At 73.6% G+C, this 57,671-nt stretch carries 48 protein-coding genes (2 of these 48 only partly in view); 20 read left to right on the top strand and 28 right to left on the bottom strand.

Annotation, left to right across the window (positions count from 1 at the left end; translation table 11 throughout):
• The 3 genes from dxs to pflA all read left to right on the top strand — a co-directional run.
• Positions 1-1,478 carry the 3' portion of a 1-deoxy-D-xylulose-5-phosphate synthase gene (gene dxs, locus CCO02nite_RS02090; RefSeq protein ID WP_443092607.1) on the top strand. It extends 418 nt beyond the left edge of the window, so 1,478 of the gene's 1,896 nt are visible here — the last part of the coding sequence; its start codon lies beyond the left edge, outside the window; it ends in the stop codon at positions 1,476-1,478.
• Positions 1,479-1,632: 154 nt separating this feature from the next.
• Positions 1,633-3,906, top strand: coding sequence for a formate C-acetyltransferase (pflB, locus tag CCO02nite_RS02085; protein ID WP_146841344.1), 2,274 nt, complete (start codon positions 1,633-1,635; stop codon positions 3,904-3,906).
• 99 nt (positions 3,907-4,005) lie between these two features.
• Positions 4,006-4,896: a pyruvate formate-lyase-activating protein gene (pflA, locus tag CCO02nite_RS02080; RefSeq protein ID WP_146841343.1), complete on the top strand. Its 891-nt coding sequence runs from the start codon at positions 4,006-4,008 to the stop codon at positions 4,894-4,896.
• A 71-nt stretch (positions 4,897-4,967) separates the two neighbouring features.
• Here the strand turns inward: pflA and CCO02nite_RS02075 are convergent, their stop codons facing one another.
• The 5 genes from CCO02nite_RS02075 to CCO02nite_RS02055 form a co-directional block, all read right to left on the bottom strand.
• Complete coding sequence (locus tag CCO02nite_RS02075) at positions 4,968-7,100, bottom strand: 3-hydroxyacyl-CoA dehydrogenase NAD-binding domain-containing protein (protein ID WP_146841342.1); 2,133 nt, start codon at positions 7,098-7,100, stop codon at positions 4,968-4,970.
• On the bottom strand, positions 7,097-8,380 hold the full coding sequence (locus CCO02nite_RS02070; protein ID WP_146841341.1) for a thiolase family protein: 1,284 nt from the start codon (positions 8,378-8,380) through the stop codon (positions 7,097-7,099). Before CCO02nite_RS02070 ends, CCO02nite_RS02075 begins: the two co-directional genes overlap by 4 nt.
• A 152-nt stretch (positions 8,381-8,532) precedes the next feature.
• The gene (locus CCO02nite_RS02065) at positions 8,533-9,774 is read right to left on the bottom strand and encodes an HRDC domain-containing protein (RefSeq protein WP_246117276.1); all 1,242 of its coding nucleotides are present in this window, start codon (positions 9,772-9,774) and stop codon (positions 8,533-8,535) included.
• A gap of 137 nt (positions 9,775-9,911) precedes the next feature.
• Entirely contained in the window at positions 9,912-10,361 is a 450-nt protein-coding gene (locus CCO02nite_RS16310; protein WP_246117275.1) for a helix-turn-helix transcriptional regulator, read from the bottom strand.
• Between the two features lie 164 nt (positions 10,362-10,525).
• Positions 10,526-11,107 (bottom strand): DUF3000 domain-containing protein, encoded by a 582-nt coding sequence (locus CCO02nite_RS02055; protein WP_146841339.1) that lies wholly within the window; start codon positions 11,105-11,107, stop codon positions 10,526-10,528.
• Between the two features lie 242 nt (positions 11,108-11,349).
• On the opposite strand from CCO02nite_RS02055, the gene CCO02nite_RS02050 reads away from it, so the two are divergent.
• The 4 genes from CCO02nite_RS02050 to cuyB all read left to right on the top strand — a co-directional run bounded on the left by CCO02nite_RS02050 (position 11,350) and on the right by cuyB (position 15,312).
• On the top strand, positions 11,350-11,727 hold the full coding sequence (locus CCO02nite_RS02050; protein WP_146841338.1) for a YbaB/EbfC family nucleoid-associated protein: 378 nt from the start codon (positions 11,350-11,352) through the stop codon (positions 11,725-11,727).
• A 125-nt stretch (positions 11,728-11,852) separates the two neighbouring features.
• Positions 11,853-13,313 carry an NADP-dependent phosphogluconate dehydrogenase gene (gene gnd, locus CCO02nite_RS02045; protein ID WP_146841337.1) on the top strand — a complete coding sequence of 487 codons (1,461 nt, stop codon included), beginning with the start codon at positions 11,853-11,855 and terminating at the stop codon, positions 13,311-13,313.
• Complete coding sequence (locus CCO02nite_RS02040; protein WP_146841336.1) at positions 13,310-14,599, top strand: carboxylate--amine ligase; 1,290 nt, start codon at positions 13,310-13,312, stop codon at positions 14,597-14,599. Before gnd ends, CCO02nite_RS02040 begins: the two co-directional genes overlap by 4 nt.
• Positions 14,599-15,312, top strand: a complete 714-nt coding sequence (gene cuyB / locus CCO02nite_RS02035) for a cysteate racemase (protein WP_146841335.1) — start codon at positions 14,599-14,601, stop codon at positions 15,310-15,312. Before CCO02nite_RS02040 ends, cuyB begins: the two co-directional genes overlap by 1 nt.
• A 30-nt stretch (positions 15,313-15,342) precedes the next feature.
• On the opposite strand, the gene CCO02nite_RS02030 is transcribed toward cuyB, so the two are convergent.
• The 7 genes from CCO02nite_RS02030 to CCO02nite_RS02000 form a co-directional block, all read right to left on the bottom strand.
• Positions 15,343-15,828, bottom strand: coding sequence for a hypothetical protein (locus tag CCO02nite_RS02030; protein WP_146841334.1), 486 nt, complete (start codon positions 15,826-15,828; stop codon positions 15,343-15,345).
• Positions 15,829-15,842: 14 nt separating this feature from the next.
• Complete coding sequence (locus tag CCO02nite_RS02025; protein WP_246117274.1) at positions 15,843-16,895, bottom strand: zinc-binding metallopeptidase family protein; 1,053 nt, start codon at positions 16,893-16,895, stop codon at positions 15,843-15,845.
• A 33-nt stretch (positions 16,896-16,928) separates the two neighbouring features.
• Entirely contained in the window at positions 16,929-17,747 is an 819-nt protein-coding gene (locus CCO02nite_RS02020) for a dihydrofolate reductase family protein (RefSeq protein WP_146841333.1), read from the bottom strand.
• 116 nt (positions 17,748-17,863) lie between these two features.
• Complete coding sequence (cobA, locus tag CCO02nite_RS02015; protein WP_146841332.1) at positions 17,864-19,066, bottom strand: uroporphyrinogen-III C-methyltransferase; 1,203 nt, start codon at positions 19,064-19,066, stop codon at positions 17,864-17,866.
• Positions 19,063-19,782: a phosphoadenylyl-sulfate reductase gene (locus CCO02nite_RS02010; protein ID WP_146841331.1), complete on the bottom strand. Its 720-nt coding sequence runs from the start codon at positions 19,780-19,782 to the stop codon at positions 19,063-19,065. Before CCO02nite_RS02010 ends, cobA begins: the two co-directional genes overlap by 4 nt.
• A complete protein-coding gene (locus tag CCO02nite_RS02005; protein WP_146841330.1) occupies positions 19,779-19,988 on the bottom strand; it encodes a hypothetical protein in 210 nt (69 codons plus the stop codon). Before CCO02nite_RS02005 ends, CCO02nite_RS02010 begins: the two co-directional genes overlap by 4 nt.
• Positions 19,985-21,643 (bottom strand): nitrite/sulfite reductase, encoded by a 1,659-nt coding sequence (locus tag CCO02nite_RS02000; RefSeq protein ID WP_146841329.1) that lies wholly within the window; start codon positions 21,641-21,643, stop codon positions 19,985-19,987. Before CCO02nite_RS02000 ends, CCO02nite_RS02005 begins: the two co-directional genes overlap by 4 nt.
• Before the next feature lie 289 nt (positions 21,644-21,932).
• On the opposite strand from CCO02nite_RS02000, the gene zapE reads away from it, so the two are divergent.
• Entirely contained in the window at positions 21,933-22,961 is a 1,029-nt protein-coding gene (gene zapE, locus CCO02nite_RS01995) for a cell division protein ZapE (protein ID WP_246117273.1), read from the top strand.
• Positions 22,962-23,756: 795 nt separating this feature from the next.
• Here the strand turns inward: zapE and CCO02nite_RS01990 are convergent.
• Positions 23,757-27,251, bottom strand: coding sequence for a bifunctional proline dehydrogenase/L-glutamate gamma-semialdehyde dehydrogenase (locus CCO02nite_RS01990; RefSeq protein ID WP_146841328.1), 3,495 nt, complete (start codon positions 27,249-27,251; stop codon positions 23,757-23,759).
• 139 nt (positions 27,252-27,390) lie between these two features.
• Between CCO02nite_RS01990 and CCO02nite_RS01985 the strand changes: the two genes are divergently transcribed.
• Positions 27,391-28,287: a LysR family transcriptional regulator gene (locus CCO02nite_RS01985; protein WP_146841482.1), complete on the top strand. Its 897-nt coding sequence runs from the start codon at positions 27,391-27,393 to the stop codon at positions 28,285-28,287.
• Positions 28,288-28,346: 59 nt separating this feature from the next.
• Here CCO02nite_RS01985 and treZ read toward each other — a convergent pair whose 3' ends face one another.
• The 3 genes from treZ to glgX are packed head-to-tail and all read right to left on the bottom strand — an operon-like array spanning position 28,347 to position 35,023.
• Positions 28,347-30,128 carry a malto-oligosyltrehalose trehalohydrolase gene (gene treZ, locus CCO02nite_RS01980; RefSeq protein ID WP_146841327.1) on the bottom strand — a complete coding sequence of 594 codons (1,782 nt, stop codon included), beginning with the start codon at positions 30,126-30,128 and terminating at the stop codon, positions 28,347-28,349.
• Positions 30,129-32,636, bottom strand: a complete 2,508-nt coding sequence (gene treY, locus CCO02nite_RS01975; protein ID WP_146841326.1) for a malto-oligosyltrehalose synthase — start codon at positions 32,634-32,636, stop codon at positions 30,129-30,131.
• The gene (glgX, locus tag CCO02nite_RS01970) at positions 32,633-35,023 is read right to left on the bottom strand and encodes a glycogen debranching protein GlgX (RefSeq protein ID WP_246117272.1); all 2,391 of its coding nucleotides are present in this window, start codon (positions 35,021-35,023) and stop codon (positions 32,633-32,635) included. Before glgX ends, treY begins: the two co-directional genes overlap by 4 nt.
• A 147-nt stretch (positions 35,024-35,170) precedes the next feature.
• Between glgX and CCO02nite_RS01965 the strand changes: the two genes are divergently transcribed.
• Positions 35,171-36,397, top strand: coding sequence for an NAD(P)/FAD-dependent oxidoreductase (locus tag CCO02nite_RS01965; protein WP_146841325.1), 1,227 nt, complete (start codon positions 35,171-35,173; stop codon positions 36,395-36,397).
• A gap of 582 nt (positions 36,398-36,979) precedes the next feature.
• The gene (locus CCO02nite_RS01960) at positions 36,980-37,576 is read left to right on the top strand and encodes an HdeD family acid-resistance protein (RefSeq protein ID WP_246117271.1); all 597 of its coding nucleotides are present in this window, start codon (positions 36,980-36,982) and stop codon (positions 37,574-37,576) included.
• Here CCO02nite_RS01960 and CCO02nite_RS01955 read toward each other — a convergent pair whose 3' ends face one another.
• Genes CCO02nite_RS01955 through CCO02nite_RS01945 form a run of 3 tightly spaced genes read right to left on the bottom strand, consistent with a single transcriptional unit; the run spans position 37,577 to position 40,309 of the window.
• Positions 37,577-38,455 (bottom strand): ABC transporter ATP-binding protein, encoded by an 879-nt coding sequence (locus CCO02nite_RS01955; protein WP_146841324.1) that lies wholly within the window; start codon positions 38,453-38,455, stop codon positions 37,577-37,579.
• Entirely contained in the window at positions 38,445-39,266 is an 822-nt protein-coding gene (locus tag CCO02nite_RS01950) for an ABC transporter ATP-binding protein (protein WP_246117270.1), read from the bottom strand. The genes CCO02nite_RS01955 and CCO02nite_RS01950 overlap by 11 nt, the downstream gene beginning before the upstream one ends.
• The gene (locus CCO02nite_RS01945) at positions 39,263-40,309 is read right to left on the bottom strand and encodes an ABC transporter permease (protein WP_246117269.1); all 1,047 of its coding nucleotides are present in this window, start codon (positions 40,307-40,309) and stop codon (positions 39,263-39,265) included. Before CCO02nite_RS01945 ends, CCO02nite_RS01950 begins: the two co-directional genes overlap by 4 nt.
• 70 nt (positions 40,310-40,379) lie before the next feature.
• On the opposite strand from CCO02nite_RS01945, the gene CCO02nite_RS01940 reads away from it, so the two are divergent.
• The 4 genes from CCO02nite_RS01940 (at position 40,380) to CCO02nite_RS01925 (ending at position 45,844) form a co-directional block, all read left to right on the top strand.
• Entirely contained in the window at positions 40,380-41,036 is a 657-nt protein-coding gene (locus CCO02nite_RS01940; RefSeq protein WP_146841322.1) for a TetR/AcrR family transcriptional regulator, read from the top strand.
• A 292-nt stretch (positions 41,037-41,328) separates the two neighbouring features.
• Entirely contained in the window at positions 41,329-43,047 is a 1,719-nt protein-coding gene (locus CCO02nite_RS01935; RefSeq protein ID WP_146841321.1) for a glycosyltransferase family 2 protein, read from the top strand.
• Complete coding sequence (locus CCO02nite_RS01930; RefSeq protein ID WP_146841320.1) at positions 43,044-43,775, top strand: efflux RND transporter periplasmic adaptor subunit; 732 nt, start codon at positions 43,044-43,046, stop codon at positions 43,773-43,775. Before CCO02nite_RS01935 ends, CCO02nite_RS01930 begins: the two co-directional genes overlap by 4 nt.
• A gap of 26 nt (positions 43,776-43,801) precedes the next feature.
• A complete protein-coding gene (locus tag CCO02nite_RS01925) occupies positions 43,802-45,844 on the top strand; it encodes a glycosyl hydrolase (protein WP_246117268.1) in 2,043 nt (680 codons plus the stop codon).
• On the opposite strand, the gene CCO02nite_RS01920 is transcribed toward CCO02nite_RS01925, so the two are convergent.
• From CCO02nite_RS01920 to idi, 9 genes are all read right to left on the bottom strand, one after another.
• Entirely contained in the window at positions 45,845-46,645 is an 801-nt protein-coding gene (locus tag CCO02nite_RS01920; protein WP_146841319.1) for a potassium channel family protein, read from the bottom strand. It abuts the gene before it with no gap.
• A 39-nt stretch (positions 46,646-46,684) separates the two neighbouring features.
• Complete coding sequence (locus tag CCO02nite_RS01915) at positions 46,685-47,122, bottom strand: pyrimidine dimer DNA glycosylase/endonuclease V (RefSeq protein WP_146841318.1); 438 nt, start codon at positions 47,120-47,122, stop codon at positions 46,685-46,687.
• A gap of 1 nt (position 47,123) precedes the next feature.
• Positions 47,124-48,044, bottom strand: a complete 921-nt coding sequence (locus CCO02nite_RS01910) for a prenyltransferase (protein ID WP_146841317.1) — start codon at positions 48,042-48,044, stop codon at positions 47,124-47,126.
• Entirely contained in the window at positions 48,041-48,400 is a 360-nt protein-coding gene (locus CCO02nite_RS01905; protein ID WP_146841316.1) for a lycopene cyclase, read from the bottom strand. Before CCO02nite_RS01905 ends, CCO02nite_RS01910 begins: the two co-directional genes overlap by 4 nt.
• On the bottom strand, positions 48,397-48,792 hold the full coding sequence (locus tag CCO02nite_RS01900; RefSeq protein ID WP_246117267.1) for a lycopene cyclase domain-containing protein: 396 nt from the start codon (positions 48,790-48,792) through the stop codon (positions 48,397-48,399). Before CCO02nite_RS01900 ends, CCO02nite_RS01905 begins: the two co-directional genes overlap by 4 nt.
• Entirely contained in the window at positions 48,789-50,426 is a 1,638-nt protein-coding gene (gene crtI, locus CCO02nite_RS01895) for a phytoene desaturase family protein (protein ID WP_146841315.1), read from the bottom strand. Before crtI ends, CCO02nite_RS01900 begins: the two co-directional genes overlap by 4 nt.
• Positions 50,423-51,319 (bottom strand): phytoene/squalene synthase family protein, encoded by an 897-nt coding sequence (locus CCO02nite_RS01890; protein WP_146841314.1) that lies wholly within the window; start codon positions 51,317-51,319, stop codon positions 50,423-50,425. Before CCO02nite_RS01890 ends, crtI begins: the two co-directional genes overlap by 4 nt.
• The gene (locus CCO02nite_RS01885; protein ID WP_246117266.1) at positions 51,316-52,302 is read right to left on the bottom strand and encodes a polyprenyl synthetase family protein; all 987 of its coding nucleotides are present in this window, start codon (positions 52,300-52,302) and stop codon (positions 51,316-51,318) included. The genes CCO02nite_RS01890 and CCO02nite_RS01885 overlap by 4 nt, the downstream gene beginning before the upstream one ends.
• A gap of 92 nt (positions 52,303-52,394) precedes the next feature.
• Complete coding sequence (gene idi, locus CCO02nite_RS01880) at positions 52,395-52,943, bottom strand: isopentenyl-diphosphate Delta-isomerase (RefSeq protein ID WP_371862464.1); 549 nt, start codon at positions 52,941-52,943, stop codon at positions 52,395-52,397.
• A 52-nt stretch (positions 52,944-52,995) separates the two neighbouring features.
• Here idi and CCO02nite_RS01875 point away from each other — a divergent pair, with 52 nt between their 5' ends.
• The 5 genes from CCO02nite_RS01875 to CCO02nite_RS01855 all read left to right on the top strand — a co-directional run.
• Complete coding sequence (locus CCO02nite_RS01875; protein WP_246117265.1) at positions 52,996-53,535, top strand: MarR family winged helix-turn-helix transcriptional regulator; 540 nt, start codon at positions 52,996-52,998, stop codon at positions 53,533-53,535.
• A 208-nt stretch (positions 53,536-53,743) separates the two neighbouring features.
• On the top strand, positions 53,744-54,607 hold the full coding sequence (locus CCO02nite_RS01870) for a phosphatase PAP2 family protein (RefSeq protein ID WP_186812544.1): 864 nt from the start codon (positions 53,744-53,746) through the stop codon (positions 54,605-54,607).
• A gap of 123 nt (positions 54,608-54,730) precedes the next feature.
• Complete coding sequence (locus CCO02nite_RS01865; protein ID WP_146841309.1) at positions 54,731-55,945, top strand: toxic anion resistance protein; 1,215 nt, start codon at positions 54,731-54,733, stop codon at positions 55,943-55,945.
• Positions 55,946-56,005: 60 nt separating this feature from the next.
• Positions 56,006-56,518 (top strand): hypothetical protein, encoded by a 513-nt coding sequence (locus CCO02nite_RS01860; RefSeq protein ID WP_146841308.1) that lies wholly within the window; start codon positions 56,006-56,008, stop codon positions 56,516-56,518.
• A protein-coding gene (locus CCO02nite_RS01855; RefSeq protein WP_146841307.1) for an AAA family ATPase crosses the window boundary here: on the top strand, positions 56,515-57,671 show its 5' portion. Its footprint extends 526 nt past the window's final position; only the first 1,157 of its 1,683 coding nucleotides appear in the window; its start codon is at positions 56,515-56,517; its stop codon lies off the right edge, out of view. The genes CCO02nite_RS01860 and CCO02nite_RS01855 overlap by 4 nt, the downstream gene beginning before the upstream one ends.

The raw sequence follows: 57,671 nt of genomic DNA, 5'->3' as shown, positions 1-57,671 counted from the left end.
ACCGGCACGTGGTCGCGGTGATCGGCGACGGCGCGCTCACGGGCGGCATGGCCTGGGAGGCGCTGAACAACATCGCCGCGACCGAGGACCGCCGGCTCGTCGTCGTCGTGAACGACAACGGTCGCTCCTACGCGCCGACCATCGGCGGGCTCGCGTACCACCTCGACACGCTGCGCACGACCCAGGGCTACGAGAGCGTCCTGTCGTGGGGCAAGCGCACGCTCAACCGCTCGGGTCCGCCCGGGCGGATCGCCTACGACGCGCTGCACGGGCTCAAGAAGGGCATCAAGGACGTCGTCGCGCCGCAGGGCATGTTCGAGGACCTCGGGCTGAAGTACATCGGTCCGGTCGACGGGCACGACGAGCCCGCGGTCGAACGCGCGCTGCGCCGCGCGCAGTCGTTCGGCGCACCCGTGATCGTGCACGTCATCACGGAGAAGGGGCGCGGGTACACGCCCGCCGAGCAGGACGTGGCGGACCGGTTCCACGCCGTGGGCCGGATCCACCCCGAGACCGGCCTGCCGGTCGCTCCGTCGAGGTTCGGCTGGACCGGCGTGTTCGCCGACGAGATCGTGCGGATCGGTCGCCGTCGTCCCGACGTGGTCGCGATCACGGCCGCGATGCTCCAGCCCGTCGGGCTCGCGCCGTTCGCGGCCGAGTTCCCGACGCGCGTGTTCGACGTCGGCATCGCGGAGCAGCACGCCGCGACCTCGGCCGCGGGCATGGCCTTCGGGGGCCTGCACCCCGTCGTCGCGGTGTACGCGACCTTCCTGAACCGTGCGTTCGACCAGGTGCTGATGGACGTCGCGCTGCACCGCGCGGGTGTCACCTTCGTGCTCGACCGCGCCGGCCTGACCGGCGACGACGGAGCGAGCCACAACGGCATGTGGGACATGGCGATGCTCTCGATCGTGCCGCGGCTGCGCCTGGCGGCTCCGCGCGACGAGGCGACGCTGCGCAGCGCGTTGCGCGAGGCCGTCGACGTCGACGACGCGCCGACGGTCGTGCGCTACCCGAAAGGTGCGCTCGGCGACGAGATCCCCGCGCTCGAGGACGTGGACGGCGTCGACGTCCTCGCCCGTCACGACGGAGCCGGCGACGCGGCGACCTCGGTGCTCGTCGTCGGCGTCGGTGCGATGGCGGCGTGCGCGCTCGAGACGGGCACGCTCCTCGCCGCGCACGGGCTGCGCGTGAGCGTCGTCGACCCGCGCTGGGTGCTCCCGGTGCCGGAGGCCCTGGTCAAGCTCGTCGGTGAGCACGACCACGTGCTGACGATCGAGGACGGACTCGTCGACGGCGGCATCGGTGCGCACATCGCGCAGCGCGCGGGGGAGCAGGGCATCACGACGCCCGTGCAGTGCGTCGGCATCCCGCGCACGTTCCTGGCGCACGCCACGCGCGAACAGCTCACGGGCTCGCTGCGCCTCACGCCGCAGGACGTCGCGCGCGACGTCCTGGCCGCGCTCGACGGGCGCTGAACGGGCGCTGAACGCGCGCCGCACGGGGCCGTACGGAGGCTCTCGCGGTGCGCTGTGACAGGGCGCACACTGGTGCTGGGACGCAGGTCCTGAGACATCCCATCATTTGCTTCGTAGGTTCGAGTTGTCGGACCGATTCCAACAAGGAGCGCAGATGTCCACCACGGCCGTACCCGGCACTGATCACCTCGAGGCAACGACGCCCGCCGCATGGGAAGGGTTCGTGACCGGGCCCTGGGTGGACCACGTCGACGTCCGCGACTTCATCCAGCGCAACTACACGCCGTACACCGGTGACTCCGCGTTCCTGGCCGGGCCGACCGCCCGCACGACCGGGATCTGGGACACGCTCGCGGCGATGTTCCCCGAGGAGCGCGAGAAGGGCGTGTACGACATCGACGCGAAGACGCCGTCGACCATCACGTCGCACGCGCCCGGGTACATCAGCAAGGACGACGAGCTCATCGTCGGCCTGCAGACCGACGCGCCGCTCAAGCGCGCGATCATGCCCAACGGTGGCTACCGCATGGTGCAGACCTCGCTCAAGACCTACGGGTACGAAGAGGACCCGGTCGTCACCGAGATCTTCACCAAGTACCGCAAGACCCACAACGACGGCGTGTTCGACGCCTACCCGCCGGACGTGCGCGCCGCGCGCTCGTCGCACATCATCACGGGTCTGCCGGACGCCTACGGCCGTGGCCGGATCATCGGCGACTACCGTCGCGTCGCGCTGTACGGCGTGGACGCGCTGATCGCCGCGAAGAAGCTCGAGAAGGCCGACCTCGACATGGAGCGTTCGGTCGAGGACGTCATCCGCGCCCGTGAGGAGCTCTCCGAGCAGATGCGTGCGCTCGGCGAGCTCAAGCAGATGGCCGCGTCGTACGGCTTCGACATCTCGGGTCCGGCGACGAGCGGCGTCGAGGCGGTGCAGTGGCTGTACTTCGCCTACCTGGCCGCCGTGAAGGAGCAGAACGGCGCCGCGATGTCGCTGGGCCGCACCTCGACGTTCCTCGACGTGTTCATCCAGCGTGACCTCGACGCCGGCGTCCTCACCGAGGAGCAGGCGCAGGAGATCATCGACGACTTCGTGATCAAGCTGCGGATCGTGCGCTTCTTGCGCACCCCGGAGTACGACACGCTGTTCTCGGGCGACCCGACGTGGGTGACCGAGTCGATCGGCGGCATGGGCGAGGACGGGCGCACGCTCGTCACCAAGACGTCGTTCCGGTACCTCCAGACGCTCTACAACCTGGGCCCGGCCCCCGAGCCGAACATGACGGTCCTGTGGAGCGACGAGCTGCCCACCGGCTTCAAGGAGTACTGCGCGCAGGTCTCGATCGACACGTCCGCGGTGCAGTACGAGTCCGACGAGCTCATCCGCTGCGACTGGGGCGACGACGCGGCCATCGCGTGCTGCGTGTCCCCGATGCGTGTCGGCAAGCAGATGCAGTTCTTCGGTGCCCGCGTCAACCTCGCCAAGGCACTGCTGTACGCCATCAACGGCGGCCGTGACGAGGTCTCCGGCAAGCAGGTCGCGCCGGTCAGCGCACCCGTCGAGGGCGAGTTCCTGGACTACGACGACGTCATGTCGAAGTTCGACAAGGAGATGGACTGGCTCGCCCAGACCTACGTCGACGCGCTCAACTGCGTGCACTACATGCACGACAAGTACGCGTACGAGCGCATCGAGATGGCGCTGCACGACCGCGAGATCCTGCGCACGATGGCCTGCGGCATCGCCGGCCTGTCGGTCGTGACCGACTCGCTGTCGGCGATCAAGTACGCCAAGGTCCGCGCGCTGCGCACGGCCGACGGCCTGGTCACCGAGTACCAGATCGAGGGCGACTTCCCGGCGTTCGGCAACGACGACGACCGTGCCGACGAGATCGCGGTGGATCTCGTCGAGACGTTCATGCGCAAGATCCGCGAGTACCCGACCTACCGCAACGCGCGGCACACGCAGTCGGTGCTGACGATCACGTCGAACGTCGTCTACGGCAAGGCCACGGGCTCGACGCCCGACGGCCGTCGCGCGGGTGAGCCGTTCGCGCCGGGTGCCAACCCGATGAACGGCCGCGACACGCACGGCATGCTCGCCTCGGCGCTCTCGGTCGGCAAGCTGCAGTACTCCGACGCGCAGGACGGCATCTCGCTGACCTCGTCCGTGGTGCCCAGCGGCCTGGGTCGCACGAAGGACGAGCAGGTGAAGAACCTCGTCGGTCTGCTCGACGCGTACACGATGTCCAACGGCTACCACATGAACATCAACGTGCTGAACCGCGAGACGCTCCTGGACGCCATGGACCACCCGGAGAACTACCCGCAGCTGACCATCCGCGTCAGCGGCTACGCGGTGAACTTCGTCCGGCTGACCCGCGAGCAGCAGCTCGACGTCCTGTCCCGCACCTTCCACGGCGCGGTCTGACGCAGCACGTCCCGTGGGAGGGCTGCCCGCTCGAAGGCGGCCCTCCCACGGGACGACGAGTACGGTCGGAGCAGGCACTCACCACGACGGGAGGCGACGATGAGCACGGTGATCGAGCCGGTCGGCGCCCCCGTCGTCGAGCTGGGCATGCCGCTGATCGGGGGCGCGCTCGGCCGCGTGCAGGGTGCGGGCACCGACGGCCTGGAAGAGGCGGAGAGCGAGACCCGCTCCGACAAGCTCTCGGCGGTGCGCAAGGGCAAGATCGGCTCGGTGCACTCGTGGGAGCTCGTCACCGCGGTCGACGGCCCCGGCACGCGCCTGACGGTGTTCCTGGCGGGATGCCCGCTGCGCTGCCTCTACTGCCACAACCCCGACACGATGGAGATGCGTCGGGGCACGGACGTCACCGCCAAGGAGCTCCTCGGGCGGGTCAAGCGCTACCGCGGCGTGATGAAGGCGACCGGCGGGGGCCTGACGGTCTCGGGCGGCGAGCCGCTCATGCAGCCCGCGTTCGTCAAGCGCCTGATGCGCGGTGCGAAGGAGATCGGGGTGCACACGGCGATCGACACGTCCGGCAACCTGGGCGCGCTGTGCACGGACGAGATGCTCGACGACATCGACCTGGTGCTCCTCGACGTGAAGTCCGGCGACCCGGACACCTACCGCAAGGTCACCGGACGCGAGCTCGAGCCGACGCTCCAGTTCGGCCGCCGGCTCGCCGCACGCGGCGACACCGAGGTGTGGATCCGCTTCGTCCTGGTCCCCGGCCTCACCGACGACGTGGAGAACGTCGAGATCGTCGCGCAGTACGTGGCCTCGCTCGGTGAGTGCGTCACGCGGGTCGAGGTGCTGCCGTTCCACCAGATGGGTCGGGACAAGTGGGTCGAGCTGGGCATGACCTACGAGCTCGAGGACACGCAGCCGCCGAGCCCCGAGCTCGTCGAACGCGTCCGCGACCAGTTCCGGTCCCGCGGCCTGCAGGTCTTCTAGGAGGACCTGCCGCACTTCGTCGGCCGGCGCCCGAACGGCGCCCGCGTCCCGGCGATCGTCGCCGTGCCTGGTCAGGCGGTGGACGCGTTCGCGACCCCGTCCGGCAGGAGACGGCGACCGAGGATCCGCTCGCTGCAGCCCGTGCGGTCGAGGTACGGCGTCAGCCCGCCGAGATGGAAGCCCCATCCGGCGCCCAGGATCATGCACAGGTCGATCTGCTGCGGCGTGGCGACGACGCCCTCGTCGAGCATGTGACCGACTTCGACCGTGAGGGCCGTGAGCACCGCGTCGAGCACGCCGGCCTCGTCGAGCGGCTCGTCCGCCGACGCGACCTCGCGGACCGCGTCGAACGTCGCCTGGATCGCCGGATCGACCGGCTTGGGCAGCCCCTTGGGTGCCGACTGCACGACCTTCGTGCCGTCGGCGACGAGCTTCTCGAGGCCCGGCGAGCGCGGGAACCGTTCGCCCAGGTCGGCCCGCAGCGACGTGAGGACGTGCAGCCCCACCGCGGGTCCGACGAGGTCGAACAGCTCGAACGGCGGCATCGGCAGCCCCAGCGGGCGCAGCGCACGGTCGGCGACCTCGACGGGGGTCCCGTGCTCGACGGCGTCGACGATCACGCCCAGCAGGAGCACGAGCAGACGGTTGACGACGAAGCCGGGCCGGTCGGCCACGAGCACCGCGGTCTTGCGCAGCTTGTCCGCGACCGCGAACCCCGTCGCGAGCGCCTCGGGCGAGGTGTGCTCGGCGTGGATGACCTCGACCAGCGGCATCGCGGCGACCGGGTTGAAGAAGTGCAGGCCGACGACGCGCTCGGGGTGCGCCAGGTCGGCGGCCATCTGCGTGATCGACAGCGCCGAGGTGTTGGTCGCCAGGATCGTCTCGGGCGAGACGATCTGCTCGACCTCCGCGAACACCCGCTTCTTGAGCGCGAGCACCTCCGTGACGGCCTCGATGACGAAGTCGCAGCTCGCGAGGTCGGCGAGCTCGGTCGTGCCCGTGATCGACCCGAGCAGGCGGGCCGCGGCGGGCTCGGAGACCCGGCCCGAGGCGACCAGCCGCTCGACGGACTGCCGCACGGCGCCCAGACCGTGGCCGACACGCTCGTCGTCGAGGTCGCGCATCACGACCGGGACGCCGAGCCGCTGCGCGAACAGCACCGCGATCTGTGCCGCCATCAGGCCGGCGCCGACGATGCCGACGCGCGTCACCTTGCGGGCCAGTGCCTTGTCGGGTGCGCCGACCGGGCGCTTGCCGCCCGAGACGAGCCCGAACGCGTACACCGACGCGCGCATCTCGTCGGACATGATCAGGTCGGCGAGCGCCTCGTCCTCGGCTGCGAACGCCTCGTCGCGGGACGCGCTCCGCGCGGCGGCGACGAGGTCGAGCGCCCGGTACGGCGCCGGCCGCGAGCGGTGGATCGTCGCGTCGAGCCGCGCGCGTGCCGCGGCCGTGACGGCCCGCCACGTCTCCTCGTCGTCGAGCGCACGGCGAGGGACCTCGACCTGCCCGGCGAGCACGCGGGCCGCCCAGCGCACGGACTCGACGAGGAAGTCGGCCGCGTCGAGCACGACGTCGACGAGCCCGATCTCGGCTGCCTGCTGCGCCGTGAACGGCTTGTTGGCGGCCGGGCGGGCGAGGATGACGTCGAGCGCGCGCTCGACGCCCACGAGCCGCGGGACGAGGTAGGCGCCGCCCCAGCCCGGAACGAGGCCGAGGCTGGTCTCCGGCAGCGCGAGCGCACGCACGTCGGCGGCCGCGGTGCGGTAGTCGCAGTTGAGCGCGAGCTCCAGGCCGCCGCCCAGCGCGACGCCGTTCACGAACGCGAACGTGGGGACGCCCATGTCCTGCAGGAGCGCGTACGCGCGATGACCGTCGCGGCCCAGCGCGAGCGCGTCGTCGCGCGAGGTCACGGTCGCGACCTGCGTGAGGTCGGCGCCGGCCGCGAGGAAGTACGGCTTGCCCGTGACGGCGACGGCCCGTACCTCACCGGCCCGGACGCGTGCCTGCACGGTGGTGAGCGTCGCGGTGAGCTCGGCGATGCCCGACGGGCCGAGCGTCGTCGGCCTGGTGTGGTCCAGGCCGTTGTCGATCGTCACCAGGACGAGCGTGCCGGCGCCGTCGGGCAGTGCGACGTCGCGCGCCAGGGCGTGCGAGACGCGCTCGACGCGGGGTGCCGGCGGGGTGGTGGCGGCGTCGTTCACAGCTCGACCTCCGGGTCGTTCGTCGGGACGTAGTCCGCGTGGTGGGGGTTCTCCCAGACGACCGTGCCGCCCTGGCCGAGCCCGACGCACATGCTCGTCAGTCCGTACCGGACCTCGGGGTGCTCGGCGAACTGGCGCGCGAGCTGGGTCATGAGGCGCACGCCCGACGAGGCGAGCGGGTGGCCCACGGCGATCGCGCCGCCGTAGGGGTTCACGCGCGGGTCGTCGTCGGCGATCCCGTACGCGTCGAGGAACGCGAGCACCTGCACCGCGAACGCCTCGTTGAGCTCGAACAGTCCGATGTCGTCGATCGTCAGGCCTGCGCGAGCCAGCGCACGTCGTGTCGCGGGCACCGGCCCGATGCCCATGATCTCGGGCTCGACGCCCGCGTAGGCGAACGTGACCATGCGCATGCGCACCGGCAGCCCCAGCTCGGCGGCGGAGTCCTCCGCGGCGAGCAGGCAGCTCGCCGCACCGTCGGTCAGGGGTGCCGAGGTCGCAGCGGTGACGCGGCCGCCGGGACGGAACGGCGTGGCCAGGCCCGCGACACCCGCCATGGTCGTGCCCGGACGCGGGGGTTCGTCGGCCGTCGCGATGCCCCAGCCCCGTTCGGGGTCGCGCGTCGCGACCGGGACGAGGTCCGGCTCGATCCGGCCGGCCGCGAGAGCCGCGGCGTACTTGGCCTGGCTGGCGACACCGAACGCGTCGGCCCGCTCGCGGGTGAGCGCGGGAAACCGGTCGTGCAGGTTCTCGGCCGTCACGCCCATGTTCAGCGCGTCGTTCGCGACGAGACGTTCGGACACGAAGCGGGGGTTCGGGTCGGCGTCGAACCCCATCGGGTGGCGGCCCATGTGCTCGACGCCGCCCGCGAGCACGACGTCGGCGGCGCCGACGCCGATCGCGCCGGCCACGGTGGTGACGGCCGTCATGCCGCCCGCGCACATGCGGTCGATCGCGTAGCCGGGGACGGTGCGCGGCAGGCCGGCCAGCACGCCGACGGTCCGGCCGAGCGTCAGGCCCTGGTCGCCGGTCTGCGTCGTCGCGGCGATGGCGACCTCGTCGATCCGTTCCGGCGGGAGCTGGGGGTGGCGGCGGAGCAGCTCGCGGACGGTCGCCACGGCGAGGTCGTCGGCACGCGTGTGCGCGTACAGCCCGTCCGGACGGGCGCGGCCGAACGGCGTGCGGACGCCGTCGACGAAGACGGTGCGTCGGACGCGGGCCGGCGCAGCCGAGCGGGTCGTCGGGGGCGTGTCGGACGTGGAACCAGCGGGCGCGGGCATCGGGGCCTCCGGTGGGACGGCGGTGTCCAGGGAGTGCGCGGGACCTAGGTCCTACGCAAGTTACCCGAGAGTAACATCACGGACCCGACGAGGGGCCCTCCGTTGCGACGAAGTCCTGCGGACGTGTCGCGCGTCGCCCGGACGGGTGCGGTTCAGGAGTCCGGAAGTGCGGCGAACGCGGCTGCGAACGGCGGTGCGACGAGGTCGACCTGCCACGGCCGGGCACTGCCGGCCGTGAGGACCGTGCGGATGCCGGCTTCGTCCAGCGGGTCCGGAGGGGTCCAGCACAGCCGCCGCAGCAGGTCGGGCTGCAGCAGGTTCTCGGCCGGGACGGAACGCTCCTGCGAGATCGCTGCGACGACGTCGCGGGCTGCCGCGAGGCGAGCGGCCGCCGCCGGGTCCTTCTCCGCCCACGCCCGCGGCGGGGGCGGCGCGTCCGAGCGTGGACCGCGGACCGACGGCAGCTCGGAGTCGGGCAGGGCCAGGCCGCGGTCGATCGCGCTCTGCCACAGCGTCGCGCGCCGGCGCGTGCCCTTGCCCGAGAACGCCGGCAGGGCGATCAGAGCCGGGACCGAGCGCGGCAGCGCGTGCGCCGCGGCGACGATCGCGGCATCCGGCAGCACGCGACCGGGGGACACGTCGCGTTGCTGTGCGTTCGCGTCCCGCGCGACCCACAGCTCGCGCACCACGGCGAGTCGCCGTGCGTCGTGCAGCGTGTGCAGACCGGAGACCCGGCGCCACGGCTCGACCCGCGGCGCGGGCGGGGGAGCGAGCCGCGCGGCCTCGAACTCCTGCGCCGCCCACTCCGCCTTGCCGTCGACTGCGAGCCGCTCGGCGAGCACCTCGCGCACCTGGATCAGCAGCTCGACGTCGAGCGCGGCGTACCGCAGCCACTCGGGCGGCAGGGGTCGGGTCGACCAGTCGACGGCCGAGTGCTCCTTGGCCAGTCCGAGACCGAGGGTCTCGGCGACGACGGCCGCGAGCCCCACGCGCTCGAGCCCGAGCAGCCGTGCGGCGAGCTCGGTGTCGAACACACGGGTCGGTCGCAGGCCGACCTCGGCCAGGCAGGGCAGGTCCTGCGACGCCGCGTGCAGCACCCACTCGACCCCGACGAGCGCGTCGGACAGACCGCTCAGGTCCGGCAGCGGCACCGGGTCGATCAGGGCTGTTCCCGGACCCTCCCGGCGGAGCTGGACGAGGTAGGCGCGCTGGCCGTAGCGGTAGCCGGACGCGCGTTCCGCGTCGACCGCGACAGGTCCGGTCCCCGCGCCGAACGCCGCGATCGTCGCGGCGAGCGCCTCGGCGGTCTCGACGACGGCAGGAACGCCCTCGGCGGGCTCGGTGAGCGCGACGACGGTGCGCTCCGGCTCGTCGACCGCGTCGCTGATCCCCACGTGCCCCACCGTAGGCGCTGCACGCCTCGGCTTCGCGCAGGCGCGGGTGCGGTGTCGCCCACGTGTCAACGCAGCACGTCACGCCCGGGGCGGCACGAGCACGCACCACAGCGGCGCCGGCTGCGGCGGACCAGCGCTCAGCGCAGCAGACCGCCGCGGAAGGACATCGCGACGAGCTGGGCGCGGTCACCCGTGCCGAACTTGCGCGAGATGCGTGCGAGGTGGCTCTTGACGGTGAGCGCCGAGAGGCCGAGGTCCTCGCCGATCACGCGGTTGCTCTTGCCCTCGGCCACGAGCTGCAGGACGCTCACCTCGCGGTGCGTCAGCTCCGGCAGGGGCGGCGCCGCGGGCGGGGCGGTGGGCAGACGGACCAGCATCGGAACGGTCTGGCTGGCGATCGCGCCGCGCACGCCACCCGCGAGCAGGATCCCGAGCTCGGCGCGGCTGGCGTTACGGGTCAGGACGACCACGCGGTGCGCACCCCGGCGGCGCAGGTTGGCCACCAGCGCCGTACCGTCGCCCTCCGCGACCTCGGTGACGACGACGCACATCTGGTGCGCCGTGGTCGCGCGCTGCACAGGAGCCACCGCGGTGAGGCCAGGCCGACGGACGGCGGTCCCACGTCGCAGCGGTTCGATGGTCACAGGCAGGTCATCGGCAGCGCCCCGGTCCGACTTGAGCGAGCTGTCCAGACCTCGACGTGCGTGTGAACGGGGCGAGCACAGGAGAGGCCCGGAGATCACCCCCTGCGTCAGTACCGCGGACCGAGCGGCACGACGCCCTCAGGCAGCGGCGGCAGGCCGGCGGCGGTGCACAGCAGCGTCTCCCATGCGCGCAGGTGCGGCGCGAGATCCTCGTCGGACGCGGTCCACGAGGCCCGGATCTCCAGCTCGGTCTGCTCCGCACGGATCTCGAGCGAGCCGAAGCTCTGCGACAGCACGCGCGTCACGGTCCCCCCGGCCGCGTGCGCGTCCAGGTCGGCACCTGCGAGCGCGTCGAGGAACCACGTCCAGGCGACCTCGGCGAGCAGCGGATCGGCGCCGACCTCGGCTTCGAGCGTCGCGCGGACCAGCGTGACGAGCCGGAAGCAGCCGTCCCAGGCCTCCTGGCCCGCCGGGTCGAACAGTACGACGAAGCGGCCCGATGCGAGCTCCGCGGCCGAGACCGAGCGCCGCGCGGTGCGCACCTCCGCTGTCAGCGCGGCCGAGTACGGCGCGATCCTGGCCGGTCCGGGCACCTCGTCGAGCACGACCTCCGGACGTACCGTCACCGTCCGCAACGAGCGCAGTGCACGGATGAACTCCGCGGGGACGTCGTCGGGTCCGTTGGTCACGGCGTGAGCGTACGACCGGCCACCGGCGCGACCATCGTCGGCGCGCCGCAGTGGTGTCCCCACCCCACCGTCGAGTGCGCGAGCAGCCCCACCCGGGCGGTGGGGTCGGGGGGTTGTGGATGACGAGCGACGCGTGGGGGGCCGCCGACGTAGCGTCGGGGTCGGGCTGGTTCAGGTCAGTTCAGGTGAGTTCAGGTGAGCTCAGGTGAGCTCAGGTGGGTTCAGGTGAGGAGGGCTGCGGGATGGAGCGGACACCGGTGGGCGGCGAGGGCGACCCTGGTGGGGTGCGGGCGGCGATCGCGGCGGCGCAGGAGCGTGCGCGGACCGCCGAGCGGGTGCGCCAGGGCGTCGACGACGTACGCCAGCGCGCGCGCTCACCGCGGGGGGAGGTCGACGTGCAGGTCGACTCGCTCGGCCGGATCGTCGACCTCACGTTCGGACCCGGCGCGACCCGGCTCGCACCGGCCGCGCTCGCGACCCTGCTGCTGCGCACGACGAGCGCGGCCGAGCGGGAGGCGCGCGCCCGCGTGATGGCGCTCGTGCGCGAGGGTTTCGGCGACAGCGCGACCGCCGAGTCGATCGCGGCGAGCTGGCCCGCCCCGGCAGCGCGAACGCGCTGACCCGTCTTGCCCGGTGATCGCGCACGGAGCGGTGCGCGGGGCTCGCACTACGCTGGCGCAGGCACCCCTCACGGCCGGTGCGCACGCGCGCCCGCGGCCGACGATCCGAAGGAGCACCCCCCAGCATGGTCGACTCTGCAGCCGGCGCGACGGTCGCAACCGCACAGATCGGTGTCACGGGGCTTGCGGTCATGGGCCGCAACCTCGCCCGGAACTTCGCCCGCAACGGGTACACGGTGGCGATCCACAACCGGTCGTACGCCAAGACGCAGTCGCTCGTCGAGGACCACGGCGACGAGGGGACGTTCGTGCCGTCGGAGTCCGTCGCGGACTTCGTCGCGTCGCTCGAGCGGCCGCGCAAGGTCGTCGTCATGGTCAAGGCCGGCGCCGCTACGGACGCCGTGATCGACGAGCTGCTGCCGTTCCTCGAGGACGGCGACATCGTCGTCGACGCGGGCAACGCGCACTTCCCGGACACGATCCGCCGCGAGAACGCGCTGCGGGCGCGCGGTCTGCACTTCGTGGGCTCGGGCGTCTCCGGCGGCGAGGAGGGCGCGCTGCTCGGCCCGTCGATCATGCCGGGCGGTACGCGCGAGTCGTACGCGAGCCTGGGCCCGATCCTCGAGAAGATCTCGGCGAAGGTCGACGGCGTGCCGTGCTGCACGTACGTGGGCCCCGACGGTGCGGGCCACTTCGTCAAGATGGTGCACAACGGCATCGAGTACGCCGACATGCAGCTCATCGCGGAGGCGTACGACCTGCTCAAGCAGGGGCTCGGCGCCTCGGCCGCGCAGATCGGCGAGATCTTCGCCGAGTGGAACACGGGCGACCTCGAGTCGTTCCTCATCGAGATCACCGCGGACGTCCTGGCGCACGTCGACCCGCAGACCGGTGCGGCGTTCGTCGACGTCGTGCTCGACCAGGCGGAGCAGAAGGGCACCGGCCGCTGGACGGTCCAGAACGGCCTGGACCTGGGCGTGCCGATCACGGGGATCGCCGAGGCCACGTTCGCGCGTGCCCTCTCGGGTGGTTCGCCGCAGCGCGAGGCCGCGCGCGGCACGCTCGCCGCCGCGACCACGCCGTGGGACGTCACGGACCGCGACGCGTTCGTCGAGGACGTGCGGCTCGCGCTGTTCGCGTCCAAGGTCGTCGCGTACTCGCAGGGCTTCGACCAGATCGCCGCGGCGTCGGCGGAGTTCGGCTGGGACATCGACCGTGGCGCGATGGCGCGGGTCTGGCGCGGCGGCTGCATCATCCGCGCGCGGTTCCTCAACCGCATCACCGAGGCGTACGAGCGGGACCAGGACCTGCCGCTCCTGCTCGCCGACCCGTACTTCACCGAGGCGGTCGCCGCCGGCGTCGAGTCGTGGCGCCGCATCGTGTCCGGAGCCGCGCTGCACGGCGTGCCGACGCCGGCGTTCTCGTCGTCGCTCGCGTACTACGACGGCGTGCGCGCCGACCGGCTGCCGGCGGCGCTCATCCAGGCCCAGCGCGACTTCTTCGGTGCCCACACCTACCGTCGCACGGACCGTGAGGGCTCGTTCCACACGCTGTGGTCGGGCGACCGCAGCGAGCAGCCCGCGTGACACGCGCGCGCCGCGCCGTCACCGCCCAGGACGACCTGCAGCCCGTCGTCCTGGGCGGTGACATCGGCGCGTACAGCATCGCGCGCACGTTCCACCAGGCGTACGGCGTGCGGCCCGTGGTCGTCTCGACGTTCTCGACCGGGCTCGTGCGGCACTCGCGCATCCTGACGAACGTCGTCGAGCCGGGCATCGACGACCCGGACACGATCGTCGCGACGCTGCGCCGGATCGCCGCCGAGCACGCGGGCAAGCGGCTGATCCTGCTCGGCTCGGCGGACTGGCTCGTGCGCACGATCGTCGAGAACCGCGACCGCCTCGAGGACCTGTACACGATCCCGTACGTGCCGCGCGCGACGCTCGACCGCGTCACCGACAAGGAACGGTTCGGCGCACTGTGCCGCGAGCACGGCCTCGGGCACCCGACCACCGTGGTGCACGACGTCGCGGCCGGCGGCTCGCCGGACGTGTCGGGCCTGCGCTTCCCGGTGATCGCGAAGGCCGCGGACACCGCCGCCTACCACCTGGTCGAGTTCCCGGGGAAGAAGAAGGTCTTCACGGTCGACACGCCCGACGAGCTGGCGGACCTGCTCGAGCGCGTGCGCGCCTCGGGGTACGTCGGCTCGTTCGTCGTGCAGGACTTCATCCCGGGGGACGACTCCGGCATGCGGATCCTCACGTGCTACAGCGACCTCTCGGGCAAGGTCGTGTTCTCCGCGTTCGGGCACGTGCTGCTCGAGGAGCACACGCCCGGCGCGCTCGGGAACCCCGCGGGCATCGTCACGCAGCACGACGCCGAGCTCGTCGCACAGGCCACGCGGCTGCTCGAGGCGATCGGCTGGACGGGGTACGCCAACTTCGACCTGAAGCACGACCCACGCGACGGGTCGACCGTGTTCTTCGAGCTCAACCCGCGGCTGGGCCGCTCGAACTTCTACATCACCGCGGGCGGTCGCAACACCGCCGAGCTGTACGTGCGCGAGCATGTGCAGGGTCTCGACCCGCTGCCGCCGGGGGCCGCGGCGCAGATCACCGAGCCGCACCTGTACACGGTGCTGCCGCGCTTGCTGCTGCGCCGCTACATCGCCGACCCCGTGCTGCGCCGTCGCGTGCGTAGCCTGGGCCGTATGCGTCGCGCGACGAACCCGCTGTGGTACTCGGCGGAGTCCGATCCGCGCCGGATCGCCTACCTGCTGGTCGCGCAGGCCAACCAGTGGCGCAAGTACCGCCGCTACTACCCGGTCCCTCGGCCGCAGTCCGCGCCGCGCGTCGAGCAGGCGGAGGCCTGATGCCCGGGCGCGCGCCGGTCGGCGTGATCGGCGGCGTCGGCCCGCTGGCCACGGTGTACTTCCTCGACAAGGTCGTGCGCCTCACCGACGCGGCGCGCGACCAGGACCACGTGGACCTCGTGGTCATGCAGCACGCGACGATCCCGGACCGCACCGCGTACATCCTGGGCCGGTCCGACGAGAACCCTGGGCCGGTGATGGCGGCCGACGCTCGCACGCTCGAACGCATCGGCGTCGCGTTCGTCGTCGTGCCGTGCAACACCGCGCACCACTTCACGGCCGAGGTCGTCGCGGCGGTCGAGGTGCCCGTGCTCTCGATCGTCGACGAGACCGTCGCCGAGGCCGCCCGACGCGTGCCCGGCGGCACCGTGGGCGTGCTTGCGACGAGCGGCACGCTCGCGGCGGGCGTCTACCAGCGGTCCGCCCAGGAGCACGGGCTCGGGTCGCTCGTGCCCGACGACGCCGACCAGGCCGAGGTCATGCGGGTCATCTACGACCAGGTGAAGGCCGGCCGACCGGTCGACCTGCCGCTGCTCGCGGGCGTCGTCGAGCGGCTCGTCGCCCGCGGTGCGGACGTCGTTCTGCTCGGCTGCACCGAGCTGTCCGTCGTCGCGGACGACGCCGACCTGCTCGCGGACCCCCGGTACGTCGACTCGCTCGACGTGCTCGCCCGCCGCACGATCGAGCGGGCCGGCCACCGCGTGCGCAGCTGAGCGCCGCGGTCGGGGTCCAGCCGCCGGGGCTCAGCCCAGCTCGGACGTGCCCGAGTAGAGGTGCAGCACGGGGACCTGGAGGTCCTCACGCGCCCGTGAGGCCCAGTCCTTGTGGAACGTGTCGAGCCAGGCGTGGGGGTAGGTGACCACCGCGATCTCGCGGACGTCCCCGGCCTCGACGGCGGCCTTGAGCGCAGGCAGCGGGTCGTCCTCGACGACGCTGCCCTCGGCCTGCCGCCCGACCGCCACGAACTCGGCGAGCGAGGCCGCGAGCCGGTCGTGCGCGGTGACCTTCGCCTCCGTCACCGAGGGCTCCTTGCCGCGCAGCCGCTGCAGGGCCTCCTTGATCTCGCCGAGGCCGAGGTTGTCGACGATCGTCGGCAGCAGCGGGCGGTCGGAGTCCGCGGGCACGAGCACCCGGTAGGCGAGCTCCTCGCCCTCGTGCAGCGCCAGGAGGTGCTCGATGTCGACGGGCGCGAGAGTGTCCTCGGTGAGGACCAGGATCGTGTCGGTCACGGCCGAAGCCTAGTTCACGCCGGCAGGGGCACCTCGACACGCGACGCCACTACCACGCGGTGCACGAAGTCGAGCTTGCGCTCGACCGCCGGGACGATGCCGAACGGGTAGAGGTCACCCTTGCCCATCGCGCGGTTCACGCGGTTGAAGAACGCCGCGAGCGGCACCCAGTCCGCGAGCACCTCGCTCATCGTGGTGTCCGTGTAGTCCGACCGCGGCCGCACCGACCGACCGGCGGTGCTGACGATCGCCTCGCCGTCGAGCTGGAGGCCGCCGGTCGCGGCGACCGTGAGCGTGTCGTGCAGGTGCAGGTAGTGCGCGAAGCACTCCGCGAAGTCCTCCCACGGGTGCATGGTCGCGTACTCCGAGATGTAGCGCTCCTGCCAGTCGGCCGGGGCCCCGTCCCGGTAGTGCCGGGCGATCGCGTCGGAGTACGACGCGCGCTCGTCGCCGAAGATCTCCCGGCACTCGTCGATCCATCCGGTCTGCTCGACCAGCACCCACTCGTAGTAGTGCCCGACCTCGTGCCGGAAGTGGCCCAGCATGGTGCGGTACGCCTCACCGAGGCTCACGCGCAGGCGCTCCCGGTGCGCGTCGAGCGACTCCGCGAGGTCGATCGTGACGATGCCGTTCGCGTGCCCGATCGTCACGCGGCTCCCGCTGGAGCGCGAGGAGAGCAGGTCGAACCCCAACCCACCCGGCCGCTCGTACCAGGGCGTGACCGGCAGCCCCAGCTCGGCGAGCTGCACGAGCAGGCGCCGCTTGTCCACGGAGGTCGTGGCCAGCGTCTCGAGCGCGAGCGTGTCGCTCGCATCCGGCCGTGTGCGCGTCAGCCGGCAGGACACGCAGAACCCGGAACCGGAGTCCGGTGCGACGAGCCAGTTGCAGTTCCAGCCACGGTTGCTGCACGGGTACCACCACGCGCCGTCGACCTGCGCACCCTGCTCCGGTGCCGGCTGCATCGTCAGCGTCGGCGGGTGCAGACCGAGCGCCAGACCGCACGCGTCACACTCGAGGTACTCCTGCATGGCGGCGGCCCCGCACCGGGGGCACTTGAAGTGGCGCACGCCCGGAACCTAACGGATGCACGACCGCCTGCCTCACGCCACGCCGTCGAGCCCCCAGCGACCGAGCAGCACGCCGTCGGCGTGCAGGAGATGGATCAGGGTCGCGTCGTGCGGCGGGACGAGCCACGGGGCGCCGTCGAGCACGCGGGGCGCCGGCCCGCCGACGAGCTTCGGGCTCCAGGTCAGGAACAGCTCGTCGACCAGACCACCGGTGAGCAGCTCGGCGAGCAGCGTGGGCCCGCCCTCGGTGAGGACGTTCGTCAGACCGAGCGCACCGAGCATGCGCAGCGCGAGCCCGAGGTCCACGCCGCCGTCCCCGTCGTCCGCCACGAGCACCCGCCCGGTGCCGAGGCGGTCGCGCAGGTGCCCCAGCCGGGGGCACGACGCGCCGGTCACGACGAGCGGCGGCCGGTCGGCCGCGAGCAGCTCGGCGGGAACGTCGCCGGCGCGCGTCACCACCGCGAGCTCGGGTGGTGTCGTGCGGCCGTGCACGCGACGGGTCGCCTCCAGCTGCGGCGGCAGGTCGATCTCGCGGTAGCGCTCCTGGCGCGCGGTTCCCGCTCCGACCAGCACCACGTCGGCAAGCGTCCGCAGCGCGCGGAACACGCGCAGGTCGGCCGGGCCGTTGATCGAGCCCGTGACGCGGTCCGGCCCGGTCGCTGCGCCGTCGAGCGTCGAGATCATGTTGGCGCGCACGACGATCGGAGGCCGTGCGCCGGGCCGTCGACCATCCGGGCGTGCGGTGTCGTCGAGGAGGTCGACGAGCTCGGCCTCGTCGTCGCGGGGCTCGAGCCTGACCGGTGCCAGAGGTGCGCGAGGGAGCAGGACGTCGAGTGCAGGAACGTCGGCCATGCCCGCAACCTAGACGCCCTGGGTCACGCGCGCCCGCGTCACGGTCGCGCGGATGGCCGTCGCACAGGGTCGGGCGACCGATCGACGTGCTGGTCGACCGGCCGTTCGTCGTGCCGTCAGGTCACGTCCGCGAGGGCGGCGACGTCGCCGACGACGATGACCGCGGGGTTGCCGACGCCGCGCTCGCGTGCGGTGCCCGCGATCGTCGCGAGCGTGCCGACCGTCGTGCGCTGCTGCGGCAGCGTGCCGTTCTCGACGACCGCGACGGGGGTGCCCGGGTCGCGGCCGTGCGCGATCAGCGCGTCGGTGTACGCGCCGAGCCGAGCGACCCCCATGAGCAGCACGAGCGTGCCCTCCAGCCCCGCGAGGTTCGCCCAGTCGGGTTCGACGTCGTGCGCCGACAGGATCGTGACCGCGCGCGACAGCCCGCGGTGCGTCACGGGGATGCCAGCGGCGCCGGGGACGGCGATCGCGCTCGTCACGCCGGGGATCACCTCGACCGCGACACCCGCCGTGACGCACGCGAGGACCTCCTCGCCGCCGCGCCCGAGCACGAACGGGTCGCCACCCTTGAGCCGCACGACGCGCTTGCCGGCGCGCGCGCGCTCGACGAGCACCGCGTTGATCTCGGTCTGCGTGAGCGTGTGTGCGTGCGGGGCCTTGCCGGCCTCGATGACCTCGACGTCCGCGTCGAGCTCGGCGAGCAGACCGCGCGGACCGAGCCGGTCGACGACGACGACATCGGCCTGCGCGAGCGCGCGGCGGCCCTTCGTCGTGATGAGGCCGGGATCGCCCGGGCCGCCGCCGACGAGCGTGACGGAACCGGCGTCCGGCGCCCGGTGGTGACGCAGCGGCAGGCCGCCCGTCTCGAGCAGCACGGCGATCGCCGAGCGCAGCGCCGCCGCCCGGCGGGGGTCGCCGCCGGCGCTCACGGCGACCGCCACGTCACCCGCGCGTGCGACGGCGGGCGTCCACGCCGTCGAGGCGGTCGCATCGTCCGCGCGCACGCACCAGATGCGGGCCGCCTCGGCATCCGCCGCGACCGTGTCGTCGACCGCACGCTCACCCGTGGCGGTGTGCGCGAGCCACACGCCGTCCAGGTCGCCGGCGCGGTAGTCGCGCGCCGCCCACCGCAGCGCACCGGCCGCGACGAGGTCCGCGAGGTCCTCGCACAGCGCGGGCGCGACGACCAGCACGTCTGCACCGTCCTCGACGAGCCGCGCCGCACGGCGAGCCGCCACGGGCCCGCCGCCGACGACGAGCACCGCACGGCCGGTCAGGTCGAGGAACAGCGGGTGCCGGGGCGTCGAGCCGCTCATATGTGCAGCCCGCACTCGACCTTGCCCGTGCCCGACCAGCGTCCGGCCCGCGCGTCCTCGCCCGGCAGGACGGCCCGGGTGCACGGCGCGCAGCCGATCGACGTGTAGCCGGCCTGGCGCAGCGGGTTGAGGACCACGTGCTCGGCGTCCACGTACGCGTCGACCTGCTCCTGCGTCCACGCGGCGAGCGGGTTGAGCTTGACCTTGCCGCGCTTGGCGTCCCAGCCGACGACCGGGATGTCGGTCCGCGTCGGCGCGTCCTCGCGGCGCATCCCCGTGATCCACGCGCCGTACGGCGCGAGCCCGCGCTCGAGCGGCTCGACCTTGCGCAGCGCGCAGCACAGGTTCGGGTCGCGCTCGTGCAGCCGCGGGCCGTGCTCGTCGTCCTGCTGCTGGACCGTGCGCAGCGGCAGGATCGTGCGCAGCCGGATGTCGGTGAAGTCGGCGTAGTAGTTGCGCGTGCCGATCGTCTCGGCGAAGTGGTAGCCGGTGTCGAGGAAGATCACCTCCATGCCGGGCGCCACCTTCGCGGCCATGTGCACGAGCACCTCGTCGCCCATCGACGAGGCGAGCACGAGGTCGGAGCCGAACGTCCGCGCCGCCCACGCGAGGATCTCCTCGGGGTGCGCGGACTCGAGCTCGGCACCGGCCTGCTCCACGAACACGCGCAGCTCGTCGGGGGACAGGTCGGTGACAGATGGTGCCGAGGTGCTCATCGGGAACCCCCTGGTGCTGACGTGGGACGGATCGGTGCGTCGGGCGCGTCGTCGGGCAGCCCGAGGCCGACGAACCGCAGCGCGAACGTGCGGGTGCACGAGCGGCACTGCCACTGGCCGTGCGTCTCGCCGGCCGGCCACAGGTCCTCGCTCGCGCAGAACGGGCAGTAGTACGGGACGGCGCGCCCGCCGGAGTCGCCACTCACCGCAGGTCCTCGTCCGCGGCGCGCAGCACCCACTGCGCGAACAGCTCGCCCTCGAGGCGCTGCTCGTCGAACCGCCGCGTGACGCGCTCGACGTAGTCCTCCAGCTCGGAGGCGGGCACCCGCAGGCCGCGCAGCGTCTTGCCGAGGCCGCTCGTCATGCCCAGCCCGCCGCCGAGGTGGACCTGGTAGCCCTCCTCGCCCTGCGCGAGAGCGCCCTTGAGGCCGATGTCGGCCGTCTGGATGCGCGCGCACGAGTTCGGGCAGCCGTTGACGTTGATCGTGATCGGCTGGTCGAAGGTCGGCAGCCGCTTCTCGAGCTCGCCGACGAGCGCCGTGGCCCGGCCCTTGGTCTCGACGATCGCGAGCTTGCAGAACTCGATGCCCGTGCAGGCGATCGTGCCGCGGCGGAAGTGCGACGCGGTCCGCACGCGCAGGCCCAGGTCCTCGAGGCCGTCGACCAGCGCGTCCACGCGGTCCGCGGCGACGTTCAGCACGACGAGCTTCTGCTCGGTGGTCAGCTGCACGCGGTCGGAGCCCGCGGCGTCGGCGAGGTCGGCCAGCGCATCGAGGACGGGCCCCGAGACGCGGCCGACCGTCGGGGCGGCGCCCACGTAGAACCGGCCGTCCTTCTGGGGGTGCACGCCGACGTGGTCGCGGTTGCCGGTCGGGGGCGGGGGAGGCGCCGGCCCGTCCGAGAGGTGGAAGCCGAGGTACTCCTCCTCGAGGACCTGCCGGAACAGCTCGGTTCCCCAGTCGGCGAGCAGGAACTTCAGGCGCGCGCGCGAGCGCAGCCGCCGGTAGCCGTAGTCGCGGAAGATCGAGACCACGCCGACCCACACGTCGGGGATCTGGTCGAGCGTGACGAACGCGCCCAGACGCTTGCCGAGCATCGGGTTGGTCGACAGCGCGCCACCCACCCACAGGTCGAAGCCCGGGCCGAGCTCCGGATGCACGACGCCGACGAAGGCGACGTCGTTGATCTCGTGAGCGATGTCCTGGTGAGGCGAGCCGGAGATCGCCGTCTTGAACTTGCGCGGCAGGTTGGAGAACGCCGGGTCGCCGATGTAGCGCCGGCGGATCTCCTCGATCGCCGGGGTTCCGTCGATGATCTCGTCGGCCGCGACGCCCGCGACGGGCGAGCCGAGGATCACGCGCGGGACGTCGCCGCACGCCTCCTGCGTCGTCAGTCCGACGTCCTCGAGGCGGCGCCAGATCTCCGGCACGTCCTCGACCCGGATCCAGTGCAGCTGGATGTTCTGCCGGTCCGTGATGTCGGCGGTGTCCCGGCCGAACTCGCGCGAGATGCCCGCGACCGTGCGCAGCTGACGCAGCGTGAGCGTGCCGCCGTCGCAGCGCACGCGGAGCATGAAGTACGAGTCGTCGAGCTCGTGCGGCTCGAGCGTGGCGGTCTTGCCGCCGTCGATGCCGGGCTTGCGCTGCGTGTACAGACCCCACCAGCGCATGCGGCCGCGCAGGTCGTCGTTCGGGATCGAGTCGAAGCCCTCACGGGCGTAGATCGTCTCGATGCGGTGCCGGACGGTCAGGCCGTCCGCCTCCTGCTTGAGCTGCTCGTTACCGTTGAGCGGCTCGCGCTGGTCGAACGCCCACTGGCCTTCGAGCTTGGCGGCGGGCGGGGCGATGCGGGTCTGCGCCATGAGGCGCTACCTCCGAGTGGAACACGGCGTGCGACTGCTCCCAGGACCCGGCGGCAGCCGGGTGGCGATCCCTCGGGGCGCAGACCGCGCGCCCGGGACAGGGGACGGGGCGGGTCAGATGCTCCGCAGACAGCAGCACATGCACATGGACGCGCGACGGCATGCTGCGGCGCCCGGCCGACATGCACGCACGTACCCACTCATCCCATGAGGCTGACAGACGAACTCGATTACCGGGAGCCCCGGTCCGGATTCTGAGATCTCGGACGTCCACGTAGGCTGTGCGACCGTGATCGACGTCGAGCGCCCCGCAGCGCCGGGAAGCCTCGTCGCGCGATCCCCCCGCGTCGCCGCCGAGCGGCTCGTCGCGGAGATGGTGCCGCCACCGCATTTCGCCCGGGAGTCGTTCGACACCTACCTGCCGGACGCTGCGCACCCCTCGCAGCAGGCCGCGCTTGCGCGGCTGCGCGAGGTCGCCGCGGCGCTCGCGGCGCCGAGGCGACCCGTGGGCTCGTGGTGGTTCCGGCGCAGCAGGCGGGCCGAGTCGGTGGCCGTCTACCTCGACGGCGGGTTCGGCGTCGGCAAGACCCACCTGCTCGCCTCGCTCGCGCACGCCGTGGGAACGGACGCGACGGCCTACGGCACGTTCGTCGAGTTCACGAACCTGGTCGGCGCGCTCGGGTTCGCCCCGACGGTCGATGCGCTGGCCGCGCACCGCCTGGTCTGCATCGACGAGTTCGAGCTCGACGACCCGGGCGACACCGTGCTGATGGCCCGGCTGCTGCGCGAGCTCGCGGACCGCGGGGTCGCACTCGCCGCGACCTCCAACACGCTGCCGGGATCGCTCGGCGAGGGCCGGTTCGCGGCCGAGGACTTCCTGCGCGAGATCCAGTCGCTCTCGCAACGCTTCGAGGTGCTGCGGGTCGAGGGGGAGGACTACCGGCACCGGGCGGTGGTCACCCGGCCCGCGACGCACACGGACGACGAGGTCCGCGAGGCGCTCGCGCACCGCGCCGGCGCGACGCTCGACGACTTCGGCGACCTGCTCGCACACCTGGCCACCGTGCACCCGAGCCGGTACGGCGCCCTGCTCGACGGCGTCGCGCTCGTCGGGCTGACCGGTGTGCGGCCCGTGCGGCGGCAGGATGTCGCACTGCGCCTCGTCGTGCTGGTCGACCGGCTGTACGACCGTGACGTGCCGGTGCTGCTGGGCGGCGGCGGCACCGAGGGGCTGTTCTCCGACGAGATGCTCCGCGGCGGCTACCGCAAGAAGTACTACCGCGCCCTCTCGCGCCTCGGCACCCTGGCAACCCCCTAGCACCCCCGCCCCCACCCGCCCGCCCCGTGCTGCGATCGATGCAGCGATGGGTGCAGGTCTCGCCGGGTGGACCCCGCCGGATCTGCATCGATACCTGCATCGATGCCTGCGTCGACGGGGGGTCCACGGACCCGACCTGCTGGCCGATCGCGCGGAGCTGTCGGTGCCGGGCGGAGCCTGCTGGTGGCGCCAGAACCCGTCGGTGCAGTGATGGGTGCAGGTCTTGGCTGGTGCACCCCGCCGGATCTGCATCGATACCTGCATCGATGCTGCGTCGACGGGGTCTACGACCCCGACCGGCCGGCCGGTCGCGTGGGGGCTGTCGGTGCCGGGCGGAGTCTGCTGGTGGCGGCAGGACCCGTCGGTGCAGTGATGGGTGCGGGTCTTGGCTGGTGGACCCCGCCGGATCTGCATCGATGCCTGCATCGACGGGGTTCACGGCCCCGACCGGCCGGCCGATCGCGTGGGGCTGTCGGTGCCGGGCGGAGTCTGCTGGTGGCGGCAGGAGGCGTCGGTGCAGTGATGGGTGCAGGTCTTGGCTGGTGCACCCCGTCGGATCTGCATTGATGCCTGCATCGACGGGGTCCATGGCCCCGGCCGGCCGGCCGGTCGCGTGGGGCTGTCGGTGCTGGGCGGAGTCTGCTGGTGGCGGCAGGAGGCGTCGGTGCAGTGATGGGTGCAGGTCTGGGCGGGTGGACCCCGCCGGATCTGCATCGATGCCTGCATCGACGGGGGACGGTGCCGGGGGACAGGGGGTGGGGCGGGAGGCGGACAGGGGGGTGGGGCGGGAGGGGGTCAGGGGTCGGGGGTGGTGGGGAGGGTGTGGTCGGTGAGGTGGTTGGGGGTGCCGAAGCGGTGGGCTGTGACGCTGACGGCCTGCTCGCGCAGGAACGGGGCGAGCTCGACGCGGCCCGACTCGGTGGCGGGGTGGTCCCAGACAGCGACGTCCGGGCGGCCGTGGGTGGCCGCGACGAGCGAGCCCGCGGGGGCGCCGAGCAGGCGGATCCGGCCACCGCCCAGGGCCGCGACGCGCGCGAGCCAGGCGGCTTCGTCCTCGACGTGCAGCTCCAGCGCGGCTGCCGCGACGGCTGCGGTGATGCGGTCCGGCAGGGTGTCGGCGCTGCTCACGACGATGCGCGCTCCTGCGACGGCGGCCGCCGCCACGACGCGCACGAGCGGTCCGGCTCCCTGACCGGCGGCCAGGCGCACGAGCACGGGGTCGCCGTAGGGCAGATGGCGTAGCACGTTGCGTTCGGCCGTGAGCGCGGTGACGTCGCGCGCCGCGAACCGGGTCGCCCACGCGAGCGCGTCGCTGCGGGCGCCGCGTTCGACAGCATCTGCCTCGTCGGCCGGCAGGTCGACGCGCGCCGCCGCGACCAGTGCACGGGCATGCTCGTCGGACACGTCCGTGCCCTGCACCGCACGCGCGGTGCGCCACGTGCCCAGGCCGTCGAGGTAGCCCGGCCCGCCCGCCTTGGCGCCCGGGCCGACCGCCGAGCGCTTCCAGCCGCCGAACGGCTGGCGGCGCACGATCGCGCCCGTCGTGCCGCGGTTCACGTACAGGTTGCCCGCGTGGACGCCGGCGAGCCAGGTCGCGATCTCGTCGGGGTCGAGCGCGTGCAGGCCCGACGTGAGTCCGAAGTCGACGTCGTTGACGATCGCGATCGCCTCGTCGAGGTCGGTGGCGGTCATCACGGCGAGCACGGGGCCGAAGTACTCGGTCAGGTGCGCCGGCGCGCCGCGGCGCACGCCCACGCGTACGCCGGGGGTCCACAGCCGGCCGTCGTCGTCGAGCCGGCGCGGCGCCAGCGCCCAGCGCTCACCCTCGTCGAGCGTCGTGAGCCCGGTGAGCAGCTTGCCGCGGGCGGGTTCGATCAGCGGCCCCATCTGGGTGCGCGGGTCCTCGGGCGGTCCGACGACGAGCGAGGAGACCGCGTCCAGGAGCTGGTCCCGGAACCGGCGGGAACGCGCCACGGACCCGACGAGCACGACCAGCGACGCGGCCGAGCACTTCTGACCGGCGTGCCCGAACGCGGAGGCGACGACGTCGCGGACCGCGAGGTCGAGGTCGGCGCTCGGCGTCACGACGATCGCGTTCTTGCCGCTCGTCTCGGCGAGCAGCGGCAGGTCGGGGCGGAACGAGCGGAACAGCTCCGCGGTCTCGTACGCGCCCGTGAGGATCACGCGGTCCACATCGGGGTGCCCGACGAGCGCGCGGCCCAGGTCGTGCTCGCCGACCTGCACCAGGCGCAGGACGTCTCGCGGGACCCCGGCTTCCCACAGCGCCTCGGCGAGCACGGCCCCGCAGCGCCGTGCCGGTCCGGCGGGCTTGAGCACGACGGCCGACCCGGCGGCGAGCGCCGCGAGCGTGGAGCCCGCCGGGATCGCGACGGGGAAGTTCCACGGCGGCGTGACGAGGGTGACGCGCGCGGGCTCGAACACGGCGCCGTCGACGTGCTCCAGCCCGCGCGCGAGCTCGGCGTAGTAGTGCGCGAAGTCGACGGCCTCGGAGACCTCCGGATCGCCCTGGTCGAGCGTCTTGCCGGCCTCGGAGGCCATGACCTCGAGCAGGTCGGCGCGGTGCGCCTCGAGCGCGTCACCCACGGCGTGCAGCACCGCCGCCCGTTCGTCGGCGCTGCGCGCGGCCCAGGACGAGGCCGCGACGCGGGCGCCGGTGACGACGTCATCGACCTGCGCTGCCGTGTCGAGCCGGGCCGCGGTGATCGTGTCGGTCCCGAGCCGCGAGTCCGCGACCCGCGCAAGCACCGCGCGCGCCCACTCGCGGTTCTCGGGCACGGCCGGATCGGTGTCGGGGGTGCTCGCGAAGGCGCCCGGTCCGGGCGGCGCCGCGAGCGCGGCGTAGCGGTCCGGTACGCGGTGGCGGGGCGGGGCGTCGTCGGACATCGCGGCGACCGACATCAGGAACCGGTCGCATTCGCGCGCGAACAGCTCGGGGTCGGAGTCGAGCTCGAAGACCGCGGACATGAAGTTGTCGCTCGAGGCGCCCTCTTCGAGCCGGCGGATCAGGTAGGCGATCGCGACGTCGAACTCGCGCGGCGCGACGACGGGCGTGTAGAGCAGCAGTGACCCCACCTCGCGGCGCACCGCTTCGGCCTGGCCCGGCGCCATGCCGAGCAGCATCTCGAACTCGACGGCGTCACGGACGCCCCGGCGCCCGGCGAGCAGCCAGGCGTACGCGACGTCGAACAGGTTGTGCCCCGCCACGCCGAGCCGCACGTGCGCGACGCGGTCCGGGTGCAACGCGTAGTCGAGCACGCGCTTGTAGTGCGCGTCGGACTCGTGCTTGGCGTGCCAGGTCGCCAGCGGCCAGCCGTGCAGCTCGGCCTCGACGCGCTCCATGGGCAGGTTCGCGCCCTTGACCAGGCGGACCTTGACGGGTGCCCCGCCGCGCGCGCACCGGTCGGCCGCCCAGGCCTGCAGCCGCTGCATCGCGGGCAGCGCGTCCGGCAGGTAGGCCTGCAGCACGATGCCCGCCTCGAGGCGGAGCAGGTGGGGCTGGTCGAGGAGCGCCATGAAGACCTCGAGCGTGACGTCGAGGTCCTTGTACTCCTCCATGTCGAGGTTCACGAACTTCGGTGTGGGCGACGTGGCGGCGAGCCGGAAGAGGGGCTCGAGCTCGGCGACCGTGGTGGCGACGGTCTCGTCGTGCGCCCACGGGCTGTGGGGCGCGACCGTCGAGGAGACCTTCACCGAGACGTAGTCCACGTCGTCGCGCGCGAGCAGGCGCCGCGTGCCGGCGAGGCGCCGCGCGGCCTCCTGGCGACCGAGGATGGCCTCGCCCAGCAGGTTGAGGTTGAGCCGCACGCCGTCGCGGCGCAGGCGGGCGATCGCGTGGCCGAGCCGGCGATCGGTCGCGTCCACGACGAGATGCCCGACGAGATGGCGCAGCACGCGCCGCGCCGCGGGCACGACGAGGTGGGGGAGCAGCGGTGCCAGCGCTCCGCCGAGCCGCAGCAGCGCCCGCTGACCCGCCGGCAGGAACGCGGGCGCGCGGCCCGCGAGGTCGTCCAGCGTGCGCGCCGCGACCCGCACGTCCTGCGGCCGGACGACGCCGTCGACGAACCCGACCACGAACGGCAGCCCCGCCGGGTCCTTGAGCAGCGCGGCGAGCTGGGCGGCCGAGCCTTCGACGGGGTGGCCCGCCGCCTCGTGCAGCCAGCGCCGGACCAGGGCGACGGCCTCGGCCGCGAGCGCCGGGTCGGCGGCGTCGAAGACCGGGTCCGGGTCCGGAACGGGGTGGGCGTGGGGTGCAGGCGGGGTGGTCGTCATGGTGAGCGTCCTTCGCGTGCAGCGGGGGCCGGGCATGCGCCGTCCTCGCCAGTATTCGTCGCGCAAGTCGTCACGTACAGCGACGGTTCTGGCACAGTAGTCGTCAGTTCTTCTGATGATTCCGACGAGAGAGGCCGCCATGCTCGACCTGCGCCGGCTCGTCCTGCTGCGCGAGCTCGCCGCCCGGGGCACGTTGGCCGCCGTGGCCGAGGCGTTGAGCTACAGCCCGTCGGCGGTGTCCCAGCAGCTCAGCCTGCTGGAGAAGGAGGCCGGCGTCCCGCTGCTGCGCCGCTCCGGGCGCGGCGTGCGGCTGACGCCGCAGGCAGAGGTGCTCGTCGCTGCGGCCGGTGAGCTGCTCGACACGCTCGAGCGCGCGGAGGCCGAGCTCGCCGCATCGGCCACCGAGGTGCGCGGCCGCGTGCGGGTCGCGGTGTTCCAGTCCGCGGCGCTCGCGCTCATGCCGGCCGCGCTGCGCGAGATGGGTCGCCGGCACCCGCAGGTGCGCGTCGAGATGGTGCAGCGCGAGCCGGAGAGCGCTTTGCACGAGACCTGGGCGCGCGAGTTCGACCTCGTCGTCGCCGAGCACTACCCCGCGCACGCCGCGCCGTGGCTGATGGGCCTCGACCGGCGCGACCTGACCACCGACGCCATCCGGCTCGCCCTGCCACCGCGCGACGAGGCGCCCACCGCGGTCGAGGACCTCGACGGCGCACGCGCCCTGCCGTGGGTGATGGAACCGCGCGGGACCGCGTCGCGGCACTTCGCGGAGCAGACGTGCCGGGCCGCGGGCTTCGAGCCGGAAGTCCGGTACGAGACGGCCGACCTGCAGGCCCAGATCCGGCTCGTCGAGTCGGGCAACGCCGTCGCGCTGCTGCCCGACCTTGTCTGGACCGGTCGTCCGACCACCGCCCGCCTCGTCGACCTGCCCGCGCACCCGCGCCGGACCGTGTTCACGGCGCAGCGGGTCGCGGGCCTGCGCTCGCCCGCGGTGAGCGCGTTCCGGGACACGCTCGAGACCGTCGCCGCCGCGGTTTGACGTCGGTGCGCGCCCGCGCGCGGAGCGGGATGGTGCGTCCGGCGGCGGCGAGCGGCGGGCTACGTCCCGGGCACGAGCACGACGACCGAGGTGCCCGGCAGGAGGACGGCGGGGCCGGTCGGGTCGAGCACGGCCGGCGCCCACGCGGCGACGACCTGCAGCGGGCCGGCGTCCGGCGGGACCTCCAGCGGCACCCGGCGCTCGTCGGGCGAGAGGTTCACGACGACGAGCGCCCGCCCGCGTACGAGGACGAGGACACCGTGCCACGGTCCGTCGGCGGGCTCGTCGGGACCCTCCCAGCGCAGGTCGGTCGCCGCGAGGTCGCCCGAGGCGAGGTCGGGGATGCTGCGGCGCAGGCCGACGAGCGTGCGGTGCCAGTCGAGCAGGCGCGCGTGGCCCGGCTCGCGCCGCTCGGCGTGGTCGAGTACGGCCGCCGCCGCGGTCGCCGGGTCCTGCGGGTCGGGGACGTCGTGCTCGCCCCAGCCGTGCCGGGCGAACTCGGCCCGACGGCCCTCGCGCACGGCGGCCGCCAGGGACGGGTCCGGGAACGACGTGAAGAACGGGAAGCGGCGACGCGTGCCCCACTCCTCGCCCATGAAGAGCATCGGCGTGAAGGGCGAAAGCAGCACCAGCGCGGCGGCGCACGCGAGCGCGTCGTCCGTGAGGTGCTCCGCCGGGCGGTCGCCGCGCGCGCGGTTGCCCACCTGGTCGTGGTTCTGCAGGCTCACGACGAACCGGTGCCCGTCGGTGCCGGCGGGCACCGGGCGGCCCCAGTCCTGGCCGCGGAACGCGGACCAGCCGCCCTCGTGGACGAACACGCGGGTCAGCGCGTGCCGCAGCGTCGCGGGCGAGCCGAAGTCCACGTAGTAGCCGTGCCGCTCACCGGTCAGGAGCGCGTGCAGCGCGTGGTGCACGTCGTCGGCCCACTGCGCGGTCATGCCCCAGCCGCCGGCAGCGGTCGGCGCGACGGAGACCAGGTCGTTCAGGTCGGACTCCGCGACGAGCGACAGCGGCCGGCCGAGCTCGTCGGACAGCGCGGCGACCGCGTCGGAGAGCTCGGCGAGCAGGTGGGGGACCGAGTCGTCGGCGAGCTCGTGCACCGCGTCGAGCCGCAGCGCGTCAACGTGGAAGTCCCGGAGCCACCGCAGCGCGGAGCCGACGATCCACGCGCGCACCTCGTCGGACCCGTCGTCGTCCAGGTTGATCGCGTCGCCCCACGGAGTGCGGTGCCGCGGCGTGAAGTAGGGCCCGAACTCCGAGAGGTAGTTGCCGGCCGGGCCGAGGTGGTTGTGCACCACGTCGAGGCAGACCGCCAGGCCCAGGCCGTGCGCGGCGTCGACGAAGCGTTGCAGCGCCGCCGGGCCGCCGTACGCCTCGTGCACCGCCCATAGCGTGACGCCGTCGTAGCCCCAGCCGCGGGGCCCGTCGAACGTCGCGAGCGGCATGAGCTCGACCACGTCGACGCCCAGCGAGACGAGCTCCGGGAGGTGTTCGGCCGCTGCGTCGAGCGTGCCGACGGGCGTGAACGTGCCGACGTGCAGCTCGTAGAGGACGCGCCCACGCACGTCGAGGCCCGACCAGCCCGCGTCCGACCAGGCGAAACCCGACGCGTCGAACGTGCGGCCCGGACCGTGGGGACCGTCCGGCAGGCGCGGGGCGCGGGGGTCGGCGCGCGGCGGGCCGCCGTCGAGCGAGAACGCGTAGTCCGTGCCGTCCGGCAGGTCCACGTCGATGGTCCACCAGCCGTCGGGCTCGGGCTGCATCGGTGCGCGGTCACCCGTCGCGAGCGCGGTCGTGACGAGGTCCACGGCGCCGGCTCGCGGCGCCCACACGCGCACCACTCAGGCCGTCCTGACCAGCAGCGCGACGGGCAGGCGCTCGAGGAGCGGCGCGACGGGCACGATGCCGCCCGTGACCTCGTGCCCCGTGAGCACGTCCAGCCAGTCGCCGGGCGGCACGACGACGGTGTGGTCCGCCCACCCGCCGAGCCGGTCCACCGACGCCGCCAGGCGCGTCGCGACGACCACCACGCGCGGGTCGTCGGCGACCGTGCGCGCGTAGACCATCGACTGGCCCGACGAGTGCGCGAGCGGCACGTAGCCCGCCTCGGGTCCGACGAACGCATCGGGCTGGTCCCGGCGCACCCGCAGCGCGCGCGACGTGACGAGCAGCTTCTCGTCGGACAGGTCCCGCGGCCCGGCACCCTCGTCGAGACGCGTGAGGCGCGCGGCGATCGCGTCGACGTCGACCGGCCGGCGGTTGTCCGGGTCGACGAGCGTCGGCACCGCGACCTCGGAGCCCTGGTAGACGTCCGGCACGCCCGGCAGCGTGAGCTGCACGAGCTTGGTGCCCAGGGTCGTCGCCCGCACCGCCGCACGCGTGCGCTGCTCCCAGCCCTCGAACAGCCCGCTCACCACGGGGTCGGCCAGCGCGTGGCGGGCCAGGTCGAGCACCGCGGTCTCGTAGACGTCGTCGGGCGCGGTCCACCAGGTGCTGGTCTTGGCCTCGCGCATCGCCTTGGTCAGGTACGGGACGAGCCGGTCCGACGAGATCGGGCCGTCGGCCGTCCACGTGCCGGCGAGCGTCTGCCACAGCCACGACTCGATCCGGCCGTCGACGCGCGCGCTGCGGTAGGCGGCGGTCGTCGCGTGCACCCGGCGCACGAGGTCCGCCCACTCGAGCGGCAGCTCGCTCAGCGCCGCGAGCCGGTTGCGCGTGTCCTCGCCGCGCTTGGTGTCGTGCGTCGACAGGGTCGTCATCGCCAGGGGCGCGGTCTGCTGCTGCCGCGCCGCCCAGGCCGCGAGGTCGGTGGGCGTCAGCGCGAACCGGGTCGGCTCGCCGCCCACCTCGCACAGCCCGACGAGCTGGGTCCAGCGGTAGTAGGCCGTGTCCTCGACGCCCTTGGCATTCACCGCGCCGCACGTCTGCTGGAAGCGCACGACGAGCTCGTCGCGCCGGTTCCCGCGCGTGCGCCCGGCGCTGCCGACCTCGCGACCGAGCATGAGGTCGACGACGACGTCCATCGTCGCCCCGCGCTCGGCCGACATCCGCCCGCGGGCCACCGCCGCCGCGTGCTCGAGCGCCGCGACCGAGTCCGGGTGCACCTGCTGACCGGGCACGACGTAGGCGCGGTAGCGGTCGAACGCGACGAGCAGCTCGACGAGGCACTCGTGCACCGCGCGCCACGTGTGGTCGCGCAGGCGCAGGTCGTCGGAGCAGATGCTCGCCGCGAGCGTCGTCAGGCGGTACACCTCGGCGTACAGCGGACCGTCGACGACCTCGCGCTTGGCCTGCTCGACGACGTGCGCGTAGTCGTCCGACGCGTCGCCCGTGAGCCGGTGCATGAGTGCGCCCAGCGGCGCGGCGCCGCCGGGGTCGACGAACGTCTGCTGGATGCGCCACAGCGCGTCGTAGCCGGTGGTGCCGGCCGTGCTCCAGTCCGCGGGCAGGTCCTCGTCGCCCTCGAGGATCTTCTCGACGACGACCCACGCGCCCTCGCTCGCCTCGTGCAACCGCTGAAGGTATCCGGCCGGGTCAGCCAGGCCGTCGGGGTGGTCGATCCGCAGGCCGTCGAGCGTGCCGTCGGCCAGCAGGTCCAGCACCAGGCGGTGCGTCGCCTCGAACACGTCGGGATCCTCGACACGCACCGCGACGAGCGTGCCGACGTCGAAGAACCGCCGGTAGTTGAGCTCCTCGTCGGCCACGCGCCAGTACGCGAGGCGGTAGTGCTGGCGCTCGAGCAGCTCGGTGAGCGGCAGCGCCGTCGTGCCCTCGCGGACCGGGAAGACGTGCTCGCCGTAGCGCAGCACGGTCGTGGTGCCGAAGCCCGGGACGTCCGCCTCGTCGAGCGTGATCTCGCCCGAGGCGACGACCGCGCCGATCCGGTCGGCCAGCACCGGCATGAGCACCGCGCCGTCGCCGGCCGACCAGTCCACGTCGAACCATGAGGCGTAGGGCGACGCCGGCCCCTCGACGAGCACCGACCAGAGCGCCGCGTTGTGCCACACCGGCGTCGGGACGGCCATGTGGTTGGGCACGATGTCGAGCACCAGCCCGAGGCCCGCGCCGTGCGCGGCATCCGCGAGCCGGCGCAGCGCCGGCAGGCCACCGAGCTCGGGCGCGATCTCGTCGTGCCGCACGACGTCGTACCCGTGCGTCGAACCCGGCGCCGCGCGCAGCACGGGTGACAGGTACACGTGCGTCACGCCGAGGTCGGTGAGGTAGCCGACCCGGGCCGCGACGTCGTCGAGCGTGAGGTCCGGTCCGAGCTGGACCCGGTACGTCGAGGTGGGCACGGGCCGCCCGGGGGCGGGCAGCCGGCGGGCGGGGGTCTGGCGCGCGTCGGTCACGGTCCGGGCGCCTCCGGTGGGGTGGCACGCGGTCGGCGTGGCGCGCGGCGGGTCCTGCGGGCCGCCTCGTCATCGGCCGTGGACCGCCCGTCGGGCGCCGTGCCCTCGTCGGGCGCCGCACCCTCGTCGGGCACCGCACCCTCGTCCGACGCAGCGGGCACGTCGGCGTCCGCGTGGGGCTGCGAGACCTTCGTCGTCGTCCGCCCGACGGTCACCTTCGCGGCCTCGCGTGCGGCGGCGGCCACGGCCCCGATCCCCGAACCTGTCGGCACGGGTTCGACCGGCGGGCGCGTGAGGATCACCATCGAGTGCCGGGCCAGGACGAGCTCCTCGCCGGCGTTCGCCGTGTCACCGGGGTCGACCTGGGAGTCGGTGTCGAGCACGGCGGTCCACGTCTCGCCGTACTCCGGGTCGGGGATCGTGAACGACGTCGGCGTCGGCTGGCCGTTGAACAGCACGAGGAAGCTGTCGTCGACGACGTCCTGGCCCCGCTCGTCCGGCTCGATGATCGCGTCGCCGTTGAGGAACACCATCACGGCGCGCGCGAGCGAGTTGTTCCACTCGTCGTCGCGCATGTGCTCGCCCTCGGGCGAGAACCAGGCGATGTCGCGCAGCTCGGACTCACCGCCGTGCTCCGGCGCCCCGGCGAAGAAGCGGCGTCGTCGGAACACCGGGTGCTCGGTGCGCAGCCGCACGACGCGGCGCGTGAACGCGAGCAGCTCCGCCTGCGTCTCGTCGAGGTCCCAGTCCACCCAGGACAGCTCGTTGTCCTGGCAGTACACGTTGTTGTTGCCCTGCTGCGTGCGCCCCAGCTCGTCACCGTGCGAGATCATCGGGATGCCCTGGGAGAGCAGGACCGTCGCGAGGAAGTTGCGCTGCTGGCGGGCGCGCAGCGCGTTGATCGCGGCGTCGTCCGTCGGCCCCTCGACGCCGGCGTTCCACGAGCGGTTCCACGAGTCGCCGTCGCGGTTGTCCTCGCCGTTGGCCTCGTTGTGCTTCTCGTTGTAGGAGACGAGGTCGCGCAGCGTGAAGCCGTCGTGCGCGGTGACGAAGTTGACGCTCGCGATCGGGCGGCGCCCGGAGTGCGCGTACAGGTCGGACGAGCCGGTCAGCCGGCTCGCGAACTCGCCGAGCGTCGACGGCTCGCTGCGCCAGAAGTCGCGCACCGTGTCGCGGTACTTGCCGTTCCACTCCGACCACAGGGGCGGGAACCCGCCGACCTGGTAGCCGCCGTCACCGACGTCCCACGGCTCGGCGATGAGCTTGACCTGCGACACGACCGGGTCCTGGTGCACGAGGTCGAAGAACGCCGAGAGCCGGTCGACCTCGTGGAACTGCCGCGCGAGCGTGGCCGCCAGGTCGAACCGGAAGCCGTCCACGTGCATCTCGGTCACCCAGTACCGCAGCGAGTCCATGATCAGCTGCAGCACGTGCGGCGAACGCATGAGCAGGGAGTTGCCCGTGCCCGTCGTGTCGAAGTAGTGCTCTTTCTCGTCGTCCACGAGGCGGTAGTAGTTCGCGTTGTCGATGCCGCGGAAGCTGAGCGTCGGGCCCAGGTGGTTGCCCTCGGCGGTGTGGTTGTAGACCACGTCGAGGATGACCTCGATGTCCGCCGCGTGCAGCTCGCGGACCATCGCCTTGAACTCCTGCACCTGCTGGCCCGGCTGCCTGAACGCGGCGTACGCGTTGTGCGGCGCGAAGAAGCCGATGGTGTTGTAGCCCCAGTAGTTGGACAGGCCCTTGGCCTGCAGCGACGGGTCGTTGACGAACTGGTGCACGGGCATGAGCTCGAGCGCCGTGACGCCGAGCTGCTTGAGGTGGTCGATCACGGCGGGGTGCGCGATCCCCGCGTACGTCCCGCGCAGCTCCTCGGGGATCGCCGGGTGCAGCTTGGTGAGGCCCCGCACGTGCGCCTCGTAGATGACGGTCCGGTGGTACTCGTGCTCCGGCGGGCGGTCGTGCCCCCAGTCGAAGTACGGGTTGATCACCACCGAGTGCATCGTGTGCGGGGCCGAGTCCTCCTCGTTGCGCTGCGTCGGGTCGTCGAACCGGTACGAGTAGAGCGACGCGTCCTCGCCGACCTGGCCATGGATCGCCTTGGCGTACGGGTCGAGCAGCAGCTTCGACGGGTCGCAGCGGTGACCGTTCTCGGGGTCGTACGGGCCGTGCACGCGAAAGCCGTAGCGCTGACCGGGCTGCACCGCGGGCAGGTAGCCGTGCCAGACGAACGCGTCCACCTCCGGCAGGTCCAGGCGGGTCTCGGTCCCGTCGGGGTCGATCAGGCACAGCTCCACGCGAGAGGCGATCTCGGAGAACAGGGCGAAGTTCGTGCCTGCTCCGTTGTACGTGGCGCCGAGGGGGTAAGGGCGTCCGGGCCAGATGAGCATGGCGCCCAGCGTGCCACGTGCGGGCCGACGGGCACGGCCTGCCGGGGGTGAGTTCGTCACACGTCCAGGTCGCGCCGCGCCCCTCGCACGCGCAACGACGGACGCGCAGGGGTTGCGCGCGGCCCGCCGGGGTGCTCGGCTGACCGCATGACGACGTCGGGACGGGTGGTGGTGGTCGGCGGTGGGCTCGCCGGCGCCAGGACGGCCGAGGCGCTGCGCGAGCGCGGCTTCGAGGGGGATCTGACGATCCTGGGCGACGAGACGGAACGCCCCTACGAGCGCCCGCCGCTGTCCAAGGGCTACCTGCTCGGCACCGACGAGCGCGACTCCTTCGTGCGCCACGCGCACTGGGCCGACGAGCAGGAGGTGCGGCTGCGCACGGGCGTCACGGTGACGGCGATCGACCGGGCCTCCCAGCACGTGCTCGACGCCGGCGGCGGCCGCACCGACTACGACCACCTCGTCCTGGCCACGGGTTCCGAGCCGAACCGGCTCGACGTGCCGGGCGCGTGGCTCGAGGGCGTCGTCAGCTTGCGCACGCTCGACGACAGCGATCGGCTGCGCGTGCTGCTCGCGGCATCGCCGCGCGTCGTCGTCGTGGGTGGCGGCTGGATCGGGCTCGAGGTGGCCGCTGCGGCCCGCGCGGCCGGGTGCGAGGTCACGGTCCTCGTGCGCGGCGACGCGCCGCTGCACGGCGTGCTCGGCCCCGAGCTCGCCGCGATGTTCGCCGCGCTGCACCGCGAGAACGGCGTCGACCTGCGCGTGCGGACGCAGGTGCGCGCGCTCGTGCCCGGCGGTGACGGCGTGCGGGTCGGCGCCGTCGAGCTCGACGACGGGACGCTGCTGCCCGCCGACCTCGTCGTCGTCGCGGTAGGCGCCCGGCCGCGCGTGGCGCTCGCGCAGGCTGCTGGCCTCGACGTCGGCGACGGCGTGCTCACCGATGCGCACCTGCGCACCTCGGACCCCCGCGTCCTGGCGGTCGGCGACCTCGCCGCCGTCGCGCACCCGTTCCTGGGCGCGCGTGTGCGCGTCGAGCACTGGGACGCGGCGCTGCACCACGGCGAGACCGTCGCGGCGACCGTCCTCGGCGCCGACGAGCCCTACGACCGGCTGCCGTACTTCTTCACCGACCAGTTCGACCTCGGCATGGAATACACCGGGTGGATCGGGCCGGCCGGGTACGACGAGGTCGTCGTCCGCGGCGACCTCGCGGCCCGCGAGCTCGTCGCGTTCTGGCTGCGCGACGGCCGCGTGCTGGCGGGCATGAACGTCAACGTCTGGGACGTGGTCGACGACGTCCAGGCCCTCATCCGCTCCCGCACCCGCATCGACCCCACCCGCCTCGCCGACCCCACCACCCCCCTCACCGCCTGACCCGCCTCCCGCCGCCCCCACCCGCCAGCCCCACCGCCCCCCGCCCCACCACCCCGCCCCCCACGCCCCCGCCCCCCGACTCCCGTGGGTGCAGGGATGGGTGCAGGTCTCGGCGGGTGGAGCCGCGCAGACCTGCATCGATGGCTGCACTCACGGTCGGGGTGCCGGGTTGGTGGGTGCCGGCGCCGGGCTGGCGGGTGTTGGCGGTTGGTGTGCTTCGGCGGCTGCGGCACCTGGCACGGCGCACCACACTCGTGGATGCAGGGATGGGTGCAGGTCTCGGCGGGTGGGGCCGCGCTGATCTGCATCGATGGCTGCACTCACGGTCGGGGTGCCGGGGTGGCGGGGTGTCGGCGCCGGGCTGGCGGGTGTCGGCGGTTGGCGTGCTTCGGCGGCTGCGGCTCCCGGGACGGCGCCCCACACTCGTGGATGCAGGGGTGGGTGCAGGTCTTGGCGGGTGGGGCCGGGTTGATCTGCATCGATGGCTGCGTTGACGGCGCGGGTGGTGGGTGGGTGGGGGAGAGTGTGGCGGGGCTCGGTGTGTCGGCGTGCGGGGGGCGGGGGGTGCGGGATGATCCCCGCATGAGCGATGCGCGCACGACGCAGCCCGGGACGTTGGGACCGACCGGGGTCGAGGTGACCCGGCGCCGAACCGGGTGGGACGTGGTTCTCGGGATCCTGCTGGTGCTCGGCTCGTTCGTCGTGCTCGGCGACGTGGTGATCGCGACCGTGGTCTCGATCCTGGTGATCGGCTGGACGGCGATCGTCGGCGGCGTGGCACTGGCGGTCGCGTCGTTCGCGCGGCGGGGCGGCTCGGGGTTCTGGGTGACGCTGCTGGGCGGGATCGCGCTCGTCGTCGTCGGGATCCTGCTGCTCGCGGACCCGAAGGTCGGGGCGATCACCGTGACCCTGTTCGTCGGCGCGACGTTCTTCGCGGCCGGCGTCACGCGGCTCGTGATGGTGTTCTCGCAGCGGGGGCACCGCTGGCTGTGGGCACTGTCCGGTCTGGCGTCGCTCGTGGTCGGCATCTGGGTGCTGGTGAACCCGATCGCGGCGTCGATGACGCTGATCGGCGTGCTGCTGGGCATCGAGATGCTGTTCGAGGGCATCACGCTGATCGTCGCCGGCCGGCTGCACGTGCGCAGCACAGGCGGCTCGGGCCCGATCGCGTACGCCTGATCAGGCCGGTACGCGGTCGAGTTCGGTCATCGCCTCCTCGAGCGTCGGCCTGACCTGGTCGACCTGCGCCTCGAGCCCGGCCCGCAGGAGGGCCGCCCGCACGTCGTCGGGAGGCGTCGCGGCCACGCGCACGGCGCGACCGGCGAGCGTCACGGGCAGCCCCGCCGCGTCGAGCGCGACGAACGCGTCCTGCCAGCGGGTCGTCCGGACAGCCACCGCGGTCGTCCCCGCGACGATGTCGGCCTCCGAACCCGTGGCGACGCACCGGCCGCGCGACATCAGCATGAGCCGGTCGCACTGCTGCGCCTCGCTCATGTAGTGCGTTGTGACCAGGACGCCCACCCCGGCCTCGGCCTGCTCGTGCACGGCGTCCCACAACCGCGTCCGCGCGAGCGGGTCGACGCCCGAGGTCGGCTCGTCGAGCACGAGCAGCTCGGGGCCGTGCGCGAGGGCCGCCGCGAACGCCAGGCGGCGTTGGCGGCCGAGGCCGATCGTCCCGACGAGCGCGTCGGCGACGTCGGCGAGGTCGGGCGGGACGGGCACGGGGGAGCCGTAGACCGCGGCCACGAACGCGAGGTTCTCGCGCACGCTCAGGTCGTCGTACAGGCCGAGGCTCTGCGGCACGTAGCCGAGCCGGCGGCGGCCGGAGCGCGAGGGCGGCTCGCCGAACACGAGGATCCGTCCGACGGTCGGCGGGGTGAGGCCGAGCACCATCCGGATGAGCGTCGTCTTGCCCGCGCCGTTGGCGCCCAGCAGCCCGACGATCTCGCCCGCGTGCACGACGAGGGACGCGTCGTCGACCGCCGTGAAGGTGCCGAACCGACGCGTGACGCCCTGCACGTCGACGAGCGCCGGGCCGGCGGCGGGCTCAGCGGGCACTGAGGGCCTCCTTCGCGAGCGCGGCGGCGATCACCGCGTCCTCCAGGTCCGGTGTGACGGCCTCGCCCGGGGCCCCCGACGGGTCGGCGAACCACTCGCGGACCTGCGCGCCGCGGCGCCACGCGTGCGCGGGCACGGTCGCAGCAGGCACGCTGCGCACGACGCCGGGCGCTCCCGCGACGACCTCGTCGGGCGGCCCGGACGCGAGCACGCGGCCGCGATCCAGTACGAGCACTCCGGACGCGCGCTCGGCCTCGTCGAGGTACGTCGTCGCCATCACGACGGCCGTCCCCGCGACCGCGGCCGACGAGACGAGCCGCCACAGGTCGACGCGGCTGACCGGGTCGACGCCCGTGCTCGGCTCGTCGAGCACCAGCAGCGCGGGCTCGTGCAGCATCGCGAGCACGAAGCCCAGCTTCTGCCGCATCCCGCCGGACAGGTCGCCCGCGGCACGCCGGCGCACGCCGGCCAGACCCGTCGCCGCGAGCAGCCGCTCGCTGCGCTCGGCGAGCAGGGCGCCCCGCAGGCCGTACGCGCCGCCGACGAAGGCGACGTTCTCCTGGACGGACAGCTCGCGCCACGTGCCGGAGGTCGTGGGCATGAACCCGATCTCGCGCAGCGCGGGGGCGGCGACCCGGCCGGAGACGGGCGTGATCGCCCCGACCAGCGTGCGCAGCAGCGTCGTCTTGCCCGCACCGTCGCCGCCGACGACCGCGACGACCTCACCCGGGACGACGTCGAGCGTGACGCCGTCGAGCGCGGTGCGCGTGCCCCGGCGGACGGTCAGGTCGCGCACGCCCCACGCGGTCACGCGGCGACCCCGGAGGGTGCCGGGGCGTGCGCGTGCGGCCGTCGGCGGGCCGGCGCGAGGTCGCGACGGAACCGCAGCACGGCCGCGGTGAACACGACCGCGGCCATCCCGGTGAGCACCACGAGCGCGGGCCACAGCGAGTCGATGCCCGCGCCGCGCAGCATGATCCCCTGCGAGAGCTGGATGAAGTACGTCAGCGGCAGGCAGTAGCCGATCCAGCGCACGCCCGGCGGCATCGCGGCCAGCGGGAAGATGAACCCCGAGAGCAGGATCTGCGGCAGCAGCGTCATGATCGCGAGCTGGATCGCCTGTCCCTGGGTCTGCGAGGCGGTCGAGATGAGCACGCCGAACCCGAGCACGACGAGCAGGAAGCCGGCGGCCCCGGCCGCGAACAGGACCGGGTTGCCGACGAACGGCACGTCGAAGATCCAGACCCCCAGCAGCGTCACGACGAGCATGTCGAGCGACGCCAGGATGAAGTAGGGCGCGATCTTCCCGACGATGACGTCGGACGGGCGCAGCGGCATCACGGCGAGCTGCTCGAGCGTGCCGGTCTGGCGCTCCCGGACCAGGCCGATGCTCGTGATGATCGTGCCGATGAACGCGAGGATCAGCCCGACCAGGCCCGGCACCATGACCCATGACGTCGTCAGGTCGGGGTTGAACAGCACCTCGGTGCTCACCTGGTCGCCGAGGCGGCCGAGCGCGGCGACGGCGGCCTGCGCGACGAACAGGTTCGACCCGTCGACGTAGACGGTCGGCGGCACGGTGCCCGTGTCGACCACGACGTCGGCCTCGTTGTCGCGCAGCAGGCGGTGCGCCTCGTCGGCGCCCGCAGACGGGTCGGTGCCCTGGAGGTCGAACGGCTCGGGCAGCGCCGCGGCGGCGTGCTCGGCGCCCGGCCCGACGACCTGCGTGGCGACGGAGTCGATCGTGAAGTTGGCGGCGTACCCGAACACGACGAGCAGGAGCACCGGCAGCACGACGAGCATCGCGACCGTGCGCCGGTCGCGGCGCAGCTCCCGGAACTCCTTGAGGATCATGGCCCGCACGGTGCGCTCCCGGTACGCTCGTCGAGAAATCCGTACGTGAGGAAATCTAGGGAGGTGCCGGGTGCCGGTCAAGGACGGCGGCGCCGCGCCGGGCCGCCCGCGCCGGGGTCGACGACCCGGACCGAGCACCACGCGCGCGGACATCCTGGCCGCCGCACGCCGCCAGTTCGCGGCGCGCGGGCTCGAACGCACGAGCCTGCGGCGCGTCGCCGCCGACGCCGGGGTCGACCCGAAGCTCGTCGGGCACTGGTTCGGCACGAAGGAGGAGCTGTTCCGCGCCTCGGTCGTGCTGCCCTTCGACCCCGCGCAGGTCGTGGAGCAGATCGGGCACGGCCCACGCGACGAGGTGGGGCTGCGGGTCGCGGGGGTCGTCGGCGCGCTCCTGTCCGACGAGACCGCCCGCGGACCCGCGCTCGCGATCATCCGCACGGTCGCCGGCGACCGGGCCGCCGTGCCGGTGCTGCGAGGGCTCCTGGTGACCGAGCTGCTCGAGCCCGTGGCCCACGCGCTCGGCGCCGACGAGCCCGAGCTCCGGGCGGCGCTAGCGGGTTCGCAGATCGTCGGGCTCGTGTTCCTGCGGCACGTCGTCGAGATCGACCCGCTCGCCCGCGAGACCCCCGAGCGGCTCGTCGCGATCCTCGCGGCCGTGGTGCAGCACCACCTGACCGCTCCGTTGCCCGCCCTCGTCGGAGACGACCTCGACGCGACCAGCACGTGACACGGACGCGACCACATCTTGGGCGGTGCGAGGGTCGCGCGATGCCGCGGTCCCGCTCTGCGGTCCGACACGCGGGTGGGATCGACCCGTTCACGGGCCGCTCACCTGCAGTTCTCTCGATGGTGACCTGCATCACACGGTCCGTTGGTGGACAGCCGGAGTGGGGCCTCGGCTAGCGTCGATTCATCACACGGGTTCGTCCCGTGGAACGGGCGCCACCGCTGCCGTCGCATCGGCACCGGTCGGCCCCAGCCCTCCGGCAGCCGTCTCGACCGGCGATGAAGGGGGCACCATGACCACCACGTTCGACCGGCTCGTCCTCGAGCCGCGCCGCACCGACACCCCGCGGGGGGCGCCCGCCCGGCCTCGCGAGACCGAGTCCGCGCAGAGCCCGTCGCTCGTCCTGCTCGTCCTGCTCGCGAGCGCCGGGATCGTCGTGTACGCCGCCTTCCTGCTCAACCCCGCCAACCGCGGCGACTGGCTGCCGTACGTGATGGTGATGGCGGCCGAGACCGTCCTGATCGTGCACGCGCTGCTGGCGATGTGGACCGTGCTGTCCGCGGGCCACGACCCGCGCGGGTTCGCGTTCCACCACGCGCAGGACCGGCTCTACGACGTCGCGAACATCGTCCGGGCGCGCGCCGAGGCCCGGCCGCACGACTGGACCATGTACCTCCGCGACCGCCCCGTGACGATCGACGTCTTCATCACGACGTACGGCGAGGACCTCGCGACGATCCGCCGCACCGTCTCCGCGGCGCTCGGGATGCAGGGCGAGCACCGCACGTGGGTGCTCGACGACGGTCGTAGCGACGAGGTGCGCGACCTGGCCGCCGAGCTGGGTGCCCGCTACGTGCGGCGGCTGTCCAGCAACGGCGCCAAGGCCGGCAACCTCAACCACGCGTTGTCGATCGCGAGCGGCGAGCTGTTCGTCGTCCTGGACGCGGACTTCGTCCCGCTGCCGACGTTCCTGCACGAGACCGTGCCGTTCTTCGCCAAGGACGACGTCGCGTTCGTCCAGACGCCGCAGACCTACGGCAACCTGCACACCGTCGTCTCCCAGGGCGCCGGGTACATGCAGGCGGTGTTCTACCGGTTCATCCAGCCGGGCCGGAACCGCTTCAACGCGGCGTTCTGCGTGGGCACCAACGTCGTGTTCCGACGAGCCGCGATCGACTCGGTCGGCGGCATCTACTCCGACTCGAAGTCGGAGGACGTCTGGACCTCGCTGATGCTGCACGAGAAGGGCTGGCGGACCGTCTACATCCCGCAGACGCTCGCGATCGGCGACACCCCGGAGACGATCGAGGCGTACTCCAAGCAGCAGCTGCGCTGGGCGACCGGCGGCTTCGAGATCATGCTCACGCACAACCCGATGTCCCGGAAGCACCCACTCACGCTCGACCAGCGGCTGCAGTACACCGTCACGGCGACGCACTACCTGACGGGGATCGCGCCGCTGCTCCTGCTGCTCGTGCCGCCGCTGCAGATCTACTTCGACCTGACGCCGATGAACCTCACGATCACGCCGCTGACGTGGGCGCTGTACTACGCGGGGTTCTACGTGCTGCAGATCGTGCTCGCGTTCTACACGCTCGGGTCGTTCCGCTGGCAGGTGCTGCTGCTCGCGTCCGTGTCGTTCCCGATCTACGTCAAGGCGCTCACGAACGCGGTGCTGCGCCGCGACCAGGCCTGGCACGTCACGGGTTCGAGGACGGCCTACCGCTCGCCGTTCGCGTTCATCGGCCCGCAGCTCATGTTCTTCGAGTTCCTCCTGCTCACGACGATCGTCGGGATCTGGAAGGACGTCTCCAACGGCTATCCCAGCCTCGCGCTGGCCTGGAACGCGACCAACACCCTCATCCTCGGTGGCTTCGTCCTCACCGCGTGGCGTGAGGCCCGCGTCGGGCGGCGCACCGCGCGCGAGGCGCAGCGCCTCGAACGGGCGCGCGGCCGACGCCGCGCCGAGAGCCCCGAGCTGTCCACCCCGATCGCAGGAGGTGCCGCATGACCTGGCGTATCCGGTTCCGGCTCCTGGCGGGCCTGCTCGTCGTCCTCGTCGTCGCCGCGCTGGCGACCTACCACGTCAACGTCCGGCGGGGGACCGCCGTGAGCGACTCCGCGCAGATCCTCGCGCAGTCCTACGTCGTCGGGACGCCGTACGCGGGCCTCGTCGTGGGCCAGCAGGTCGAGGTGGGCGACGAGGTGGTCGCGGGCGCCCCGCTGTTCGTCGTCGACTCCGCGTCGCTCGAGCGTGACCTCGCGGACGGCACCGTGAGCGCCGCGGGCGCGTCCACGACGATCGACGCGGACGGTGACCTCGTCATCCTCGCGACCGACGCCGGCGTCGTCACCGACGTCGCCGCGCAGGAGGGAACGTTCGTCTCGGCGGCCGACCACCTCGCGACCGTGCAGCGCGCCGGGACGCTCTACGTGCAGGCGGAGTACACGCTCTCGCCCAAGGAGTACGCGCGCGTCCCGCAGGACGCGACCGTGACGATCGAGCTGCCGAACTCGGCGACCGTGACCGGGCACGTCGAGCGCGTGCAGGTCACGACGGTCGCCGGGCAGGCCCAGGCCGTGGTCACGGTCGCGAGCGACGACCTCGAGGACGGCGGCCAGAACGGCCTCATGAACGCCGGCACGCCCGTGGTCGCAAGCCTCGCGCTGCGCAACGACGGGGTGGTGACGACCGTCTCCGACGCCGTGACGTCCTACGTGCGGGGGGTGCTCGGGTGACGGCCCGCCGCTGGAGGCCGGGCGCCGTGCTGGCGTCGACGGTGCTCGTCGGGATGCTCGTCGGGACGCTCGTCGCGTGCACGGCCTCCGGCGGTCCGGACCCGTCGGCCGCGACGGGCTCGACGGGTGAGCCGAGCCCCGCGGCGGGACCGCCCGACGCCGCGGTGCCCGACCTCGAGACGGCAGCGCTGGTCGCCGCCGTGCCCGAGCGCGCCGTCACGGACCTGCCGGCCGCGCGGGTCGCCGACGGTGTGGTGCCGCAGACGAACCGCTGGTACAGCGGCCTCGTCTTCGGTGACCAGCCCGTGTTCGCGCAGCCGCTGTCGTTCCAGCTCGACGGGCCCGGCTTCACGATCGGTCTGCCGCGGCCGGTCGCCACCGCCGCGACGATCGCGGGTTCGCACGTGCCGGCGCTGACCGTCGACGTCGGCGCCGCCGAGGCCGTGGTGACCGCGGCGGACCCCGTCGCCGTGACGATCGAGCTGCGCGACGACGCGGGGGACGCGCTGGGGTCGGTCGCGCTCGCGGAGGGCTCGCCGGTGGTGACCTTCACCGCCGCGCGCGCCGTCACCGTGCGCACCGCCGGGCCGCTCGTCGCGACGCCCGAGGGGCCCGCGACCGCGTCCGGCGACGAGGACAGCACCTCCTGGCAGCTCGTCGGACCCGGGTACGACGAGGGCGCCAGCGAGCTCGCCGCGGGAGACGTGGTCGGCTGGTACGCCCTGCCCGACGATGCCGCGGACGGAGCCGCCGTCGCGCTCGCGGACGCCGCGGCGCACCCGGTCGAGGGCGTCGACGTCACCTACGGCGTCGGCGACGTCGTGCGCACGACCCTGACCTACCGCACGACCGGCGGACCCGGCGCATACGTCCTCGCGCCGCACCAGCGCGCGGGCGAGCAGCCGGGGCGCACCGGCTGCGGGCTCGGCACCTACGCGAGCGTCGGCGGCGACCTCGAGCTGTGCGCGGGCAGCGCGCTGACCTCGTTCGCGCCACTCGTCGTGCCCGCCTCCGTACCCGAGGTCACCGCCGTGACGGCCGACGAGCGCACCGCGATGCTGACGGCGCTCGAGGCGGACGTGGCGGCCACCGATCCGTTCGGGTCGGACACCTACTTCGGCGGCAAGGCGCTGTTCCGGGCCGCGACGCTCGTCGTGCTCGGCGAGGAGCTGGGTGCGCCCGCGGAGGTCGCCGACCTGCGCGAACGCACGTCCGCCGCATTGCGCGAGTGGGCGCAGCCCGACGGGTGCGAGCAGCGCGACGCCCGTTGTGTCGTGTACGACGAGGGTGCGCGCTCGGCGCTCGGGCTCACGCCGTCGTTCGGCTCCGACCAGCTCAACGACCACCACTTCCACTACGGGTACCTGCTCGCCGCGGCGGGCCTGCTGGGCGCGGGTGATCGGGCGCTCACGGCCGACCTGGCTCCGGTGCTGGACCTGCTCGCGGCCGACATCGCCGCGGCGACCCCGAGCGAGGCGCTGCCACAGCTGCGCTCGTTCGACCCGTACGCGGGGCACTCGTGGGCGTCCGGCACCGCGCCGTTCGCCGACGGCAACAACCAGGAGTCCAGCTCCGAGGCCGTCAACGCGTGGAACGGGCTCGCGCTGTGGGCCGCCGCCTCCGGGCAGGACGACCTCGCGACGCAGGCGACCTGGATGCTGTCCACCGAGTCGGCCGCGGCCCGCGCGTACTGGACCGCACCGGACCTGGGCGCGTTCACCGGGTACGAGCACGAGATCGTGTCGCTCGTCTGGGGCGGCAAGCGCGACTGGGCCACGTGGTTCAGCCCCGACCCGGACGCGATCCTCGGCATCCAGCTTCTGCCGATGGGGCCGGCGCAGCGTGCGCTCGCGACCGACGTGCCGCCCGAGCGGATCCGCGCGGCCGTGCAGGAGGCGACGCCGAACGGGTTCGACGTCCCGTTCGGCGGCTACGTCCTGGCGTACCTGTCGCTGGCAGGGGAGCAGGACGCCGCGCAGGCCTGGGACGCGTTGCTCTCGCTGCCCGACGACGCGATCGACGACGGCACGTCGCGGACCGCGCTGCTCGCGTTCGTCGCGGGCGGGTAGCTACGCCTCGTCGACCGTGCGGTCGCCCGTGCGATCGACCGTGCGGTCGACCGGTTCGGCAGCCCGCTCGTCGGACGACGCGGCCTCGCGCGAGGCCTGGCGGGCGGGGAACGCGGCGACGAGCCGGGCGACGATGGTCACGAGGTACACCTGCGCGACGAGCGCCTCGAACGTCGCCAGGCCGCGGCCCGCGTTCGTCGCGGCGGTCAGGTCGCCGTAGCCCAGCGTCGTGAGCGTGGTGAACGAGAAGTAGTGCAGCGCGGGCCCGTCGGCGAGCTCGCCGTCGGCGAAGAACTCGCCGCCCTGCAGCCAGGTCGCGACGCCGAAGACGTTCGAGAACAGCATGCCGAGCAGCAGGTACCCGGACAGCGCGGCGGCGATCGAGTGCAGCGTCACGGACGTCCGCGACAGCACCCGGTCGAGCACGATGACGAGCGTGACCAGCAGCACGACCGCGAGCACGGCGTCGGTGACCCCCCGCGCGGCCTCGTCGTCCAGCAGCGCGAGCGACAGCCCGCTGGCGATGAGCCCGAGCACGATCACGACGCGGATGGTCAGGGCCAGGCGCGGACCCGGCTGCGACGTGCGCACCGCGAGCGCGAGCGCGCCGCACTGCAGCACCACGACGAGGACCTGCACCCACGGCTGCGTCGAGAACACGAACAGGACGTAGGACGCGGTCAGGAGCGCGAGGACGTAGCCGTAGTCGTCGGGAGCCGCGCGCCGGACGCGTGCCACGATGCGCGCCCGCGAGGGCGGCCCGGAGCCGTCCCGCGCGGGCTCGGTGTCGTCGGTGGTCATGGCGCCTCCCGCGTCACTCGTCCGGGGGGAGGCTACCGCTCAGGTGCGCTCCCAGGACGCGACCGGGCCGGGGGCGACGACGAACGACGGGTGCGCGCGCACGGTCGCGGCGCGCAGCCGAGCCGCGTCGGCCGGGCTGCGCGCGTCGAGCTTCGCGAGCAGGTGCGCGACCTCGTGGTCGAGCTGGCCCGTCGTCACGACGAGCCGGACGAGGTCGACGCCCGCGGGCAGCGGGCGGGCGATCCGCGTCCGGTCGAAGCGGTACCCGCGCGCGTCGGCCTCGGCCGCGAGCCCGGCGAGGTAGCCCGCGATCGCGAGCAGCGGGTCGGGTGCCGCGCGGAACCGCTCGAGCTGCGGATGGCGACCGTAGCCGCCGGTGGGGTGGTGCAGCGCGCGCTGCGCGAGCAGCGACTCACGCCAGCACGCGACCAGGCCGATCCGGTCGAGATGCTCCGGGTGCAACGACCACAGCCGCACGTCAGGCCATCGCCGAGACGATCAGGCCCTGCGTGATCGCGAAGCCCGCGAGCAGGTTGAGCCACAGGAACCGACGCCAGCCGCGGTGGGCGTCCTCGCAGTTCTCGTCGGACAGGTGCCGGAACGGAGCGACGGATGCGAGGTACGCGAGCGGGACGACGGCCGCGAGCGCGACGGGCCGGCCCGCGGTGAGCAGGAGCAGCGCCGCGAGCGCGTACCCCAGCATCGCGAGCCGCACGGTCCGGCGGGCGCCGAGCGCGGTCGCGACGGACCCGATGCCCGCACCGCGGTCCGCCGTGACGTCCTGCACCGCACCGAACGCGTGCGACGCGCACGCCCACGCGAAGAACGCGAGCAGCGTCGCGACGACGGGCCACGACGCGTGCGCGCCGGCCAGCACCGCGCCGTACACGGCGGGTCCGACGAAGTGCGTCGCGGAGGTCGCCGAGTCGAGGCCCGGCCGTTCCTTGAACCGCAGCCGCGGCGCCGAGTACGCGACGACCGCCGCGACGCACACCGCCAGGACGGCCCCCGCCGCCGGTCCGCCGAGCGCGAGCAGCACGACGACGAACGGCAGGTTGGTCACGGTCGCCGCGACAAGGGTGGTCCGGTGCCAGCGCGTGTCGAGCACGACACCCTCGACGCCGCCCTTGCGGGGGTTGGCGACGTCGGAGGCGTGGTCCACGACGTCGTTCAGCCCGTACATCAGCAGGTTGTAGGGCACAAGGAAGTACAACGTGCCGACGACGAGCCGGACGTCGAGGCCGCCGCCCGCGAGCAGGTAGGCGGCCGCGAACGGGTACGCCGTGTCGATCCAGCTCAGCGGTCGCGAGGACCCGACGACCTGGCGCAGACCGGCCCACGCGTCGCGCCGCGCGCGTCGGGGTTCGTCCAGGGTGCGCTCGGGGGCCGCGGCGGTCATCCCCGGGCTCCCGTCGGTGCGTCCGCGCGGGTGGGCGCCGCTCCGGAGGACGGGTCGAGCAGCGTGCGCAGCGACGGGAGCAGCAGCGCGGCGACCAGCGGCCAGGCGAGGTCCTCGATCGGCGCGAGCCACACGTGCGGTCCCAGGAGCTCCTCGGGCGCGTAGCGGTAGAGGTCCGCGCCCACCATGAGGCTGTCCGCGACGACGGTGAGAGCCACCAGGACGAGCGCCGTCCACGCGGTCGGCACCAGGAGCCCCGCGGCGGATCGACCGCGGCGGGTCTCGACCACCACGGCGGTGGTCGTCACGGCGGCGGCGGCGGCCACCGCCAGCAGGGCCAGCGTCGCGTACGTCATGCCTCCACCGCAGCCCTCGTCGTGGTGGTCGGTGGACGTCGCGTCGTCGCGCTCGTCGTCGGGTGCTCCCGTGGTGCGCGCACGCGACGAACCAGCGCGTCCACGACGAGCGTGAGGTGGCACAGGAACGTCACGAACACGACCTCCTCGAGCGGCAGATGGGGGAGCAGCTCGATCCTGACCATGAGGTCGGGTGCACCGCGGCCGTAGTAGCCGGCCGCGATCGCGACGAGGTCCCACGCGAGGAACAGGACGACCCCGGCTCCGACGACGAGCGCCGCCGTCCGTCGCGAGCGCCGGGCGGGCACACCGAGCGCGAGCCGCCACCGCACGTCGAGCACGGTGACGCCCGCCCAGGACGCGAGCAGGCACGCGAGGTACAGCCCGTTCATGCGATCACCGCACGCTGGTCGAGCGGGTGCTGCTCGCGAGGGTGCAGTTCGAGCGGGTGCTGCTCGTGAGGGTGCGGTTCGAGCGGGTGCGGCGAGGCGTCGCCGCGCAGGCGTTTGACGGCGAGCTCGGCACTGATCAGGCACATCGGCAGCCCGATGCCCGGGATCGTGGAGCCGCCCGCGTAGAGCAGACCGTCGACGTGCGCGGACGCGTTGCGGCCCCGCAGCATCGCGCTCTGGCGCAGGGTGTGCGCGGGTCCGAGCGCGCCGCCCGACCACGACGACAGGTCGCGCGCGAAGTCGGCCGGGCCGACGGTCCTGCGCACGACGATCCGGGACGCGAGGTCCGGCACGCCGGCCCACCGCGAGATCGCGGCGATCGCCTCGTCCGCGACCTGCTCCACCACCGGGTCGCCGCCGCCGTCGAGGCCACCGGACCCGATCGCGGTCTGCGCGGGGACGGGCACGAGCACGAACAGGTTCTCGTGGTCGGGCGGAGCGACGCCGGGGTCGGTGCGCGACGGCGCGCAGACGTACATCGACGCGGGCGACGGCACGCGGGGCCGCGGGCCGAGGATGGCGTCGAAGTTCGTCCGCCAGTCCCGGGTGAAGAACATCGTGTGGTGCGTGAGCTGGGGCACGCGGCCGCGCACGCCGAGATGCACCAGAACGGCGCCGGGCCCGGGGTCGCGGCGGCGCCACCACCGCTCCGGATAGGTCCGCAGCGGTGCGGGCACGAGCCGGGTCTCCAGGTCGTGCAGGTCGCCCGCACCCAGCACGACGTCGGCGGGGATCACCCACGAGCGCCCGCCGGCGGCGACCTCGACGCCTGTGACGTGCGCGCGACCGTTCGAGGTGCGCGTGCAGATCCCGGTGGCCTGCGTCGAGGTGTGCACCACCACGCCCGTCCGCCGCGCGCAGCGCGCGACCGCGTCGATGACCGTGCCGAACCCGCCCCGCGGGTAGAGCACGCCCGTGGTGAGGTCGGCGTGGCTCATGAGGTGGTAGAGCGCCGGTGCGCGGTCCGGCGCCGTGCCCAGGAACACCGCGGGGTACCCGAGCACCTGCCGCAGCAGCGGATCGGAGAACCGCCGCCCGATGAACCGTTCGAGCGAGGTCCCGAGCAGCCGCGCGAGCGTGGGTGCGCGTCGCAGCAGCTCGGCGTCGAGCAGCGCCGACGGCGAGGCCCACGTGCGGTAGAGGAACTCGCGCACCGCGAGGTCGTAGGTCTCGCCCGCGGACGCGAGGTAGGCGTCGAGCCGCTCGCCCGCGCCGGGTTCGCGCGCCTCGAACAGCTCGCGCGCGTGCCCGGTCCGCACGTCGAGCGCCTCGGCGGTACCCGGTCCCGACGAGGGTTCGCGCAGCACCCGGTAGGCGGGGTCGAGCGCGACGAGGTCGAGCTCGGCCGCCGCGCTCGTGCCGCACAGCCGGAAGAAGTGGTCGAACACCTCGGGCATGAGGTACCACGACGGCCCGAGGTCGAACGTGAACCCCGCGTGCCGCCAGGTCGCGGCCCGGCCGCCGACGGCGTCCTGCTGCTCGACGACCTCGACGACGTAGCCCTCGCGCGCGAGCAGCGCCGCACCCGCGAGCCCGGCGATGCCCGCGCCGATCACGACCGCCCGGCGCGTCACGACCGGCCCGCCGGCAGCAGCGTGCGCGCGACGACCAGGGCCTTGGCCGGTGCCGGGACGCGGACCCGCCCCCGCGCGATGGCCTGTGCCGGTGTCGCGCGCAGGCGGTGCGAGAGCGCCGCGAACAACCCGTGCGCGGCACGGACCGCGCGCCGGCTCGAGGGCGGCAGCGCCGCGATCGCGCGCGCCGCGGTCGCGAGGTCGTCGTCCACCTCGTCGAGGACCGCGTCGCGCTGCCGGTCGGTGAGGTGGTCCGGGTCGACGTCCGGCACGTACACACGGCCGAGGTCGTCACGGTCCGCGGCGAGGTCGCGCAGGAAGTTGACCTGCTGGAACGCGGCCCCCAGCCGCCGCGCCCCGGGCGCCAACCGCTCGTACCCGTCGCGCCGCAGCTCGTCGTCCGCATCGGGCGCCCCGACGAACACGCGCAGGCACATCAGGCCGACGACCTCGGCCGAGCCGTGCACGTAGCGGTCGTAGGAGGCGTCGTCGTGGCTCGCACGGTCCAGGTCCGTGCGCATCGACGCGAAGAACGGCGCGACCAGGTCGGCCGTGATGGCGTGCTCGCGGGCCGCGAGCGCGAACGCGTGCACCACCAGGTCGGTCGAGAAGCCGGTGCCCATCGCCTCGAGCGTCGCGGCCTCGAGCGCGTCCAGGTGCCGTCGCCGCTGCGCCGCCGTGAGCGGCAGGTCGGGTGCGTCGACCACCTCGTCGGCGACCCGCACCAGCGCGTAGATCGCCCGCACGTGGGTGCGCACGGGCTCGTGCAGCAGTCGGCAGGCGCGCGCGAACGACGTCGAGTACTGCTCGACGACGGTTGCGGCCGCGTGCCGGGCCGCCGCGTCGTATCCCGAGCGCCCGCCGTGCGCCGCCGGTGTCCCGGTGCCGCTCATGCGGCACGCTCGACGAGCGTGGCGACCGGACCGAGCACCGCGACGAGCAGCTCGTCGGGCAGCCCCGCCCGGGCGGCGAGGTCGCGTGCCGCGCCCAGGTGGGCGGCCGCGAGCTCGGCGACGAAGGCGCGCGCGCCGCAGTCCTCGAGCGCGCGACGCACCGCGCCCGCCTGCGCGGTCGAGAGGTCCGGGTCGCCAAGGTGCGGTTCGATGCGTGTCCACCACGGCGTCGTGGCCGCGTGTGCGACGAGCGCCGTGACCTTGCCCTCGCGCAGGTCGCCGAGCGCGCTCTTCCCGGTCACCCGGGGGTCGCCGAAGACGCCGACCAGGTCGTCCTGGAGCTGGAACGCGACGCCCGCGAGTCGGCCGAGCTCGTCGAGCCGCACGAGCGCCGTGTCGTCGGCGCCCGCAAGGAGCGCGCCCGCCCGTAGCGGCAGGCAGAACGAGTACGCGGCGGTCTTGAGGTGGGTCACGGCGAGCGTCTCGGCCAGGTCGGGTCGTTCGAGGCGTAGCGCAAGGCGCACGTCGCGCAGCTCGCCCGCCGCAGACGCCGTCACCGCCTCGTCGAGCAGGTCGAGCAGCCGCGCGACGACCGGCGCCGGCGCGGGCGTGGTCGCGAACCCACGTGCGGCGGCGACGAGCGCGAGATCGCCCGCGAGGATGCCCGCGGCCCGCGCGTAGTCGTCGGCCGGTCCGCCGGCCGCACCCGCGCCCCGCGCGCGCCGGGCGAAGGTCCCGACGACGTTCGGCCGGCCGCGGCGCACCTCGTCGTGGTCGATCACGTCGTCGTGCATGACGAACGCCCCGTGCAGGAGCTCGACCGCCTCGCCGACGTGGGCGGCCGGTGCAGGGTCGGTACCGCCGTAGGCGCGGTAGGCGGCCGCGACGAGCGCGGGCCGCAGGCGACGCCCGCCGCTGCAGGCCGCCGCCATGGCCTCGCGCAGCGCGGGCAGCTCGGCGTCGCCGGCCGAAGGTGCGTGCACGGCGGCTCTCTCGTCCGATCTGCTGGTCGATCTGCCCGTCGATCTGTCTGTCGATCGACCCGTCGAGGTGGCGGTCGGGGTGGCGGTCGCGGTCATGCGCCGACCGCCGTCGGTCGCTCGTCGAGCTCGGCGAGGCACGCGACCTGCGCGACGAGCCACGGGCTGAAGGCCCACGGTGCGGCGGTGACCGCGCGGCCGAGGTCCTCGGCGTCGACCCACTGGATCTGCGCGACCTCGTCGGGATCGGCGGCCACCGGTCCGGCGGCACGCGCGAACCAGACCGGGCACTCCTCGTGCTCGACCATGCCCGAGTCGTCGACCGCGCGGTAGCGGAAGCTCGGCAGCACCAGCGTCAGCTCGACGAGCTCGAGGCCGAGCTCTTCGCGGCCCCGCCGGCGCACGGCATCCGCCGGGGCCTCGCCGGGCCGGGGGTGCCCGCAGAAGGCGTTGGTCCAGACGCCGGGCCAGGTGCGCTTGGTCGGCGCGCGGCGCGTGACCAGCACGCGGCCGTCGTCGTCGAGCACGTAGCAGGAGAACGCGAGGTGCAGAGGAGTGTGCCGCCCGTGCACCTCGGCCCGTGGCGCGGCGCCGCTCGCGCGGCCCTCGTCGTCCAGCAGCACGACGTGATCCTCGACGGTCATGACCATCCAATCGCTAGCCTGGCTAGTAACATTCGGGACTAGTATCCGCGATGTGACGCCATACGCAAGCCCTCCCGACGAAGTGGCAGGCGAGCCCGCCGTGACACCGGGGTACTGGTACGACGACGACGGTTCCCGCGAGGTCCTGGAGTCCGTCCGCCGCTTCCGGCGCGCCGACCAGGCGATGCGCCGCCGCATCGCGTCGGGGATGTCGATGAACGAGACCGACCTGCACGCGCTGCAGATCCTTGTCGCGGCCGAGGGGGAGCCCGCGTCCGTCAGCCCGCGCGACCTGGCCCGCGCGCTCGCGATCTCGACGGCCTCCACGACCAAGCTGCTCGACCGGCTCGAGGCGTCGGGTCACCTGCGACGCACCCCGCACCCGCGCGACCGTCGCGGGATCGTCGTGGTGGCCACCGCGCACGCGCACGAGGAGATCCGCGAGCGCCTCACCCGGATGCACCAGGAGATGGCCGAGGTCGCGGCCCGGATCCCGCCCGAGGCGCGTGAGCCGGTGCGCCGGTTCCTCGAGGAGCTCGCCGACCTGCTCGACCGGCACGGCGACGTCGCACCGCTCACACCGGCACGGTGAAGGGCGCATCCACCCCTGGTCGGACGACCGTCGCCGTATCGTCAACCCACGGTGTGCCGACATTCACAGCGATGTGGTACTGCAAAACGGGGTGACACCGCCCCCGGCAACGCTAACCTTCGTCACAGCGGACCAGGGCGACGCCCCGATCCGACGCATCAGGGGGCGGCGACCCGATCGGGTCGGCGGCATGCGGAAGGGGACGAGTGTGACGCTGGACGAAGCGGCTCCGCCGCGGCTGCGGCGTTCCCGCGGCGAGATGCTGCGGGAACTCGGTCTCGTGGTGGGCCTGTACATGGCGTACAGCGCGACCCGCCTCGCGGCGAGCGGCTCGTGGGACGTGGCCAAGGCGCACGCCCGCGGGATCCTGGGCTTCGAGCGGTGGCTCGGCATCGACGTGGAGCACTCGCTCAACCACGCCCTCGCGCAGCACACGTCGCTCGAGGTCCTCTCGTCGTACTGGTACCAGAGTGCGCACTTCCTCGTGACGCCCACGCTGCTCGTCGTGCTCTTCTTCCGACGACCCACCGTCTACAAGCCGGCGCGCACCGCGCTCATCGCGGCGACCGTGCTCGCGCTGTTCGGCTACTTCTTCTTCCCGACCGCGCCGCCGCGTCTGCTCGGCGAGTACGTCGACACCGTCTCCGAGAGCGCGGCCTACGGCTGGTGGCCGACCGCCGAGCAACAGGCCGCGAGCGGCGCGAACTCGGTGACGAACCAGGTCGCCGCGATGCCGTCGATGCATGTCGGCTGGGCGCTGTGGGTCAGCCTCGTGCTCGCGGTGCTCGCACGTCGCACGTGGCTCAAGATCGCGGCGTTCGGCTACGTCACGACGACCGCGCTCGTCGTGACCGTGACCGGCAACCACTGGGTGCTCGACGCCGTCGCGGGCGCCGGGCTCGTGCTCGTCGTCTCGTGGGTGTGTGCGCGCTCCTACGGGCTGTGGCCACGCCGCGAACCCGCCGCCGCCGAGCGGACGCCGACCTTCGCGACCGCCGACGACGAGCCGTTCGCGCTCGCCTCGAGCGTCGAGCCGCCGCCCGAGCTCGACTCGGACGCGTCGCGCGACTGACCGCCGCTCCCAGGACGCCGCCGTCGGTGGCCTCACCCTGGCTGTTGGCCCCACGCGGCCCCCGGATCGCATAGCGTGTCCGGCGACCGCGGGTTCGCCCGTGGCTGGACTCGAGGAGGAGCGATGACCGAACCCGCACCGCTGCAGCCGCCCGCTCTTGCGGCACCGCTCGCGCTCGAGGCGCCTGCGCCGCTCGCGCCCGTCGCCGCGACCCAGGCACCCGCCATGGCGCCGCGCGTCGACCCCGCGGTGCTGCCCGGGCTCGACGCGAAGGTCGCGGCCTACCTCGACGGCCTGGCCTCCGCACAGGCGGGTTCGCCGGAGTTCGCCTCGAAGGCCGAGGACGTCCGCACGATGGGCGACGCCGAGATCCGGGCCGCGGCGGACACGTCGAACCGCCTGCTTCAGATGCCGGTCAAGGAGCTGCGTGACGGCGGCGTCTCGGGCACCTCGCAGGTCTCCAGCTCGCTGCTCGACCTGCGCCGCACGGTCGAGTCGCTCGACCCCAGCGAGGCGAGCCTGGGCAAGAAGCTGCTCGGCCTGATCCCGTTCGGTGACTCGCTGACCGACTACTTCCGTCGGTACGAGAGCGCGCAGAAGCAGATCGACGCGATCGTGCGGGCCCTCTACAACGGCCAGGACGAGCTGCGCAAGGACAACGCTGCGCTCAACCTCGAGAAGCAGCACCTGTGGACCACGATGACGCGGCTCAACCAGTACGTGTACGTCGCCGAACAGCTCGACACCCAGCTCGCGACGACGATCGCGCAGCTCGAGTCGACCGACCCGCAGCGCGCCAAGTCGCTGCGCGAGGACGTGCAGTTCTACGTGCGCCAGAAGCACCAGGACCTGCTCACGCAGCTCGCGGTCTCGATCCAGGGCTACCTCGCGATCGACATCATCCTCAAGAACAACGTCGAGCTCATCAAGGGCGTCGACCGCGCGACGACGACGACGGTCGCGGCGCTGCGCACCGCGGTGCTCGTCGCGCAGGCGCTCAACAACCAGAAGCTCGTGCTCGACCAGATCACGGCGCTCAACCAGACCACCACCGGGATGATCGCCTCGACGTCGAAGCTGCTCAAGGACCAGTCGGTCCAGATCCAGGAGCAGGCCGCGAGCTCGACGATCGGCCTGCCGCAGCTGCAGCAGGCGTTCAGCGACATCTACTCGACGATGGACGCGATCGACACGTTCAAGGTGAAGGCGCTCGACTCGATGGCCCAGACCATCGGCGTGCTCGAGACCGAGACCACCAAGGCGCGGTCCTACCTGGACCGCGTGCAGCGATCGGACCGCACGGGTGCGGCGACCGGCTCGCTCGAGCTGGGTGGCTGACCCGCACCCGCGGGCCGGCCGCACGACGAACAGACGACGAGGCAGGGGACCCGACGCACGATGAGCTGGTTCGGCGACACGCTCGATCGCCTGCGCGGTCGTGACCGCCGGGAGATCGAGGTCGAGCCTGCGCCGACGTCGGACGAGATCCTTGCGGCCGCGCGCGCGGTCGAGGAGCAGATCGTGGGCCGGGTGCCCGCCGCGGTGACCGCGCGCGTGCACCGGATCACCGGCGTCGTCGAGGACATGGTGCCGCGCCTGGACCGGCTCGGGGTCGGCAGCCGCCAGGCCCACACGGTGGTCGCGACCGCGACCAGCTATCTGCCCGAAGCCGTCGGCGCCTACCTGCGGCTGCCGCGCGACTTCGCCGACCGGCGCGTGGTCTCGCGCGGAAAGACGTCGCTGATGGTGCTGTGCGACCAGCTCGACCTGCTCGGCGCCACGCTGAGCCAGATCTCGGACGCGGTCTCGCGCCAGGACGCCGACGCGCTCATCGCGCACGGGCAGTTCCTCGCGGAGAAGTTCGGAGCCTCGGGCCTCGCGCTGCCGCAGGACCCGGGGGTGCCCTCGTGACGGCGCGCACCACCGCCACGCTCGCGGAGGCGCTCGACGCGCTCGTCGCGGCCGGCACCGCGGCCGGGCTCGACGCCGCCGCCGTGCGCGACGAGGGCGAGCGACTGGCCGCGGCGGTCGCGGAGAACGTGACCGGGGCGCCCCAGGCGTGGCTCGCGGAGCTGGGCCGCGACCCGGCGGCGCTCGGCGAGTTCTTCGCCGCCGCCTCCAGCGCCCGCCGGTGGCGCACCGCGCCGACCGACCTGCTCGGCGCGCTCGTCGGCGCCCGCGCGGACGTCGCACCCGCCTACGCGCAGGCGCTCGCCGAGGTCGTGTCCGCAGCGTGCGACCTCGGCCCGGCGGACCTCGAGGTCATCGCGCGCGCCTCGACGACCGCGGCATTGCACCGCGCGGCCGCAGCCGGGACCGCGGGACCTGCGCCGGACCCGTTCCCGCAGGCCGCGCTCGCCGACCTGTCGCGGCTCGGCCTGACGCTGCCGGGGCTCACGCTGCCGAGCCTCGGCGACCTCGACGCAACGTCCTGGCTGCCGACCGACGCCGGCCCGTCGACGCTGCCCGGACTGCCCGCACCGCGGGGTGCGTCGGCCACCGCAGGCGTCGCACCGGCCGTTCCCGCCGCATCCGAGCCCGAGCCGTCGCTCGACGAGCTGCTCGCCGAGCTCGACGGGCTGATCGGCCTCGACCGCGTCAAGCGCGAGATCCGGCGGCAGGCACAGGTGCTGCGCGTCGAACGCCTGCGCGTGGACGCGGGCCTGACGACCACGACGATGACGCGTCATCTGGTCTTCCTCGGCAACCCGGGCACGGGCAAGACGACCGTCGCGCGGCTGGTCGCCGGCATCTACCGTGCGCTCGGCCTGCTGAGCGAGGGCACGCTCGTCGAGGTGGACCGGTCCGAACTGGTCGCCGGGTACCTCGGGCAGACGGCCGAGAAGACGACCGCAGCGGTGCAGTCCGCACTCGGGGGCGTGCTGTTCATCGACGAGGCGTACGGCCTCGCGCAGGACCAGTACGGCGCCGAGGCCGTCGACACGCTGGTCAAGGACATGGAGGACCACCGCGACGACCTCGTGGTCATCGTCGCGGGCTACCCCGGCCCGATGGCGCGCTTCCTCGGGACGAACCCCGGGCTCGAGAGCCGGTTCGCCCTGAC

It is taken from the genome of Cellulomonas composti, assembly GCF_007990245.1.
Classification (GTDB): Bacteria; Actinomycetota; Actinomycetes; order Actinomycetales; family Cellulomonadaceae; genus Cellulomonas; species Cellulomonas composti.
The sequence above is the reverse complement of the archived record's forward strand: the minus strand, read 5'-3'. Positions and strand labels throughout refer to the sequence as shown.

Coding starts and splice junctions, on each gene's coding strand:
- pflB (WP_146841344.1), top strand. CDS start 1,633: ATGTCCACCACGGCCGTACCCGGCACTGATCACCTCGAGGCAACGACG.
- pflA (WP_146841343.1), top strand. CDS start 4,006: ATGAGCACGGTGATCGAGCCGGTCGGCGCCCCCGTCGTCGAGCTGGGC.
- CCO02nite_RS02070 (WP_146841341.1), bottom strand. CDS start 8,380: ATGCCCGCGCCCGCTGGTTCCACGTCCGACACGCCCCCGACGACCCGC.
- CCO02nite_RS02050 (WP_146841338.1), top strand. CDS start 11,350: ATGGAGCGGACACCGGTGGGCGGCGAGGGCGACCCTGGTGGGGTGCGG.
- gnd (WP_146841337.1), top strand. CDS start 11,853: ATGGTCGACTCTGCAGCCGGCGCGACGGTCGCAACCGCACAGATCGGT.
- cuyB (WP_146841335.1), top strand. CDS start 14,599: ATGCCCGGGCGCGCGCCGGTCGGCGTGATCGGCGGCGTCGGCCCGCTG.
- CCO02nite_RS02020 (WP_146841333.1), bottom strand. CDS start 17,747: ATGGCCGACGTTCCTGCACTCGACGTCCTGCTCCCTCGCGCACCTCTG.
- cobA (WP_146841332.1), bottom strand. CDS start 19,066: ATGAGCGGCTCGACGCCCCGGCACCCGCTGTTCCTCGACCTGACCGGC.
- CCO02nite_RS02010 (WP_146841331.1), bottom strand. CDS start 19,782: ATGAGCACCTCGGCACCATCTGTCACCGACCTGTCCCCCGACGAGCTG.
- CCO02nite_RS02000 (WP_146841329.1), bottom strand. CDS start 21,643: ATGGCGCAGACCCGCATCGCCCCGCCCGCCGCCAAGCTCGAAGGCCAG.
- CCO02nite_RS01990 (WP_146841328.1), bottom strand. CDS start 27,251: ATGACGACCACCCCGCCTGCACCCCACGCCCACCCCGTTCCGGACCCG.
- CCO02nite_RS01985 (WP_146841482.1), top strand. CDS start 27,391: ATGCTCGACCTGCGCCGGCTCGTCCTGCTGCGCGAGCTCGCCGCCCGG.
- glgX (WP_246117272.1), bottom strand. CDS start 35,023: ATGCTCATCTGGCCCGGACGCCCTTACCCCCTCGGCGCCACGTACAAC.
- CCO02nite_RS01965 (WP_146841325.1), top strand. CDS start 35,171: ATGACGACGTCGGGACGGGTGGTGGTGGTCGGCGGTGGGCTCGCCGGC.
- CCO02nite_RS01960 (WP_246117271.1), top strand. CDS start 36,980: ATGAGCGATGCGCGCACGACGCAGCCCGGGACGTTGGGACCGACCGGG.
- CCO02nite_RS01945 (WP_246117269.1), bottom strand. CDS start 40,309: ATGATCCTCAAGGAGTTCCGGGAGCTGCGCCGCGACCGGCGCACGGTC.
- CCO02nite_RS01935 (WP_146841321.1), top strand. CDS start 41,329: ATGACCACCACGTTCGACCGGCTCGTCCTCGAGCCGCGCCGCACCGAC.
- CCO02nite_RS01930 (WP_146841320.1), top strand. CDS start 43,044: ATGACCTGGCGTATCCGGTTCCGGCTCCTGGCGGGCCTGCTCGTCGTC.
- CCO02nite_RS01920 (WP_146841319.1), bottom strand. CDS start 46,645: ATGACCACCGACGACACCGAGCCCGCGCGGGACGGCTCCGGGCCGCCC.
- CCO02nite_RS01910 (WP_146841317.1), bottom strand. CDS start 48,044: ATGACCGCCGCGGCCCCCGAGCGCACCCTGGACGAACCCCGACGCGCG.
- CCO02nite_RS01905 (WP_146841316.1), bottom strand. CDS start 48,400: ATGACGTACGCGACGCTGGCCCTGCTGGCGGTGGCCGCCGCCGCCGCC.
- CCO02nite_RS01900 (WP_246117267.1), bottom strand. CDS start 48,792: ATGAACGGGCTGTACCTCGCGTGCCTGCTCGCGTCCTGGGCGGGCGTC.
- CCO02nite_RS01890 (WP_146841314.1), bottom strand. CDS start 51,319: ATGAGCGGCACCGGGACACCGGCGGCGCACGGCGGGCGCTCGGGATAC.
- idi (WP_371862464.1), bottom strand. CDS start 52,943: ATGACCGTCGAGGATCACGTCGTGCTGCTGGACGACGAGGGCCGCGCG.
- CCO02nite_RS01865 (WP_146841309.1), top strand. CDS start 54,731: ATGACCGAACCCGCACCGCTGCAGCCGCCCGCTCTTGCGGCACCGCTC.
- CCO02nite_RS01860 (WP_146841308.1), top strand. CDS start 56,006: ATGAGCTGGTTCGGCGACACGCTCGATCGCCTGCGCGGTCGTGACCGC.